The organism is Soonwooa purpurea, from assembly GCF_053891095.1.
Window position 1 is genome coordinate 1 of sequence record NZ_JBSSMA010000001.1, and the last position, 57671, is coordinate 57671.

The 57671-nt window shown below is 35.9% G+C and carries 45 protein-coding genes (1 of these 45 running past the window's edge); 17 read left to right on the top strand and 28 right to left on the bottom strand.

What is annotated here, in order from left to right:
- Positions 1-153 precede the first annotated feature (153 nt).
- The 5 genes from ACVFVN_RS00005 to ACVFVN_RS00025 all read right to left on the bottom strand — a co-directional run bounded on the left by ACVFVN_RS00005 (position 154) and on the right by ACVFVN_RS00025 (position 5880).
- The gene (locus ACVFVN_RS00005; protein ID WP_456233648.1) at positions 154-582 is read right to left on the bottom strand and encodes a transposase; all 429 of its coding nucleotides are present in this window, start codon (positions 580-582) and stop codon (positions 154-156) included.
- A 102-nt stretch (positions 583-684) separates the two neighbouring features.
- Entirely contained in the window at positions 685-2943 is a 2259-nt protein-coding gene (locus tag ACVFVN_RS00010; protein WP_456233649.1) for a reprolysin-like metallopeptidase, read from the bottom strand.
- 19 nt (positions 2944-2962) lie between these two features.
- Entirely contained in the window at positions 2963-3427 is a 465-nt protein-coding gene (locus ACVFVN_RS00015; protein ID WP_165132295.1) for a hypothetical protein, read from the bottom strand.
- Between the two features lie 162 nt (positions 3428-3589).
- The gene (locus tag ACVFVN_RS00020; protein WP_456233650.1) at positions 3590-4657 is read right to left on the bottom strand and encodes a DUF2891 domain-containing protein; all 1068 of its coding nucleotides are present in this window, start codon (positions 4655-4657) and stop codon (positions 3590-3592) included.
- A gap of 80 nt (positions 4658-4737) precedes the next feature.
- A complete protein-coding gene (locus ACVFVN_RS00025) occupies positions 4738-5880 on the bottom strand; it encodes an acyl-CoA dehydrogenase (RefSeq protein WP_165132301.1) in 1143 nt (380 codons plus the stop codon).
- A 165-nt stretch (positions 5881-6045) separates the two neighbouring features.
- Between ACVFVN_RS00025 and ACVFVN_RS00030 the strand changes: the two genes are divergently transcribed.
- Both ACVFVN_RS00030 and ACVFVN_RS00035 read left to right on the top strand, forming a co-directional pair.
- Positions 6046-7818 (top strand): AMP-dependent synthetase/ligase, encoded by a 1773-nt coding sequence (locus ACVFVN_RS00030; protein ID WP_456233651.1) that lies wholly within the window; start codon positions 6046-6048, stop codon positions 7816-7818.
- A gap of 184 nt (positions 7819-8002) precedes the next feature.
- A complete protein-coding gene (locus ACVFVN_RS00035) occupies positions 8003-9763 on the top strand; it encodes an AMP-dependent synthetase/ligase (protein WP_456233652.1) in 1761 nt (586 codons plus the stop codon).
- A gap of 60 nt (positions 9764-9823) precedes the next feature.
- Here the strand turns inward: ACVFVN_RS00035 and ACVFVN_RS00040 are convergent, their stop codons facing one another.
- Both ACVFVN_RS00040 and ACVFVN_RS00045 read right to left on the bottom strand, forming a co-directional pair.
- Positions 9824-10729, bottom strand: a complete 906-nt coding sequence (locus tag ACVFVN_RS00040; protein WP_456233653.1) for a TIGR01777 family oxidoreductase — start codon at positions 10727-10729, stop codon at positions 9824-9826.
- A gap of 12 nt (positions 10730-10741) precedes the next feature.
- Complete coding sequence (locus ACVFVN_RS00045; protein ID WP_456233654.1) at positions 10742-11566, bottom strand: CvfB family protein; 825 nt, start codon at positions 11564-11566, stop codon at positions 10742-10744.
- A 348-nt stretch (positions 11567-11914) separates the two neighbouring features.
- Here ACVFVN_RS00045 and uvrA point away from each other — a divergent pair, with 348 nt between their 5' ends.
- Entirely contained in the window at positions 11915-14704 is a 2790-nt protein-coding gene (uvrA, locus tag ACVFVN_RS00050) for an excinuclease ABC subunit UvrA (protein WP_456233655.1), read from the top strand.
- A gap of 136 nt (positions 14705-14840) precedes the next feature.
- Here uvrA and ACVFVN_RS00055 read toward each other — a convergent pair whose 3' ends face one another.
- Positions 14841-15122, bottom strand: coding sequence for a GNAT family N-acetyltransferase (locus tag ACVFVN_RS00055; protein ID WP_165132322.1), 282 nt, complete (start codon positions 15120-15122; stop codon positions 14841-14843).
- A 7-nt stretch (positions 15123-15129) separates the two neighbouring features.
- Complete coding sequence (locus tag ACVFVN_RS00060; protein WP_456233656.1) at positions 15130-15528, bottom strand: OsmC family protein; 399 nt, start codon at positions 15526-15528, stop codon at positions 15130-15132.
- Between the two features lie 212 nt (positions 15529-15740).
- Here ACVFVN_RS00060 and ahcY point away from each other — a divergent pair, with 212 nt between their 5' ends.
- From ahcY to ACVFVN_RS00080, 4 genes are all read left to right on the top strand, one after another.
- Positions 15741-17054, top strand: coding sequence for an adenosylhomocysteinase (gene ahcY, locus ACVFVN_RS00065; protein WP_456233657.1), 1314 nt, complete (start codon positions 15741-15743; stop codon positions 17052-17054).
- A 141-nt stretch (positions 17055-17195) separates the two neighbouring features.
- Positions 17196-17762, top strand: coding sequence for a TMEM175 family protein (locus ACVFVN_RS00070; protein ID WP_165132331.1), 567 nt, complete (start codon positions 17196-17198; stop codon positions 17760-17762).
- Positions 17763-17940: 178 nt separating this feature from the next.
- On the top strand, positions 17941-18456 hold the full coding sequence (idi, locus tag ACVFVN_RS00075; protein WP_165132334.1) for an isopentenyl-diphosphate Delta-isomerase: 516 nt from the start codon (positions 17941-17943) through the stop codon (positions 18454-18456).
- Positions 18457-18550: 94 nt separating this feature from the next.
- The gene (locus ACVFVN_RS00080; RefSeq protein ID WP_456233658.1) at positions 18551-20194 is read left to right on the top strand and encodes a peptide-N-glycosidase F-related protein; all 1644 of its coding nucleotides are present in this window, start codon (positions 18551-18553) and stop codon (positions 20192-20194) included.
- A gap of 35 nt (positions 20195-20229) precedes the next feature.
- On the opposite strand, the gene galE is transcribed toward ACVFVN_RS00080, so the two are convergent.
- Both galE and ACVFVN_RS00090 read right to left on the bottom strand, forming a co-directional pair.
- Positions 20230-21249 (bottom strand): UDP-glucose 4-epimerase GalE, encoded by a 1020-nt coding sequence (gene galE / locus ACVFVN_RS00085; RefSeq protein ID WP_456233659.1) that lies wholly within the window; start codon positions 21247-21249, stop codon positions 20230-20232.
- Between the two features lie 18 nt (positions 21250-21267).
- The gene (locus ACVFVN_RS00090; protein ID WP_165132343.1) at positions 21268-22398 is read right to left on the bottom strand and encodes a DegT/DnrJ/EryC1/StrS family aminotransferase; all 1131 of its coding nucleotides are present in this window, start codon (positions 22396-22398) and stop codon (positions 21268-21270) included.
- A gap of 70 nt (positions 22399-22468) precedes the next feature.
- Here ACVFVN_RS00090 and ACVFVN_RS00095 point away from each other — a divergent pair, with 70 nt between their 5' ends.
- Positions 22469-24064: a S8 family serine peptidase gene (locus ACVFVN_RS00095; RefSeq protein WP_456233660.1), complete on the top strand. Its 1596-nt coding sequence runs from the start codon at positions 22469-22471 to the stop codon at positions 24062-24064.
- A gap of 49 nt (positions 24065-24113) precedes the next feature.
- Here the strand turns inward: ACVFVN_RS00095 and ACVFVN_RS00100 are convergent, their stop codons facing one another.
- On the bottom strand, positions 24114-26663 hold the full coding sequence (locus ACVFVN_RS00100; protein ID WP_456233661.1) for a phosphoenolpyruvate carboxylase: 2550 nt from the start codon (positions 26661-26663) through the stop codon (positions 24114-24116).
- Between the two features lie 99 nt (positions 26664-26762).
- Between ACVFVN_RS00100 and ACVFVN_RS00105 the strand changes: the two genes are divergently transcribed.
- The gene (locus ACVFVN_RS00105; RefSeq protein WP_456233662.1) at positions 26763-27206 is read left to right on the top strand and encodes a DUF1648 domain-containing protein; all 444 of its coding nucleotides are present in this window, start codon (positions 26763-26765) and stop codon (positions 27204-27206) included.
- Here ACVFVN_RS00105 and ACVFVN_RS00110 read toward each other — a convergent pair.
- Positions 27187-28674 carry an NAD(P)H-hydrate dehydratase gene (locus ACVFVN_RS00110; RefSeq protein WP_456233663.1) on the bottom strand — a complete coding sequence of 496 codons (1488 nt, stop codon included), beginning with the start codon at positions 28672-28674 and terminating at the stop codon, positions 27187-27189. The two genes, ACVFVN_RS00105 and ACVFVN_RS00110, sit on opposite strands and share 20 nt — an antisense overlap.
- Positions 28675-28821: 147 nt before the next feature.
- Here ACVFVN_RS00110 and mscL point away from each other — a divergent pair, with 147 nt between their 5' ends.
- Positions 28822-29208, top strand: a complete 387-nt coding sequence (gene mscL / locus ACVFVN_RS00115; RefSeq protein ID WP_165132355.1) for a large conductance mechanosensitive channel protein MscL — start codon at positions 28822-28824, stop codon at positions 29206-29208.
- Between the two features lie 64 nt (positions 29209-29272).
- Here mscL and ACVFVN_RS00120 read toward each other — a convergent pair whose 3' ends face one another.
- The gene (locus tag ACVFVN_RS00120) at positions 29273-31669 is read right to left on the bottom strand and encodes a prolyl oligopeptidase family serine peptidase (protein ID WP_456233664.1); all 2397 of its coding nucleotides are present in this window, start codon (positions 31667-31669) and stop codon (positions 29273-29275) included.
- A 280-nt stretch (positions 31670-31949) separates the two neighbouring features.
- On the opposite strand from ACVFVN_RS00120, the gene ACVFVN_RS00125 reads away from it, so the two are divergent.
- From ACVFVN_RS00125 to ACVFVN_RS00135, 3 genes are all read left to right on the top strand, one after another.
- Positions 31950-34088 (top strand): S46 family peptidase, encoded by a 2139-nt coding sequence (locus ACVFVN_RS00125; protein WP_456233665.1) that lies wholly within the window; start codon positions 31950-31952, stop codon positions 34086-34088.
- 50 nt (positions 34089-34138) lie between these two features.
- Positions 34139-35155: a polysaccharide deacetylase family protein gene (locus ACVFVN_RS00130; RefSeq protein WP_456233666.1), complete on the top strand. Its 1017-nt coding sequence runs from the start codon at positions 34139-34141 to the stop codon at positions 35153-35155.
- 80 nt (positions 35156-35235) lie between these two features.
- The gene (locus ACVFVN_RS00135) at positions 35236-36306 is read left to right on the top strand and encodes a GNAT family N-acetyltransferase (protein ID WP_456233667.1); all 1071 of its coding nucleotides are present in this window, start codon (positions 35236-35238) and stop codon (positions 36304-36306) included.
- Between the two features lie 2 nt (positions 36307-36308).
- On the opposite strand, the gene ACVFVN_RS00140 is transcribed toward ACVFVN_RS00135, so the two are convergent.
- The 3 genes from ACVFVN_RS00140 to ACVFVN_RS00150 form a co-directional block, all read right to left on the bottom strand.
- Complete coding sequence (locus tag ACVFVN_RS00140; RefSeq protein WP_456233668.1) at positions 36309-37751, bottom strand: hypothetical protein; 1443 nt, start codon at positions 37749-37751, stop codon at positions 36309-36311.
- 119 nt (positions 37752-37870) lie between these two features.
- On the bottom strand, positions 37871-40786 hold the full coding sequence (locus tag ACVFVN_RS00145; protein ID WP_456233669.1) for a M16 family metallopeptidase: 2916 nt from the start codon (positions 40784-40786) through the stop codon (positions 37871-37873).
- A gap of 190 nt (positions 40787-40976) precedes the next feature.
- The gene (locus ACVFVN_RS00150; RefSeq protein ID WP_456233670.1) at positions 40977-41282 is read right to left on the bottom strand and encodes a hypothetical protein; all 306 of its coding nucleotides are present in this window, start codon (positions 41280-41282) and stop codon (positions 40977-40979) included.
- Positions 41283-41414: 132 nt separating this feature from the next.
- On the opposite strand from ACVFVN_RS00150, the gene ACVFVN_RS00155 reads away from it, so the two are divergent.
- The 3 genes from ACVFVN_RS00155 to ACVFVN_RS00165 all read left to right on the top strand — a co-directional run bounded on the left by ACVFVN_RS00155 (position 41415) and on the right by ACVFVN_RS00165 (position 43675).
- A complete protein-coding gene (locus ACVFVN_RS00155) occupies positions 41415-41747 on the top strand; it encodes a PadR family transcriptional regulator (RefSeq protein WP_456233671.1) in 333 nt (110 codons plus the stop codon).
- A 120-nt stretch (positions 41748-41867) separates the two neighbouring features.
- The gene (locus ACVFVN_RS00160) at positions 41868-42356 is read left to right on the top strand and encodes a hypothetical protein (protein WP_456233672.1); all 489 of its coding nucleotides are present in this window, start codon (positions 41868-41870) and stop codon (positions 42354-42356) included.
- Complete coding sequence (locus ACVFVN_RS00165; protein ID WP_456233673.1) at positions 42353-43675, top strand: serine hydrolase domain-containing protein; 1323 nt, start codon at positions 42353-42355, stop codon at positions 43673-43675. Before ACVFVN_RS00160 ends, ACVFVN_RS00165 begins: the two co-directional genes overlap by 4 nt.
- A 116-nt stretch (positions 43676-43791) precedes the next feature.
- Here the strand turns inward: ACVFVN_RS00165 and carB are convergent, their stop codons facing one another.
- The 4 genes from carB to ACVFVN_RS00185 form a co-directional block, all read right to left on the bottom strand.
- Positions 43792-46974 carry a carbamoyl-phosphate synthase large subunit gene (gene carB / locus ACVFVN_RS00170; RefSeq protein ID WP_456233674.1) on the bottom strand — a complete coding sequence of 1061 codons (3183 nt, stop codon included), beginning with the start codon at positions 46972-46974 and terminating at the stop codon, positions 43792-43794.
- Positions 46975-47076: 102 nt separating this feature from the next.
- A complete protein-coding gene (locus tag ACVFVN_RS00175) occupies positions 47077-47439 on the bottom strand; it encodes a four helix bundle protein (protein ID WP_456233675.1) in 363 nt (120 codons plus the stop codon).
- Between the two features lie 11 nt (positions 47440-47450).
- Positions 47451-48533: a carbamoyl phosphate synthase small subunit gene (locus ACVFVN_RS00180; protein ID WP_165132388.1), complete on the bottom strand. Its 1083-nt coding sequence runs from the start codon at positions 48531-48533 to the stop codon at positions 47451-47453.
- Positions 48534-48622: 89 nt separating this feature from the next.
- Positions 48623-49513 carry an aspartate carbamoyltransferase catalytic subunit gene (locus tag ACVFVN_RS00185; protein ID WP_456233676.1) on the bottom strand — a complete coding sequence of 297 codons (891 nt, stop codon included), beginning with the start codon at positions 49511-49513 and terminating at the stop codon, positions 48623-48625.
- Positions 49514-49753: 240 nt separating this feature from the next.
- Between ACVFVN_RS00185 and ACVFVN_RS00190 the strand changes: the two genes are divergently transcribed.
- Positions 49754-50209 (top strand): Lrp/AsnC family transcriptional regulator, encoded by a 456-nt coding sequence (locus tag ACVFVN_RS00190; RefSeq protein ID WP_165132394.1) that lies wholly within the window; start codon positions 49754-49756, stop codon positions 50207-50209.
- Here the strand turns inward: ACVFVN_RS00190 and argH are convergent.
- From argH to ACVFVN_RS00225, 7 genes are all read right to left on the bottom strand, one after another.
- Positions 50206-51510: an argininosuccinate lyase gene (gene argH, locus ACVFVN_RS00195; RefSeq protein ID WP_456233677.1), complete on the bottom strand. Its 1305-nt coding sequence runs from the start codon at positions 51508-51510 to the stop codon at positions 50206-50208. The genes ACVFVN_RS00190 and argH overlap by 4 nt on opposite strands.
- Before the next feature lie 171 nt (positions 51511-51681).
- The gene (locus ACVFVN_RS00200) at positions 51682-52770 is read right to left on the bottom strand and encodes a M20 family metallo-hydrolase (protein WP_456233678.1); all 1089 of its coding nucleotides are present in this window, start codon (positions 52768-52770) and stop codon (positions 51682-51684) included.
- Complete coding sequence (argB, locus tag ACVFVN_RS00205; RefSeq protein ID WP_165132403.1) at positions 52742-53530, bottom strand: acetylglutamate kinase; 789 nt, start codon at positions 53528-53530, stop codon at positions 52742-52744. Before argB ends, ACVFVN_RS00200 begins: the two co-directional genes overlap by 29 nt.
- Before the next feature lie 104 nt (positions 53531-53634).
- Entirely contained in the window at positions 53635-54588 is a 954-nt protein-coding gene (locus ACVFVN_RS00210; RefSeq protein WP_456233679.1) for an acetylornithine carbamoyltransferase, read from the bottom strand.
- 83 nt (positions 54589-54671) lie between these two features.
- Positions 54672-55808 (bottom strand): aspartate aminotransferase family protein, encoded by a 1137-nt coding sequence (locus ACVFVN_RS00215; protein WP_456233680.1) that lies wholly within the window; start codon positions 55806-55808, stop codon positions 54672-54674.
- A gap of 35 nt (positions 55809-55843) precedes the next feature.
- Entirely contained in the window at positions 55844-56806 is a 963-nt protein-coding gene (gene argC, locus ACVFVN_RS00220; protein ID WP_456233681.1) for an N-acetyl-gamma-glutamyl-phosphate reductase, read from the bottom strand.
- Positions 56806-57671: the 3' portion of an argininosuccinate synthase gene (locus ACVFVN_RS00225; RefSeq protein WP_456233682.1), read on the bottom strand. 325 nt of this gene lie beyond the right edge of the window; 866 of the gene's 1191 nt are visible here — the last part of the coding sequence; its start codon lies beyond the right edge, outside the window; its stop codon occupies positions 56806-56808. Before ACVFVN_RS00225 ends, argC begins: the two co-directional genes overlap by 1 nt.

The following is a 57671-nucleotide window of genomic DNA, read 5'->3' on the forward strand; positions in this document are numbered from 1 at the left end:
AATACAGTTTCTTTCCACTCATTTTTGGATGAATCATTCGCAGCTCTGCTACCCAATCCACAACCTGCTGTGCATTTTGTTGCCGCTTTGCTCTTCGTTTCAAATGACGATAATAAACCTGTCGGTCCACCCCGAACAATTCACAGGAGAAACTTATGGTTTCTTTTTGTTCCTTTGGGAAAGAGTCGATAGTTCGGGTGGTGAGTTTTTTCGTATATCAATTTGATATTCCTCTTCGGCAAGGTTAATCATCATGTCGAAAATAATAGCTTTTTTATCCGCTACATAAGCCTGTTTTTCAAGAAAGGTCTTCTGTTTTTGCAAAAGTTTTACTTGAGCTTCAAGCTCCATAATCTTTTGTTCTGGTGACTTTGGCATATTAGAAGGCGTTTGGTTCTCCCAGTCAAAGGTACCAAATTTTCTGAGCCAACTCACAACTGTGCTTCGGGCTTGGATGCCATATTTACGACAAGCGCCCACAGTAGATAACTCCCCAGACTCAATTTCTTTTACAACGTTCAACTTAAAAGACATGCTGTAATCGCGTTGGGTGCGTTTTACATAATTGTTTCTTTCTTCCATAATAACGATTCTTTTTTTGTATCGCTATTTCAGGACGGGACAAATAAATAAAAAAAGCTACTCAAAATTGAGCAGCTTTTTTTATCGAATATCGTTTAAAAATTATTTAGTAATAATTAATTTTTTCGAAGTTGATTTGCCATCATGGTCAACTTTTAAGAAATATACGCCAGAGCTTAAGCTTGACAAATCAATTTTCTCAGTTTGCTTACCTGCAGCTTTCAAATCTTTTTTAGCAGTTACTAGACGCCCTTCCGCTGTGAAAATGCTGTATGAAACATTTTTTGCATTAATATCTAAAGTGAAGATACCATTCTTAGACGGATTTGGATGAACAGCGACTACATCTTTAGCAGTATTAACATCTGTTGTCGCTAAATCTGAATTAATTTTAAACTTCGTTTTATTAACGTTTAAGAATACGTTATCAATTGCTTTAATCATAATTCTTGCATTATCAGTAAGTCCCCAACCTCCTGGCACTGTGAAGATATATGTACCATTGTTTGGTGTACTATCTACTACAATATGCGGGAACGTTAATCCTCCGTCTGTAGATAATAATATCGTAACATTTGCTGTATTAACAGGCGCTACGTTGGTATTAGCTACATCCCATGTTATGGTTTGTGAAGAGCCTAAATTCCACACCACATCATTTGCAATCTGAGATGTTACAACGAACGGACCTGATGTTGCATCTACAGTTAATTTGATATCATCTCTTGCTGATTGTCCTCCAACTGGATTGTTATCTCTTACCAAGAGCGAAAAAGTAAGCGTTCTTGCTACCGTTGATAATTTTTCCCATGCTCTATAATTAGAAGCTGTATTTATGCCGCCATTATAACCTTCAATAATTGTTGATAGTCTTGGGAAATATCTGTCTGGAGAAGTACTTGCAAATAATGATCTAAACATAGGACCAACCGTGTTAGCTGGACGAGGAGGCATTGTTGCCGATCCATAATCAATCTGTTCCCAATTGTATGTTATCGCATCACCATCTGGGTCAGAAGCTTCACCCGTCAATACAAATGGTGTTTCTTTTGGAATAGTTCTGTCTGGTCCTGCATTAGCAACTGGTTCGTTATTACCTGTTGGTGTATTAGCGCCACAATTCCCTGACGTTGTTATGTGATTATACATTTCTCTAATACTTATTGCATGGAAATAGGCATCACTATTATTTTGTACATTTGGAGAGCAGATACCAGCATATCCCATAATTGTGCTAGCACTTCCAGGCTCAATTGATGTTGAGTTATTTCTGTTACAATTGTTATTTTGGGTATGATTTGCTCCAAACTGATGTCCCATCTCGTGCGCAACATAATCAATAACAAATGGATCTCCAACAGGGGATGCAGAACCAGTTACCCCACCAGCTTTATAGGTATTGCTACATACAGATGGACGGTATGCCACACCGTTATCATTCCCTTGTTGTGCTTGGAAATAAACGTGTCCGATGTCATAATTAGCAGAGCCAATTGTATTATCCACTACAGTTTGATTAGCACCAAGCATTGAACTTGCATTTAATGGATTGTAAGAATCCGAATGAATAAAAATTAACAAGTCATTATTAGGAACCAATTCTAATTTAACAGAAATATCGTTGCCATAAACTTCATTAAGTCTATTAACCGTTAAGTTAAGCGCAGCCATAACCGCAGTTTTCTTCTGTTGATCTGTACCATTACCAACCCCTGCAGCATTAGCCGTAAAGGCCGTATATTCAATCGTTGTAGCGAGTGCTAGTCTATACTTTCTCATTAGACCATCTACAACCGTTTTTTGATCACCAGCTGATTCTAAAGTTTGCTGAATTTGTTTTTCATTAACCTCATCGAACAGACATTCAAAATTACGCTTAGAGGATGCACCTTTTCTGTTATACATCATATAGACTTTATTATCTTTTGAATAAGAATCTATATAAGATATGTTCGCATTATTTCTAATAATCGCATTAAATCCAAAATATGGATCGTAAGTGAATGAAATTTTAGTTAACGGATCTCCAACTTTAACGCCTGTGAAAGAGCGCACGTCAGCATATTTGGCCTGTAAGTCAGGATGCATCGTTGAAGATTCTATAACTTCAAAGGTATCTGTTGTACCATGTTCGTTTGGAAATTTCATTAAAGTTTTTCCACTATTCTTTGAAATAGCCGATAATTGGGATACAAATTGCGACTCATTAAGTCCTAACAATTTGTAATCTTGTACACTAATGACTCTTTCTCTCGTGTTATTAATATTTCTATTCGAAATATTTGACCATGAATTTTGCTGAGCAAAAATCCCTCCAGATAAGAGGCTAATCCCTACTCCTAGGAATAATTTTGATTTCATAAATATTTATTTTTTGCGATTAATTTATTTTTTCTAGTTTAATTTGTTTGGGTTGGCTTTGGATTTTAAGAATCAAAACGGGATGCGTTTTCTTATCTTCTTGATATTCCGAATTTTCGATTTCTTTATATTTAACAAATATACTTTTGGCATCAGCTTTTAGGCTAACAACTTCTAAGTCAGCATAAGGCATTTTAGAACTCAGTCTCGGTTTCAAAACCAACAAGCTTTCATCAGTATTTAAAGCTGGTATTGGCGCGGATCTTTTAAAACTGGGATCATTAAGTTTCACATATAAGGCCATAACCTCCTCGATAGAATTTATGATAAAAACATCTTTGGAACTGAAATCTTTATTAAGTCGTCGCTCTTCTTCGAATTGGATATCTCTCATTTCTTTACTATCTTGGATATTTATATTGGATGATATTGCATTACAAGACAATACAAAAACGAATAGAAATATAGGTGCTAATATTTTCATCTTTTCGCCCAAAGATAGAAATAACATTCTAAAAAGAAAATTATATGGTGAAAACTATTAGAATTTAACAATTATAATCCATTAATTACAACAACTTATTAAAATCCTTTTCTAACTTATTTCATTAAAAACCAAAACTATAAAACATCATTTTATAAAAAATTAATCTTGATTCATTATTGCAAAAACCGCAAAACTCGCAAGCCAATGGTCGCCACCATAATTACTTTTAGCCATCATGGGCAATGCTTTTTCTAAGAAATGTTCTGAAGTTTCAGCAAATGCGTTCTTCAGCGGATGACTTTCTGGCAAAGCTTTAGAAATGGATTTCATACACCAAGCTTTACTAAAGGAAAGCCCCACCAAATGCACAGTTTGGTAATCTTCCAAATCGCTGACAATCGGGATTTTAGAAATATTATCGATGCTTTTTTTATCATAAAAATTGTTGATCCAAACTTCAAAATCTTTTTGAGAGAGTACACGGCGCATAAGATCTGCAATTTCTAAACTCGGTGAGAAAAAATCCGAACCATCGGGCTCCAAATAGGCTGGTGTTTTTTCATCTTTTAAATAAAAGTCTTTGGCTTTTTGTACAAGTTGATTTTCAAAATCTTTATCACCCACTTTCCTTGCCCAATCTATGGCAAAACCCATTGCAAAAGCAGAATTAGAATGTACACCTGTTCTGTTAGGATAGGTCTGCTTGGGAAGGTAAGTTTTCCACAATCTAAGAATCTCATCGGTCAACGGCTTCATATTTTGATGCCAAACTTTGGCTTTTGGATGCTGCCAAGTTGCGAGTTCTTCATCCAATTTTAATAACCAAGCCCAGCCGTAGGTGCGTTCAAAATTTTTTGCTAAATCATATTTGGTGAAATAAAGCGCTTCCTTTTTTAAAGCTTCGGCAGTAAAACTTTGATCCAAAATTCTTTCAATCTTTGAGGTTTGAAAAATATTAGGTTTCTCTTTTAAAATTTTTACCAACATCCAATGTCCATGCACCGAACTGTGCCAATCGAAACAGCCATAAAAGGAAGGATGCAAATCGCTGGGACGTAGGCTAACCTCGTGTACCGAATTAATGATATGTGCCGTTTTGTTAGGATATTCTTGCTGAATGCATTTGAGGGGCATCGTTGCTAATTGGTTTGCCAATTGATCTGACAATTCTGTTTTCTGAGCGGCCAGAGTGGAAGGTATTAATAAAAGGAGTCCTAGATATTTCATGTCAAGATTTATAAAAGTTCTAAAATACAAAAATCCCCTTCGTTACCGAAAGGGATTTTAAATATCTCAAAAAAGTTGGATTATTTTTTAGCGATACTTCTTGAAATTACAATTTTCTGAATTTCTGAAGTACCTTCGTAGATCTGAGTGATTTTTGCATCACGCATGAATCGTTCTACGTGGTATTCTTTAACATAACCGTATCCACCGTGTACTTGTACAGCTTCAACCGTTGTATCCATCGCTACTTGTGACGCGTATAACTTCGCCATGGCACCACTTTCAGAAATATCCAGACCAGCATCTTTCTCTGCAGCCGCTTTAAAACAAAGCATTCTCGCCGCTGTAATATTAACATGCATATCTGCTAATTTGAAAGCAATAGCTTGGTGATTGATAATTTCTGTTCCGAAAGCTTTTCTTTCTTTTGCATATTTTAACGCCAATTCGTAAGCACCAGAAGCGATACCTAAAGCTTGAGAAGCGATACCGATTCTACCACCATTCAACACAGCCATCGCAAAGTTGAACCCGAAACCGTCTTCACCAATTCTGTTTTCTTTTGGCACTTTCACATCTGTGAAAAGTAAAGAGTGTGTATCACTACCTCTAATGCCTAATTTATCTTCTTTTGGTCCAATTTCGAAACCTTCCCAACCTCTTTCTACGATAAAGGCGTTGATACCTTTATGCTTCTTCTCTGGATCTGTCTGTGCAATAACGATATAATAAGATGCGTTACCACCGTTAGTAATCCAGTTTTTAGTACCGTTTAATAAATAATAATCACCTTTATCTTCTGCAGTTGTACGTTGAGATGTTGCGTCAGATCCAGCTTCTGGCTCAGACAATGCGAAAGCACCGATAACTTCTCCACTTGCAAGAGGTTTTAGATACTTCATTTTTTGCTCTTCACTAGCAAATTTTTCCAAACCTGCACAAACCAAAGAGTTGTTAACAGACATTACTACTGCTGCAGAAGCATCTACTTTTGCTATTTCTTCCATAGCTACAACATAAGAAACACTGTCAAGACCAGCTCCGCCGTATTTTGGATCAACCATCATACCTAGAAAGCCTAGCTCTCCCATTTTCTTAACTTGTTCTGTTGGGAATTTTTGATGCGTATCTCTTTCAATAACGCCAGGAAGCAATTCAGTCTGAGCGAAATCTCTTGCTGCTTGCTGAATCATCAGTTGTTCTTCTGATAAATTAAAATCCATATCAATTAAAAGTATTGTTTGCTTGTAAAATTACGATTTTTTAGGAAATTTAAAACGATATGTTATGAATAAAAAACAGCTTTGTTATTTTAAGAAAAAAAACTATATTTACGAAAATCAATAATTTATTTAAATTAATTAAAAACTTATCAAACTTTCAACTATATGTCTGTCAAAAGAACATTCGATTTTGCTCATAAGGCTCTAAATCAATATCCTAAAAATGATGCGTTGGTCACCAAAAAGAACGGAGAATGGAGAAAAACATCCACCTTAGAGTTTATTAACCAAGCAAACAAAATTTCGCGAGGACTACTAAAGCTAGGCATTAAGCCTGGTGATAAAATAGGATTGATAACTTCCACCAATCGTACAGAATGGAGCATCCTGGATTTGGGAATTTCCCAAATTGGCGCCATCAGTGTTCCTGTCTATCCAACAATTTCGGAGGAAGATTACGTTTATATTTTTAATAATGCAGAAATTAAATATTGTTTCGTTTCTGATGCTGAACTATATAAAAAAATGAAAATTGTGAAGTCAGAAGTCTCCTCATTGGCTGGCGTTTTTTGTTTTGACGATGTTGATGCCGCTCCCAATTGGAAAGAAATTCTGGATCTTGGTGAAGATGATGCCACACAAGAAGAAGTTAATGATTTGTCAAAAGGCATTCAGGAAGATGACGTGGTAACTTTGATCTATACTTCAGGAACCACTGGCCGACCAAAAGGTGTGATGCTGACCCATAAAAATATTGTTTCAAACGTATTAGGAAGCGATTCCAGAATTCCGCGGGATAAAAGTATTAACTACAAAGACCTTCGCGCACTGAGCTTCCTCCCAATCTGTCATATTTTCGAAAGAATGGTTTATTATATTTTCATTAATAATGGTATTTCTGTTTATTATGCGGAAAGCATCGAAAAAATTGGTGAAAATGTCAAAGAAGTAAAACCTCATTATATGACTGTAGTTCCGCGTTTGGTAGAAAAAGTTTATGACTCTATTTATAATAAAGGAACAGCTGCTGGAGGTTTAAAATCAAAAATATTCCTTTGGTCCATTTCCATTGCTGAAAAATACAACTTACAAGCGCCAAAATCTTTCGCACATATTATCGTGGATAAACTGGTTTTTAAAAAATGGAGAGAAGGTTTGGGCGGTAATTTAATAACATTAGTTTCGGGATCTGCCGCGCTTTCGTCCAGGCTTAACAGAATGTTTCAAGCTGCAGGAATTCCAGTTTTGGAAGGTTATGGCTTAACAGAAACCTCGCCTGTAATTTCGGTAAATAGTTTCGAAAAAATGAGACTAGGCTCTGTGGGAGTTCCATTAGAAAACGTCACTGTCAAAATCGCTGCAGACGGCGAAATTATAGTAAAAGGACCTTCTGTATTTAATGGTTATTATCAAGATGAGGAAAAAACCAAAGAAGCTTTTACCGAAGACGGCTATTTCAAAACTGGAGATATTGGACATATCGACGACGATGGATTCTTGTTTATTACCGATCGTAAAAAAGAAATGTTCAAAACTTCGGGAGGGAAATTTATCGCGCCTCAGGTCATTGAGAACCATGCAAAAGCTTCAAAGTTTATAGAACAAATTATGGTGGTCGGCGAAGGCGAAAAAATGCCAACAGCTTTGATACAGCCAGATTTCAATTTTGCGCAAAATTGGGCCAAACTTAAAAATATCAACATCGGCACAAAACCAGAAGAAATTGCTAATAGCCCAGAATTAAAAGCTCGTATTTTGCAAGAAATGGAAACTTTAAATAAAAAACTAGGCAAATGGGAACAAATCAAAAAAATTGAATTGACACCAAAAGTTTGGAGTATTGATGATGGTCTATTGACGCCAACACTCAAATTAAAAAGAAAAGCTATCAAAGAAGCCTTCAACGATTTGTACCAAAAATTATACGACAGAAAATAAAATTAATTTTCTTCAACCTAAAAGAGGCTGTCTCAAAAGGTAAATCAATGCTCTGAGAATCTTCTAAATGACAAAAGTTGTCAGACAGGAGTCCGAGAGAAGGGGTGCTTTTGAGACAGCCTCTTTATTTTTTTGAAAAAATTGATAATCCTTATATTTGCATCCAACCTTTGTTACAAACAACATGACATTAACTCGAATTTTCGACATACCCTATATAACATTAAAAAAATACGCCAAGTCTGATTACATCAATGACAAAATTGATGGCAGTTGGCGACATTACAGCACCGCAGAATTCATAGCAACAAGCGACCAATTCTCGCGTGGACTAATGAAATTGGGACTAAAAAAGGGCGATAAAATAGGCTTAATAACCTCAACTAATAGAACCGAATGGTGTGTTATCGACCAAGCGGCCTTGCAATTAGGAATTATCACAGTTCCTATCTACCCTTCTATTTCTCAAGCAGATTGTGTGTATAATCTGGGAGATTCGGATTGTTTTTATTGTTTCGTTTCCGATGAAAAACTTTACAACAAAATTGATGAAATACGTAAAGATCTTCCATTATTAAAAGATATCTATACTTTTGACAAAGTTAAAAACGCTAAAAGCTGGAACGAGATTTTAGACTTAGGAAAAGATGATAGCTCACAAGCAGATTTAGAGCAAATTAAAAAAGAAATTTACCCCGAAGATTTGGTGTCAATCATTTACACTTCTGGCACGACAGGAACACCCAAAGGCGTTATGCTGACACACAACAATATCGTACAAGATATGATTGGCTGCGAAGATAGAATTCCGCGTCGAGAAGGTGACGACAGCCGTGCGCTGAGCTTTTTGCCGATGTGTCACGTTTTTGAAAGAATGATTTTCTACCTTTTCACCTACAATGGTTTTGCAATCTATTTTGCCGAAAGCACCGATAAACTTAGTGAAAATCTTCAAGAGGTGAAACCACATTATATGACCGTTGTGCCGCGGGTTATTGAGAAAGTTTATGATTCTATTTACAAAAAAGGAACCGAAGCTGGCGGCATCAAAAAAAGAATTTTCTTATGGGCTTTAAAAATTGCTGAAAATTACAAACTAGGAACGTCGAAAACTTTTTGGCACCATATCGCCGACAAATTGGTGTTCTCAAAATGGCGTGCTGGTATTGGTGGCAATATTCTAACTTTGGTATCTGGCTCTGCTCCACTTTCAAAAAGATTGAACATCATGTTCCAAGCAGCGGGAATTCCCATTCAGGAAGGCTATGGCTTAACCGAAACATCGCCAGTGATTTCTGTTAACAGCTTTGAATTTATGAAAATCGGATCTATTGGAAAACCACTTTTCAATGTCGATATTAAAATTGCAGAAGATGGGGAAATTTGTGTAAAAGGTCCAACGATTACGCAAGGTTATTACAAAAATCCAGAATTAAGCGCACAAGCTTTTGATGCTGAAGCTTATTTTAAAACAGGCGACATTGGTATTATTGACAAAGATGGTTTTTTATTTATCACCGATAGAAAGAAGGAAATGTTCAAAACATCGGGAGGAAAATATGTTGCGCCTCAAGTTATTGAGAATCTTGCCAAAGCCTCTCTGTTTATAGAACAAATTATGGTGGTTGGTGAAGGCGAAAAAATGCCGACTGCTTTGGTGCAACCCGATTTCGAATATGCTAAACAATGGGCCAAAGAAACCAACATCAACATCGGAACAACACCTGCGGAAATTGCAAAAAATCCAGTACTAAAAGCTGCCATCGAAAAAGAAATAATTAACCTCAACAAAAATCTTGGCAACTGGGAACAAATCAAAAAAATAGAACTAACACCCGAGATTTGGACCGAAGACAACGGCATGTTAACGCCAACGTTGAAGCTAAAACGAAAAACGATAAAAGAACATTTTATCAAACTTTATAACAAACTTTACGATAGATAACAAACAAAAAGAGCTTCACTTGGGAAGCTCTTTTTTATTTTAAAAGTTCAAATCAAAAACTTATTTCAAAAGATTTTTCAAAGCAGAATCTAGATTTGGGTACTTGAATTTAAAACCTTGTTTTTCAATTTTATCAACCGAGACGCGACTGCCTTTTAGAATTAAATTTGACATTTCTCCGAACATTAATTTTAACATAAAAGCGGGGACTTTTGGAAAGACAATTTTCTTTTCCAAAATTTTGGCAATCGTCTTTACAAATCCTTTATTGTTTACAAATTCTGGCGTTGCAGCATTGTAAGCTCCTTCCATCGCCGTATCCTCCAAAGCTTTTTGATACATAGCCACCATATCATCGATATGTATCCACGGCATCCATTGTTTTCCAGAACCAAGTGCAGAGCCAACATTTTTTTCTATCGGTTCTTTTAATTCCTGCAACAATCCGCCATTATTTGACAAAACACCCGATGTTCGCAAAACGACCACTCTCTTTGACACCGTTTTAAACTCATCAGCTTTGGCCTCCCAAGCCTGACAAACTTTTCCTAAAAAATCTTGTGCTGGCGAATCGTTTTCAGTGAAAATTTTATCCGAAGTTACTGCACCATAATAGCCAATGGCTGAAGCCGAGACAAAAACCTGAAGTTGTTGCTGACGTTTTTTTAATTCGGTTAAAAGAAAATCGGCGGCATTAACGCGACTTTCCCAAATCAAATTTTTAAATTTCTTCGTCCAGCGGACCGCAATGGGACTTCCTGCGAGATGGACAATGGCTTCCACGCCGTCCAAAGCAGATTCTTCAAGATATTTTTTTTCGTAATCCCAAAGGAAAGCTTGGTAAGGGCTTTTTTCTTTTTCGTTATCATCGCGAACCAAAACAGAAACCTCATGATTCTCCGCAGTTAATCGTTCGCACAAAGCTCTTCCGATAAGTCCTGTAGCGCCAGTTATTAGAATTTTCATTTTTATTAAATCTTAAAGCAAACGGATTTTATCGTCTTCGATTTCAATTTTTTTATCTTTATAAAGACCGCCAATCGCTTTTTTGAAATTCTTTTTGCTCATTTGCAATTCGGATTTTATGTCTTCTGGCGAAGATTTATCCGATAGATAAATTAATCCGTAATTGTCATTCAGTTTGTCCAAAATAATTTGTTTGTACTCATCAATATTTTCATAACCTTCTGGCTGAAGTGACACGTCTATCTTACCATCTTCGCGTATTGCTTTGATATAACCGCCTTCCGTGGAAAGTGGATAAAGCTTTTTGTAAACATCGGAAGCATAGATCAGTCCGATGTATTTTTTGTTGACAATAACATTCCAGCCCAGTTCGGATTCGCCCACCATCAAAAGATCTACTTTATCTCCTTTTTGGAAAGGAAGATCGGTGTATTGTGGATTTCTTTTAAACTTGGTCGTTCCTGTAATTCTTCCAGAAAACTCATCAATATAAACATAAACAATGTAGCGTTTCGCTTCTTGGATTTTCCCTTTTTGTTGTTTGTAAGGCACAAAAAGATCTTTAATAATTCCCCAATCCATAAAAGCGCCGCTAGGAAGACTTTGTACGCAACTCATCACCGCAAATTCGTCCACTTCACACAACGGAATTTCGTTAGTCGCTTTTAGTTTATCATCATCTTGGTACACAAAAACTTCGATGTCGTCGCCAACTTCCAAAGTTTGATTCACTAAAATTTTTGATAAAAAAGCCTGTTCCTGAAATTCGTCTGTTAAGATATATCCAGAATTATTGATTTCGTTGACTTTTAGCCACTGCGTCTTGCCTATTTGCATGTTATATATTTGTTGCAAAATTAGGGAAAATAAAAACATCGGCTTACGATAGTTGTTTTGTTTTAAAATTTATTTCTAAACTTAAAAACTAGCCTAAAGCATGGAGATATATTTTCATTTGTAAAGGTTATAATGATTGTTTTACAATTAAGTTTTGTATAAACTTAGGTCTAAGATTATACAAAACATATTTGGCAAAAGTTTTTCTATCCTAAATTTTAATTTTCTGATAACAAAAGAAAACATTGCAGAAACAAAACGAATAAAAATATAACTTTATCAAACTTTATAATTTTTTAAAGCCACAAGATTCTATTTTTCCGTAATTTTGTGGGTCTTAATTTTGCTATGGCTACAACCTCAGAAATCGATATAAAAAAACAAATTTTTGTTAAAAACGCGCACCTCAATAACCTGAAACACATTGATGTTTTAATTCCAAAAAACAAACTCATTGTGATAACTGGTGTGTCAGGAAGTGGAAAATCTTCTTTGGCTTTTGATACTATCTACGCCGAAGGCCAACGCCGTTATGTGGAAAGTTTGAGCTCGTATGCACGTCAGTTTTTAGGAAAATTAGAAAAACCGAAAGTTGACGACATCAAAGGTCTTGCGCCATCTATCGCCATTCAGCAAAAAGTTATCTCTTCCAATCCCCGATCAACCGTTGGGACATCAACAGAAATTTATGATTATCTTAAACTTTTATATGCGCGGGTTGGTCATACTTTTTCACCTATTTCTGGAGAAGAAGTCAAAAAAGACAGCGTTTCGGATGTTATCGATTTTATAAAATCTGCGAAAAAAGACAGCAGTTTTATTTTATTAGCACCTTTAGATTATAAAGTAGAAGATTTTTCTGAGCAACTTAAAACCCTGAAAGTTTCTGGCTTTACAAGATTGGAAATTGGTGGTAACGTAGCAAGTATAGAGGATTTAGAAAGCTTTGGCTTTGCACCAGAAATAGGTACCCAAATCAATTTGGTCATCGACCGGTTCAGTTATGAAGAGGACGAAAACTTTTTGCAACGTTTGGCAGACTCGATCCAGATGGCTTTCTATGAAGGTCACGGTTATTGTAGCTTAAAAAATAGTGATACCAATGACATCCGCGAATTTTCTAATAAATTTGAGTTAGACGGAATTGTTTTTAACGAGCCGAATGTTCATTATTTCAATTTTAATAATCCTTATGGCGCTTGTCCAACATGCGAAGGCTACGGCAAGATTATCGGTATCGATGAAGATTTGGTAGTTCCTAACAAAAAACTTTCCGTTTTTGAAGATGGCATAGCACCGTGGAAAGGCGAAACGATGAGCGAGTGGAAAAAATCCTTCATTAAAAAAGCTAAAGATTTCCCTATTCATAAACCTTATCACGAATTAACGAAAGAGCAAAAACAATATTTGTGGCGTGGCGATAAGTCCGCAAGTTTTCCGAGCATTGATAATTTTTTCAAAATGCTGGAAGAAAATTTGTACAAAATCCAATACCGCGTGATGTTGTCGCGCTACCGTGGAAAAACCACCTGTCCAACCTGCGAAGGTTTGCGATTGCGCGAGGAAACTTCTTGGGTAAAAATAGATGGCTATAATATTCAGTCATTGATAGAATTGCCTTTGGATGAGCTTTTGCCATTAATCGAAAATTTTAAACTTTCCGATTATGATGCTGAAGTTGCAAAACGCTTGTTATATGAAATCAAATCAAGAATCGGTTTTTTACTGAAAGTTGGCCTTGGCTATTTAACACTTAACAGAACCTCCAACACACTTTCTGGCGGAGAAAGTCAAAGGATAAATTTGGCTACCAGCTTGGGAAGTTCGTTGGTTGGATCAATATATATTTTGGACGAACCAAGTATTGGACTACATTCTCGCGATACCGAAAATCTTATTGAAGTCTTAAAAAGTTTGCGCGATTTGGGCAACACCGTTATTGTTGTAGAACATGATGAGGATGTGATGCGTACCGCAGATTACATTATTGATATTGGCCCAGAAGCAGGATATTTGGGTGGCGAATTGGTGTTTTCTGGAGATTATAAAGATTTGAAAAAAGCCAATACCTTAACCTCAAAATACCTTAATAATGAACTCCGAATTGAAGTTCCCAAAAAACGAAGAATTCCTAAAGAATTTATTAAAATAAAAGGTGCTCGACAAAACAATCTCAAAAATATTGATGTTGATGTTCCGTTAGAAGTTTTGACCGTTGTTACGGGCGTTTCTGGTAGCGGCAAATCTACTTTGATGAAGGAAATATTAACCAATGCCGTACAAATTCAACTCGGGATGGGAGGCAAAAAAGCCGATTATGACAGTGTCGAATTTCCGAAAAAACTTATCAAAAACATCGAACTGATTGACCAAAATCCTATTGGAAAATCCTCCCGATCCAATCCTGTAACCTATCTTAAAGCTTATGACGATATTCGGGATTTGTTTTCGAAACAAAAATCTGCCAAATTATTAGGTTTAAAACCGAAACATTTCTCTTTTAATGTAGATGGCGGTCGTTGTGACGAATGCAAAGGCGAAGGGGTCATCACCGTGTCGATGCAATTTATGGCGGATATCGAGTTAGAATGTGAACATTGCCACGGCACACGTTTTAAAAATGAAATCCTTGAGGTTAAAGTTGACGAAAAAAACATTTCGGATATCCTGAAAATGACGGTTGACGAAGCTTTGGCTTTCTTCACCGATTTGCAAGAAAATAAAATCGTTCAAAAGTTAAAACCTTTACAAGAAGTTGGTTTGGGTTATTTGCAATTGGGGCAATCCTCTTCCACCCTTTCTGGTGGCGAGGCGCAACGTGTAAAGCTGGCATCATTTTTAGTAAAAGGTGTCACCACGGACAAAACTTTATTTGTGTTTGACGAACCTTCTACAGGCTTGCATTTCCATGATATTAACAAATTGATGACTTCCCTACAAGCTTTAATAGAATTGGGCCATTCGGTGATTGTCATTGAACATCAACCCGACATTATCAAATGTGCCGATTATATTATCGACATTGGACCAAATGCTGGAAAATACGGTGGTGATGTTGTTTTTACAGGAACACCAGAAGATTTGGCAAAGAATAAAAATTCAGCAACTGCAAAATATATTGCCGAAAAACTAAAATAAAAATAAAAAGAGGCTGTCTCAAAAGTCCCCCATCTCTCTGACTCCTATCTGACAACTTTTGTCATTTAAAAGATTCTTAGAGCATTGGTTTACCTTTTGAGACAGCTTTTTTTTATTGTTAACTATTAAAAATATTTTAAGCTAAAACATCTTGTAAATTTGGATTTTTATTGAAAGTTGCTTTTGCAAAAGGACAAAGTGGAATCACTTTTATATGATTCGCTCTCGCGTAGTCTACCACTGCCAAAAGTAGATTTTTCCCAACACCCATACCATTGTAGGATTCTTCTACCCCCGTATGATCGATAATAAATTTGTCGGTTCCTGCCCATGTGTAAGTCATTTCACCTGCATGGCGATCGTCGATGAAAGCTTCGAACATTCCGTTTTTTTCGTTGTTTTGTTGTCTAATTTCCATTATATTTTTATTTAAATTCTGTATTAATAATAACTGAGTTTTCCAAAATTTTGTGAACGGGACATGCATTTGCGATATGTTGAAAACGCTTCATTTGTTCTTCGGGAATATCAGTTTTCGAAAACCGAATACTTCTATTGAAAATGCTTTTACTTTTGTCTGCATCGTCAAGCAAAGTAACATCCACAACAATTTCTCCAACATCCCAAGCTTTTCTGTCGGTGTACATTTTAAGCGTGATTGCGGTACAACTTGCTAGAGAAGCTGCCAAAAATTCTGTTGGTTTTGGTGCCAAATCTTTTCCGCCTTTATCAATAGGTTCATCGACTAGAAATTCATGACGTTCGGTTTTTATTTTTGTTAAATAAAGTTCTTTACTAATATGTGCTGATACATTAACATCCATTTTGTTTCTTTTTACAATAATACACCAAATTCTTAAAAGTTAAATTGATGTGAGATAATAATTATCAGCTTTCTGTGGTCGAAAATATTAATAAAAGTTTCGTTGGTAAAGCCGTCGAAATCAAAAAAATCACACAAAAAATCATATTTCTATAACTCAAAGAATAATTGTATTTTTGCAAAACTTTAATAACTAAAAATATACCCAAAAATATGGATACAACAACACAATATGTTCCTTACAAAGTAAAAGACATTTCTTTGGCGGAATGGGGAAGAAAAGAAATTACTCTAGCTGAAGCTGAAATGCCAGGATTAATGGCTATTCGTGAAGAGTACGGGCCATCTCAACCGCTTAAAGGTGCTAGAATTGCTGGATGTCTTCACATGACGATTCAAACAGCTGTTCTTATTGAAACGTTGGTAGCTCTTGGCGCTGAAGTTACTTGGTCTTCTTGTAACATTTTCTCAACTCAAGATCACGCTGCTGCGGCTATTGCTGCTGCTGGAATCCCAGTTTATGCTTGGAAAGGTCTTAATGAAGAGGAATTCGATTGGTGTATTGAGCAAACTTTATTCTTTGGTGAAGACAGAAAACCGTTGAACATGATTTTGGATGATGGTGGAGATTTAACGAACATGGTTTTTGATAGATATCCAGAATTCACAAAAGATATTAAAGGTCTTTCTGAAGAAACAACTACAGGTGTTCACAGATTGTACGAAAGAATGAAAAACGGAACTTTGGTGATGCCTGCAATCAACGTAAATGATTCAGTGACTAAGTCAAAATTCGACAACAAATACGGTTGTAAAGAATCTGCTGTAGATGCGGTAAGAAGAGCAACTGACGTGATGTTGGCTGGTAAAAGAGTGGTTGTTTGTGGTTATGGAGACGTGGGTAAAGGTACTGCAGCCTCTTTCCGAGGAGCTGGTTCTATTGTTACCGTTACAGAAATCGACCCAATTTGTGCATTACAAGCTGCAATGGACGGTTATGAAGTAAAAAGATTAGATACTGTGGTTGATAACGCAGATATCATCATTACTACAACTGGTAACTTCAACATCGTAAGAGGTGAGCATTTCAAGAAAATGAAAGATAAAGCTATCGTTTGTAACATCGGTCACTTCGATAACGAAATCGATATGGCTTGGTTAAATGCAAACTATGGCGCTACAAAAACAGAAGTTAAACCACAAGTTGACATTTATACTGTTGATGGCAAAGAAATCATCATCTTGGCTGAAGGTCGTTTAGTAAACTTAGGTTGTGCGACTGGTCACCCATCTTTCGTGATGTCTAACTCTTTCTCTAACCAAACTTTGGCTCAGATTGAATTGTGGAACAACGCTGCAAACTACAAAAACGAAGTGTATATGTTGCCAAAACATTTAGATGAAAAAGTAGCAGCTCTTCACTTGAAGAAATTAAGCGTTGAATTGGAAACTCTTTCTCCTGCACAAGCTGATTATATCGGTGTTCCAGTAGAAGGACCATTCAAACCAGAATATTACAGATACTAAGATTACATCTTAATCTATATAAAAACGCTTCTCAAAATTGAGGAGCGTTTTTTTGTTTATATTTTAAAATATTGAATTAAAAAAAAATCTTAAATTAAAAATTTTTAAAAACTAAAATTTAGATTTGTAAAAAAATAAAACATGACCACATCAAGATTAGAAGCCTTTAGTGATGGCGTTATTGCAGTGATTATCACGATTATGGTTTTGGAATTAAAAATTCCTGAAACTGCCGATTGGTCAGGGATAAAAGCTTTGGCTCCAAAATTCATAAGTTATGTGCTTAGCTTTCTGTATGTCGGCATATACTGGAATAACCACCATCATCTTTTGCATAAGACCAACAAAATCAATGGTAATATTATGTGGGCCAATTTATTTTTTTTGTTCACATTATCTTTAACACCTGTATCGACAGGCTGGATGGGCGAGCACAATTTCGAGAAAAATACAAGCATTCTTTATGGTATTATATTGATGTTTAATGCGATATCTTATAGCATTCTTTCTTATTTTATTGCAAAAAAAGAAGGAAAAGACTCGGATTTTGTAAAAGCTATTGGTAACGAAACCAAAGAAAAAGTTTCCATCGTGTTATACATTTTGGGGATTGCAGCTTCTTTTTATCAACCTTATGTTGCGCTTGGATTTTATTATATTGTTGCTCTGTTATGGATTGTTCCAGATAAACGTTTGGAAGAAAAGTAAAATCTTATTCTTAAAATTAAAAATATCAAATTTCAACTTTGGAGAATCTCTAGCCCTGATCGAGCGGTCTGTCTGAGCTCGTCCCAAAAGCAAGGGCGAAGTTTGGATAGGGACAGCGAGTAGGGAGAGCAGGTTCCTGGCTCCTAAAAATTCAGAAAATTTTAGTTAGCTTTGCGCTATGGAAGAACGTGTTGTTTTAGTAAATCCACAAGACGAGGTTTTGGGATTGATGGAGAAAATGCAAGCGCATGAAAATGCTTTGTTACATAGGGCTTTTTCAGTGTTTTTATTTAATGATAAAGGTGAAATGTTGTTACAACGTCGCGCTGCGGGAAAATACCATTCGCCATTGCAATGGACCAATGCTTGTTGCAGTCATCCTCGTGAAAATGAATCTTATATAGATGCGGCAAAACGTCGCCTACAAGAGGAATTGGGTATTGAGACAGCGCTTACAGAACGTTTCTTTTTTATCTACAAAGCCGATGTTGGACAAGGTCTTTGGGAGCATGAGTTGGATTATGTTTTCACTGGTGAATATAATGGTGATTTTACATTAAATCCTGATGAAGTTGCGGAGATAAAATACCTTTCTATCGCTGATTTAGAAAAAGAAATCGAAGATTCTCCAGAACATTACACCGAATGGTTTAAAATCATCTGGGCAGAATATCGCAATCATTTGGATATTTAACACAAATTTTATTCTTTTAGCAAAATAATTCGCTTTTTGATATTAAACTACAATAATAAAGTTTATTTATTTACATTTGTGATAAATAAATCTTATGAAGCAAAAATTACTCTCTTGCATTACTGTATTTGGCATTGGACTGAGTCTATCTGCTCAAAACATTAATGTTTTTGAAGATGTCCCTTTCTACAGCATGTATCATTATTTGGGTGAAGGCGAAAGTTTGCCGCCAGAAGCTTATTCGCAAATCCCTTCTGGGGCCATTCGCTTGCATGCTTACGAACGCGACATTATTTCGAGAAAATTAACCAGTGAAGAAATTAGTGGTTTAGGAAGTAATGTTTCTATTGAAGTTGATCTTTTTGCGGCTTGTGATAATTATGACCGAATTGCAGGTATCAATCTGGCTTTAGTTCCCAAAGGAAGTACAGCTTACACTTGGGATCAAACAGATGTCAAACGTATTGAGTTGGGAAGATTCATCACGCCGTTTATGAACAAAAACAAAACGCCAACTTCTGTGCCGTATAGTTTCCCAGCGAATAATCTCGCAAACATCCTACACGATGCCAATCTTATGCAAAATTATGATGCATGGATTGAGTTCCGTGCCGATGGTTATTCTGCGGCTGCCAACCAACAAGTTGCAGGTTGTGCAGATAGAACTGACGTTTTCCGAGGAAGTTTAAAATTTGTTTCTACAGGAACAGCGCCAACGTCGCCCAACTTTTTCCTGCCATTGTCTTATCGACAAAATCTAAATAATTATAATGCAACGGATGTTCCTGGAACCACCACCAGAATTATCAATTTCACTTTGGAGCAACCTGTAGAGAATGCAGTTTTACATTTAATCTCATCCAACCACGGTGCTAATACCAATGGTGAAGAATATGTAAGAAGAGAGCATTATGTTTATCTAAATGATAATTTGATGTATCAATATAAACCTGGAGGAAAAACCTGTGAACCTTATCGACAATTCAACACGCAAGCTAATGGTATCTATGGAGCAACTGAAAAAACTTTGCGTAACTGGATGTCTTGGAACAATTGGTGTCCAGGCGATGCAATCCCGAACCGCGAAATAAGTTTAGGAAATCTCTCAGCGGGGCAGCACAGTATAAAATTAACAGTTCCTAGTGCGGTATTTGCAGGTGGAGAAGGTTATTTCCCGATTTCGATGTATATTCAGAATAATAAAAATGGTGAAGTTATCTGTGAAGGACCAACTAATTTCAGACTCGAAAATCAAATTAATCAAAGTTTTGATTTGAATTGGGACCAAAGCCCAGATACGTCTTGGCAAGTTTTGTATGCCAGAAAAAATGCATTTAATACGAATCTTGACAACTATGTCGACACAAGCAATCCTACGTTGCATCTCGATAATCTGACTATTAATTGGTATTACGAGGCTTATGTAAAATCCAAATGTCTAAATAACGACAAAGAAAGTCTTTGGATTGGCCCAATCTATTCGCAGTCTATAAAACTAGGCACCGAGGAAGTTTCAAAAAATAGAATTAAAATTTCCCCAAATCCAAGTGACAAAGAGATTACAATACAATCGCCTCAAAAAGTAACGCAAGTTATTTTGTACACTATGGACGGAAAAAAACTCGCTGAATACCATTTGAAAAAATTCGATATTTCTAATTTACCAAAAGGCATATACATGCTTTTAATACATTTAGAAAATGGCGAAACAAGCTCTCAAAAATTAATTAAGAAATAAAAAAAAGCGATTCAAATTGAATCGCTTTTTTTGTTTTAATTGGTTCTGGTTTCCAAATATTTTTGCCATTGCCAAGTCGTTCTCAACGCTTCTTCTAGCGAAGTATCAGCTTTCCAATTGAGTTCTTTTTCAGCTTTATCCGCATTAGCATAAGCGATTGTAATATCGCCCGCTCTACGATCACATACTTGATAAGGAACTTCCACATTATTCGCAGATTCAAAAGCTTTAACAATTTCCAAAACCGACGAACCTTTGCCAGTTCCTAGATTATAAACATCAATAAGTGTTTCTTCCGATGAAGCAAGCAATTTTTTGAGGGCCGCCACATGGGCTTTTGCTAAGTCAACGACATAGATATAATCGCGCACTGCGGTACCATCTTCCGTAGGATAATCATTACCCCAAATGCTTAGTTTTTCTCTAATTTTTGCAGCAGTCTGCGTTACATAGGGAACCAAATTATTAGGAACACCAATTGGCAATTCGCCTAATTTTGCAGTTGGATGCGCACCAATAGGATTAAAGTATCTTAAAAGCGTAATTTTTTTATGATTAGCCATTGCAAAATCTTTTAGAATTTCCTCGCCCATTTGTTTGGTTTTCCCATAAACACTTTCGGGCATTTTGAGTGGCGTATTTTCATCAATTGGCATTTCGTCCGCTTGTCCATACACTGTACAAGAAGAACTAAAAATGAAATTCGAGATATTTCTATTTTTAAATTCCTGAAGAATATTAATTAAAGAAAACAAATTATTTTCGTAATATTCCAAAGGTTTTTCCTGACTTTCGCCAACCGCTTTAAAAGCTGCAAAATTAATACAACCTTCAATATTATGTGCTTCAAAAACCTGAGATAGTAATTCTTTTCTTCTTAAATCGAACGGATAAAAAATTGGTTTTTTGCCCGCTACTTCTTCGATATTATTTAAAATAAACTTCTCCGAATTCGACATATCATCTACAATAACCACTTCAAAACCATTGTTCAGTAATTCAACAACGGTGTGCGATCCGATATAGCCTAATCCTCCTGTTACTAGTATTGCCATGTATTATAATTAGTTTTTTTACTCTGCTGACATAAACTCCAAAACCGCTTCTGTAATATATTTCAGTTGTTCTTCATCCAACTCGGTATGCATTGGCAAAGAAATAACCTGATCCAAAAGCTTATCGGTATTAATAAAATCAGCATCATTACTTTCTTGGTAATAAGCTTTTTGTTTTCTAAGCGCCACAGGATAATATATCATCGCTGGAATGTCTTTTTCAGCTAAGAATTTTTGAAGTTCATTGCGTTTTCCATTGGTAATTCTCAACGTATATTGGTGGAAAACATGGGACGAATTTTCAGCTTTTTGAGGCGTCAAAATATGCGGATGATTGGCGAATGCTTCGTTGTAATAATTGGCTGCCCATTGGCGCGCTTCGTTATAATTATTTAGCAACGGAAGTTTCTGTCTCAAAACAACGGCTTGGATACTGTCTAACCTTGAGTTAACACCAACTTCGTCATGATAATATCTCTCGTACATGCCATGATTCACAATACCTCTCAAGCGATGAGCAAGCTCGTCATCGTTGGTGAAAATAGCACCACCGTCACCATAACAGCCTAAATTCTTGGAAGGGAAAAATGATGTTGTACCAATAGTTCCCATGGTTCCGGATTTTTTAACAGATCCGTCAGAGAATGTATAATCTGCGCCAATTGCTTGTGCATTATCTTCAATAACATAAAGATTGTGCTCTTTAGCAATTTTTAAAATTTCTTCCATATTTGCACATTGTCCGAATAAATGCACCGGAATAATGGCTTTAGTTTTGGGCGTGATTGCTTTTTTAATTTGTTCTGGATCAATAGTAAATGTGTTATAATCTACATCCACCAAAACTGATTTCAATTTTAATAAATGAATAACTTCCACTGTTGCAGCAAAAGTAAAATCCGCTGTAATCACCTCGTCACCTTCTTTAAGGTCCAATGCCATCAACGCAATTTGTAGAGCATCTGTACCATTAGCACAAGGAATAACGTGTTTTACATCAAGATAATTTTCTAAATCGGATTGGAAAAATTTGACCTCTGGTCCATTAATAAACGCTGCGGAGTTCATTACATTGATAACAGCGTTGTCCACTTCATTTTTTATTTTATAATATTGACTTTGAAGGTCAACCATTTGAATTTTTTTCATAACGAAAACTTTGATTTTGTAAATTTACGCTTAATTTAGTTCTTATAAAAAAATAAGCAGTCATAAATCTATGAAAAAAATCTTTACAACCTTGATGTTTGGCGGACTTATATTCGCGCAGGCACAGCAGACAGAATTGGTTTTTGTCTTTTTCAAAGATAAACCCAACAAAGCAAGTTTCTACGCCAATCCACTTTCAGAATTGTCACAGAAATCTTTGGATCGTAGGACTCAAAAATCGATTGCACTTAACGATCAAGATGCGCCAATTGAAGCAAGCTATATTCAGAATGTCAAGAATTTAGGTTTTACAGTAACTGATTATTCCAAATGGTTAAATGGTGTCGCCGTTAACGCAACACCTGCACAGATCCAAACTTTACAATCTCAACCTTACGTTTCGCATGTGGAATCTTTTGTAAGAAATCCTTCTGGCAATCAAAAAGCTTTAGCAGATCGACCTAACAAATGGAAAAATATGAGTGCCAACAAAACCAATTTTAATTATGGTGAAGCAACTGCACAAATAAACCAAATCAACCTAAAACCATTACACATTGCAGGTTACACCGGCACAGGAATCGACATTGCAGTTATTGACACCGGCTTCCCTACTGTAAACACGGGAAGTGCTTTCAAAAGATTAAGAGATAATAATCAAATAAAAGGAAGCTATAACTTTGTTTCTAAAAATAATGACATCTACAATACCGCGCTAAATCCTCATGGTAGTATTTGCCTTGGGACAATTGGCGGATACATTCAGAATCAATTTGTAGGTTCTGCGCCAGATGCTAATTTTTACCTATATGTTTCAGAAAATGACGATGTCGAAATTCCAGAAGAACAACTCTATTGGATAGAAGCAGCGGAAGAAGCCGACAGAAAAGGTGTAGATCTTATTACAACCTCTTTGGGATATTATATTTTCGATGACAGTCGCTATGACTACACCTATGCGGATATGAATGGGACGACAACTTTTATAGCTCGTGGCGCCCAAATCGCTTTCGAGAAAGGTATATTCATCAATTTTGCTGCTGGCAACGAGGGGAATAATGACTGGCATTACATCATCACACCAGCAGATAATGCTAAAGTATTTTCGATTGGCGCTGCAGATCAATTTGGTGGTATGGCGACATTTTCTTCTTACGGCCCCAATTCCGCAGGCGTTATAAAACCTGATGCTTGCGCACGTGGGCTCTTTACAGCGACTGTTCTTAACAATGATGTTACAGAAGCTAGTGGCACCTCTCTAGCCAATCCGTTGGCCGCAGGTGGCGTTGCTTCTCTTTTGCAAGCACTTCCAAAAAGTGTCAATTTGGTAGATGTACAAAATAAACTTCGTGGCAATGCTTCGCTGGCTAACGCGCCAACAGATCAAGAAGGTTATGGCATTCTTAATTTCGGAAAAACTTATAACCAATTTTTAGCAACCGAGAATATTAAAACAACTAACTTTAGCATCTATCCCAACCCTGCCAAAGGTTTTATTGAAGTAAAATCAAGTGACAAAATACAATCAATCCAAATTTATGATAATATCGGTCGATTAATTTTAACTTCAAAATCTTCGAAAATTGATGTTTCTACATTAGAAAACTCAGTTTATTATCTAAAAGTAAATGACAATACGAAAGTTGAAAAGTTCATTAAAAACTAAATAGAAAAAGCTGTCAGAATTTGACAGCTTTTATTATTTAATTTTAAAATTAAGCCGAATTGCGACTCGCATTGATATTTCCGAATAAAGAACGCATCACTAATTTTTCGTAAAGTGCTTTGTTATCCGGATTTTTCTGAATTTGCATCAACGCATATTGTTGAATACTTAGCAAAGGCAAAACAATTTTTTCACGAATTAGAACCGATTTTCTATTTAATGGTTCTTCCTGCATCAAAACTTTGAAACCTGTCAATTTCAACATCAAATCTTTGGAAAGATTAAATTCATCAAAGAGAATATTCCAAAATGCACCAAATTTTGGATTTTCTCGCATATAATAAGTCAATGGAAAATACGTCTTATTCATCGACATCATCGAGTTGAGCACCAAAGTTTTGAAAAAGTCTGAGTGCTGATACAAAAGTTTAACATCATCAAATCGACCTTCTTCTTTCAACTGTTTCAAAGCGGTTCCAAATCCAAAAAATCCAGGAACATTTTGTTTTAGTTGCGACCAAGATCCCACAAAAGGAATAGCACGTAAATCTTCAAATTTTAGTTCACCATCGGCGCCACGTTTGCTCGGGCGACTTCCGATATTGGTTTTTCCGTAATATTCCAAAGTACTCATCTCCTGCAAATACGGCACAAACATGGGGTGAGATTTCAGTTGGCTGTATTTCTCAAAGCTAATTGTTGCCAATTCATTTATTAAATCCCGTTCTCTTTTGGAAAGTTCTTTCTTAGAATTTTCGAAAACGTCATTTTCAATCCCAGCGCTTAACAATTGTTCAAAATTATATTTGGCCTGATTTTTATTTCCAAAAACACTCGTTATAGTTTGTCCTTGTATCGTAAGCTCTATTTGATTGTTGGCAATTGTTTTCCCTTGTGATGCGTAAAAGTCATGCGTTTTTCCACCGCCTCTTGCTGGTGGCCCGCCACGTCCATCGAAGAAAACTACTTTTACCCCAAATTCTTTAGCAACTTTTGTTAAATTTTCTTTGGCGCGGTAGATTTCCCAATTTGCTTTGAGATAGCCACCATCTTTAGTCCCGTCTGAAAAACCGAGCATGATGTATTGTTCATTTTTGCGACGCTGGAGATGTTCTGCATAGATTGGATTTTCGTAAAGTTCTCGCATCACAGATTCTGAATTATCGAGACCATCCATCGTTTCGAAAAGTGGTACAATATCCATTTTGATGTCCGTATCTTGATAACCGCAAGCTTTCATCATCGCATACACATTCATAACGTCTTTAACCTCATCAGAATTCGAAATGATATAACGATGCAGACCGCGTTCGCCATTTTGCTCCTGAATTTTGGTAATGTTCAGAATGTTTTGTAAGCTGTCTTTTACAATTTCTTCAGAGAAATTTTCTGGTTTTATAATTTGATTTGAAGAAATAATTTGGTTAAATTTATCGTTATTTGAAACTTTAGAAATATCTTCTGTTTTAAATATATTTTGATAAATAGCATCGACAATTTTTTGATGAACACGACTATCTTGTCGAATATCCAATGTCGCAAAATGCGTCCCAAAAATCTTTACTCTATCGCGATAATCATCTAACAAATCATGGAATAGCGCTTGATGTTGGGTCACCAAAATATGTTCTGCGTCATTGATTTTAGAAATAATGTCGGTTTCAGAAATTTTAAAATCTTTTTGAAAAATCGCTTGATATAATTGATGGCTCAAACTTTCTAAAACATCAGAAACGCCTCTAAAACTAAGTCTTCTTCTTAAGCTTTTGAGATGTCCATAATAACATTTCAAAATAGAACTTCGCAGCTCATTCGCCACTTCCAAAGTGACATCCGAAGTCACAAATGGATTGCCGTCCCGATCTCCGCCTGGCCAAAAACCGAGTTTGATAATATCTGGATGAAGATGAAAATGCTCTGTCTCGAAAGTTTCTTTCAGATTTTTGTACAAGTCACCAATACTTTGATAATAGACATAGCGCAGATAGTAAATAATACTCATCGCCTCATCCAAAGGCGTTGGACGCTCTTTGTTAACAAAAGGCGTTTTCCCCAATTGCTGCAAAAGAACATCAATCTGTGTCACCGAATCGTTTTGGATCGCATCGCGCAAATCGTGGATAATCCGTTGCACGGCATTGGGATAAAACTGCGTAGGATGTGCCGTGAACACTATCTTGACAGAAAAATCTTTTAATTTTTTACGAACTTCTTGCAAACGATGATCCTGCACAGCACGTTCATAAAGATTCGGAATTGTTCCGCTATCTGCCTGAGAATGCAACTTCTGAAAAGCCGCATCTTCGATACTATCAAACAACACCACTTGTCGCTCAATATATTGCACAATTTTGAAAAGCAGTTCAATCTTTTGTTCTTCAGATTGCAGATCGGTATGATTTTTAAAAAATGAATTGATGATCGTTTCTGGCGACAAAGCTTTGTCATAGCCTTCCTTACTTTCTTCATATAAAAAAGGTAACAACATGCCGATATTCGTCATTTTATCATAAGGCAAACTCATGAACAACGAATTGTATATTTGGAATTTGTTCTCAACAAGTTGACGGAAAACTTCGGATTTTTTATCATTCATCATATAACAAATTTAATAATAAAAGAATTCCGTTCTCAATAAAATAATTTTAAATTGCTGGTTTTAATAAACACTTAAACAAGCTATCTAATTTTTATAAAAATGTTGTTACTCCTTATTTTAATAAATAGTTTGCTACTATTTTCACTTTTACTTTTTAGCGCATTAACCTACCAGAATTTACCCAAACGTATTCCTATTCATTTTGGACTAAATGGTGATGCAGACGGATTTAGCAGCAAAATATTTTATTGGTTGTTACCCATTTTAGGACTTTTGTTTTTCTCGCTGTTCAGTACGCAGGCTATTGATTTAAAATCACTAAAAATTTCGGATTCTTTATTAAAACAAAATTGGTTTTCGGACAAAGAAAACATCGTGATACTTTCTATTAACACCTTTGTTTTGATTTTATTTTTAGAAATCCAATCCAGCATTTATAAAGTTGCTAAAGGAAAACAAACAAAAATATCCAAATCGGTTTGGATCTGGACAGTCGTTATTATTATTGTTAGTCTATTATTGGCTATTTTGACAAATAGTTAAAAACTTTTCCGACGCTTTCAATAACATCGGAAGCTAAAAGACTTTCTTTCGCTTGATTTTTGAGCGCTAAATCGGCGGCTTTCCCGTGAATCCACACGCCAAAAATCGCAGCCTCCTTCGGTGAATATTTTTGAGCCAAAAGCGAGGTGATAATACCTGTCAACACGTCACCACTTCCGCCTTTTGCAAGTCCAGAATTACCGCTGATGTTGTAATAAACTTCTCCAGTATGTAAAATAATCTGTGTATGATGATCTTTAAGAACGATGTTCAGTTGGTATTTTTTAGCAATTTCTTTTGCCAGTTCTAAGCGTTCAAAAGAGCTCGCGGATAGCCCAAAAATCCTTTCAAATTCTTTAGGATGTGGCGTAAGAATAGAATCTTTTGGCACCCAAGATAAAAGATTAAGATGCGTTGAAAAAATCGCTAAAGCATCTGCATCTAAAACAACGGGACGACTATGACTTCGTAAAAAATTTTCTAATGCAGAACGGGCAATTTCATTTTTCCCAAATCCTGGGCCAATGCCGTATTCTCCGTCTTCTATGTAATTAATATGTTCAACTTCTTTGATTCCTGAAAATTCGAACATTGCTTCTGGAACTTGCATAAGGCAAGAAGAATACGCACATTCGGGCGCATTAATAAAGGTTAAACCAGCACCAGTCCTTGCAGCAACACGTCCTGCCAAAAGTATCGCACCTGTTTTCCCATACGTTCCTCCCACCAAAACGGCTTTTCCAAAATGTCCTTTATGGCTAAATTCTGGTCGGGATTTATATATTTTTTTGATTTCAAGTTCATCCGCTACATACGCGTCAACGACAACATCTTCAATAAAACCAGGACTAAGGTCTATATTTAAAACATGAATTTTTCCACAAAAAATTCCAGTTTCGGGATGAAAAAATATTTTTTTATAAAATTGAAAACTTAGAGTATCATTAGCTTTAATGAAAACAATACTGTTTTTATCAGCATCTGGGCTTAATCCCGATGGAAGGTCTAAAGATATGATGCGATTAGGAAGTTTATTAATTTCATTAATAAGATTTTCCCAAGGCTGTCCTATATTTTTATTAAGTCCAATACCAAAAATTGCATCGATCAGCACTGTTGAATTACGTAGCTCTGTCGTTGAAAAATCACAAGCATCTATAATTGGTATTGTTTCTGGAATACGCTGTAAATTAGTTACCGCATCTTTTGAAAATTTCTTCCCATAATTGACGACAACTTTAACTTTTCTGTTATTCTGAACTAAGAGTCTTGCTAAAGCCAATCCATCGCCGCCATTGTTGCCATTACCACAAAAAATAACGAAATCATCATTAGGATTAATATTTTTGATAAGCCATTCGCAGCTCGACTTAGCTGCTTTCTCCATGAGATTAATTGAAAAAATAGGCTTATTCCTTATCGTATATTGATCGCATTCACGCAATTGATTAACATTGAGTATTTTCATCCATGAGTTTTTTGTAAATTTAATAAAAACCAAATTGCAAATATGATTTTATTTATAAAATAATACAAGTGTTTTGTAAAAGATATTATTAAGTTAATGAAACATTAATATTTTTTTTATTTTTGTAAATATATTAAACAAAACACTATGGGATTTTTTAAAGAATTCAAAGAATTTGCTGTTAAAGGCAATGTGATTGACTTGGCTGTCGGTGTAGTTATCGGCGGTGCATTTGGTAAAATTGTTACGTCTTTGGTAGAAGACATTATTACACCAGCCATCCTAAATCCAGCTTTGAAAGCGATTAATGCAGAAAATCTTTCTCAATTAGTTGTTCCCGGTACAGCGATTAAGTATGGAAATTTTTTATCGTCTGCAATTTCTTTCATGGTTGTAGCTTTTGCATTATTTTTAATGATTAAAGGTATTAACAAACTGAAAAAGCCAGATCCAGTTGCAGAAGAAGCTCCAGCAGGGCCAACTCAGGAAGAACTTTTAACGCAAATCAGAGATCTTTTAAAAGAAAAAAATTAATCTTTTTTGCTAAAAAACTAAAAAACCATCGAAGTTTCGATGGTTTTTTGTTTATTAAATGTTATTATTTTTTTTGCAAACATTTTTCAAGGAACTGATCTTGTTCCCAAAGTAAATGCATAATATTTTCTTTGGCAACATACCCATGCGATTCTTTTGGTAAAAGAACCATTCTAACAGGTGCTCCTAGATTTTTAAGTGCTTGAAAATAACGCTCCGTTTGTAAGGTGAACGTTCCCGGATTGTTATCCGCTTCACCATGCACCAATAGCATTGGCGTCTTCATTTTATTAGCGTTCATAAAAGGAGACATCTCGTTATAAACATTAGGAACATCCCAATAATTGCGCTGCTCAGTTTGGAACCCGAACGGCGTTAAAGTTCTGTTATAAGCACCACTTCTCGCAATTCCACAAGCAAATAAATCCGAATATGTCAATAGATTAGCCGTCATAAAAGCACCGTAAGAATGTCCTCCCACAGCTACTCTTTTTCTATCGATATAACCTAATTTGTCCACAGCATCGATGGCTGCTTTCCCATCTGCTACCAATTGTGTAACAAAAGTATCGTTCGGTTCTGTTTTACCTTCACCAATAATTGGGAACGACGCATCATCTAGAACTGCATAACCTTTGGTCACCCAATAGATGAACGATCCATAGCTTGGGAATGTAAACTCATTAGGATTTTTGGTGTTTTGACCCGCTGTCGCCTTATCTTTAAACTCTTCAGGGTAAGCCCAAATTAACAATGGCAATTTATCTTTTTTGTTATAACCAAGCGGTAGATAAAGCGTTCCTGTCAAGTCAACACCATCATTTCTCTTATAATGGATCACTTCTTTGTAAACATCTTTGATGCTGGCAAAAGGATTAGCAAATTGCGTAACAGGTGTTAATTTTCCGGATTTAAAATTTTTGATATAATAATTCGGATATTCGTTTTTGGATTGCTCGCGAACCAAAATTTCGTTTTTCTTAATATCCAAAATATCAATTAAATCTTCTTTTTTCCCTTTAACATTCGATGTATAAAGTCTTGTCGTTTTTAAAGTTTTCCAATCAAATGAATCGATAAATGGAAATTGTCCTTCCTTGGTAAAGCCTTCTCCCAAAAGGTAGGATTTGCCAGCTTCAACATCAATCACATCGCGCCCGAATTGATTTCTTTTGGTTTGGAATTCTCCCGGATCTTTGTACATATCCTGAAAATTACGACTCGAAATAAGTTTGGTTTCTCCTGTTGAAGGATTTAAAAATTGTGTTGTTAAATTACGGGTATCGTACCAAGAATCCATAACTGTTGCATGTTGGTCATCGCCCCATTGTATTCCAGCAAAACGTTCTTTTAGTTTTACCAGAGATTTTGGCGCAGAATTAAAGGGTGCATCCCAGGTATAAACTTCATCACGAAAATCCACTTTCTTAGCAGGATCTCCACCATCCAAAGCTTGTACAAAATACAAACTTGCAGGTTTGTCAGCACGCCAAGCCATATTTCGTTTGCCTTCACGGGTCGCGGAAAAACCTTTTGGCATAATCTCCGTTAATGGAATCGTGTTAACTTTTTCAACTTCGTTACCCGATTCATCATACACCACACTTGTCATCGGAAATCTTGACAAAGGCACGATATACGAAAATGGTTTTTGTAATGTTGTGATGTTAATGTATTTACCATCTGGCGAGAAACTTTGCCCGGCATACATGTCCGCTTTTTTGAACAATGTTGCATTTCCATTAAAATCAACTTTATATAATTCTGAAGTTACTAATGTTTCAAAATTCTTTTCGTCTTGTGGGTTTTTAAGAAGATCCTGATAAGTTCTGTTTTGTGACACTTTGCCTTCGGCTGTGGAAACAATCGGTCCGGTTGGCAAGTTTTTTTTGTCATCTAAAAGACTTGGACGATTGTCTAGCAATTGACTGACCAACAATGCTTTTGAATCTCTAAACCAAGAATATGGCGAACCCATATTGGCATTGAGGTTATCAGAAGTTAGCTTCTTCGCGGTGGCTGACGCCAAATCTACAACCCAAAGCTCGACACCTTTTGCCGTCGTATTGGTGAAAGCTAAAGATTTTTCGTCTGGCGACAATTGCAGATAGGCGATTCTCGCATTGACAGGGAGACCTTTAACTTGAGTTTCTGATTTATCTTTAACTTTTTTAATTTTCAAATTGTTGGAATAGGTCATCGTACTAGAGATATTAGTCACAGGGTTTATCCTAAGTCCTCCCAACTTCATTTCGTCCTGATTAAGATCTTCCAAAGTTTTGTAAGTGGATCGGTAACTTAATACCACCAAGGCTCTTTTACTATCCATCATAATAGATGGTGGACGATCATAATCTGCTAATTGCAAAATCTCTGCGGACGGTTTTTGATAAGTGACATTTTCTTGTGCAAAACCAAGACTGGCAGCTACCAACAACAACATGGAAATTCTATTCTTCATAAAACTATTTATTTCCTTCGAAAATACGATTAATTCCTAAGTTGGGAAACTATAGCATATGTTAAATTTGTCCTAGCCCCGATAGAAGCGGCATCCTTTTGTGGGCGCGAGGTGGCGGAGCGTAGCGGCGCCGTCCGAGTAGCCCGCAAAAGATACAGCGGATAGCGGGAATTGCTCCAAAAAAAATCTATTAAAAAAAATAGGGGAAATTCTTACTGAAAATTCAGACAATTCAATTCGGATAAAAATGCGTAAATTGGCTCAATTTTAATGCTAAAAAATGAAAAGAAGATTTCTATTATCAGCAATTCTACTGCCTGCGACTATGGCTTTTGCACAACAGTATGGTGGAATGTGGATCCCTACAGAACTTAATGAAAAGGAAATGAAAGATTTAGGGATGAAAATTTCTGCAAAAGATATTTTTGACCCTAGCAAAGCGAGTATCAAAGATGCTGTGGTACAGTTCGATGGTGGATGTACTGCCGAGATTATCTCTCCACAAGGACTTTTGTTGACCAATCACCATTGTGGTTATGACAATATCCAGTCGCATTCTACAGTTGAAAACGACTTGTTAACCAATGGATTTTGGGCAAAAAATATGGACGGCGAACTTCCTAATCCTGGTGTAACGGTAGATTTTATAGCAGACATCAAAGAAGTAACTTCTCAGATTCTATCTGGTACAGATGGATTAACGGGAGCCGCTTTGGATGCTAAAATCAAACAGAATACGGAAGCTTATATTGCCTCTCAAAAAGTTGAAAACTATCAAAAAGTAAGTGTAAAATCCATGTACTATGGAAATAAATTTTACGCTTATGTTATTGAAACCTATAAAGATGTTCGTCTAGTTGGCGCACCGCCTTCATCTATCGGAAAATTCGGGAGCGATACAGACAACTGGGTTTGGCCAAGACATACAGGCGATTTTTCGATGTTCAGAATCTATGCAGACAAAAATAACAAACCTGCAGAATACTCTAAAGACAACGTGCCTTACAAACCGAAACATTTCTTACCAATTTCTATCAAAGATAAACAAGAGAACGATTTCACTTTTGTATTTGGTTTCCCTGGAAGAACGACAGAATATCTTCCTGCTATAGCTGTTGAAAAAGTAATGAATGAGACCGATCCTGCAATGATTTCTATGCGTGATGTGACCTTGAAAGTTCTTGATGAAAAAATGAGAACCGACAACGCCACAAGAATTAAATACGCTTCTAAATATGCCAGAATCGCAAATGCTTGGAAAAAATGGATTGGTGAAGTAGAAGGTCTTAAAAAGTCAAACGCTGTTGGTAAAAAACAAGAATACGAAAAATCTTTAATCGCCAAAAACCCTGAAATAAAAGCGACTATTGACGGACTCAACAAAGCCTATAACGAACAAGCACCTTATGCCCTGAACCGCGCTTATTATTCCGAATTGCCTAGAAATGCAGAAACTTTGGCGTTAGCAAGTTTATTCTCTAGTTACATGGACGCTGTAGAAAGTGGAAAATCTTCGCCCAAAACTGTAGAAAGTTTCAAAGCAAGATTAGCAGAAATTTATAAAGATTATGAAGGTGATCTTGATGCTAAAGTCACAGCACAAGTATTGGCGTTGTACGCAAACAAATCTCAAGCACAGTTTTTACCTAGCGGTTTAGAAAAGTTTAAAGATCCGAATGCGAATGCCGTAACATTGGAGAATTGGTCGAAAAACTCCATTATCACAGGACGTGGAAGTCTTAACGGTGCAACAACATATAGTGACATCAACAAAGTTTTTGCGGACCAAACCAAACTTATCCAGACCTTAAAAAGTGATCCGCTGATTCAGCTTTGGAATAATATTAAATCATCTTATGTTAGCACAACCCATGCTAAAGTAACCAATCTGCAAACCGATATAGACGCGTTGCAAAAAACTTTCATGGCGCAACAAATGGCAACAGATAAGGACAGAAAATTCTTCCCAGATGCTAATTCGACTTTGCGTGTAACTTACGGAAAAATCAAAGGTTCTACGCCGCGTGATGCCGTTTCTTACGCTTACAAAACCCATCTTGCAGGCATTATGGAAAAATACATTCCTGGAGATTACGAGTTTGATGTTCCTAAAAAATTGATTAGTCTTTACAATTCTAAAGATTATGGCATCTACAAAGATAAATCTGGCGATGTTCCTGTTAACTTCACAGCGACCAACCATACAACGGGCGGTAACTCTGGTTCCCCAGCTTTGGACGCTTACGGAAATCTTATTGGACTTAACTTTGACAGACAATGGGAAGGTACGATGAGTGACATCAACTTCGATCCACGATTCAGCCGAAACATCATGGTAGATACCAAATATATCCTATTTATCGTTGACAAATATGCCGATGCTAAATGGCTTCTCAACGAAATGAAGATTATTAAATAAAATTTTCTTAACATTGTCAAGGCGAAAGCTTTGACAATGTTTTTTTTCTAGTGAGTGCAAAATCTTTATTCTATTCCACGACTTCAACTTTTTTAAAATCTGTTTCGTTAAATTTTTTATCGAAATATCTTCCCTATCGCGATTTGGTGATTGTTTATCACAGCATTAGCGATCAACAATTAAAACACGCAAAACATCTTTTCCCGTACCGAAGTTCGAAAGTTTTTATTAAAGATCTTGACGACTTATCCAAAACTTTTGATTTTATCGATTGGGAAACTTTCCTTCAGAGAAAGCAATCTAAAAACAAAACCGGAAAACCAAAATTACTTTTAACTTTTGATGATGGCTACCGCGATTTTCATGATGTTATCGCACCTATCCTGAAACAAAAAGGCATTTTCGCCATTAACTTTATCAACCCAAAATTCATTGACAATCACGAGATGATGTGGCGCAACAAAGCCAGTCTTATCATTTCGGAGTTGGAAGAAAATAAGGATTTGTTTACAAAAATTCAGGATTTTAAAACTTTAAAATTGAGTTCTGATTTTTTAAATTTAAAAAAAGAAATTCTTTCTATTACATTTCAGAATCAACATCTCCTTGATCACATCGCCGATTTCCTAACTATTGACGTTCAAAATTATTTAAAAGAACATCAAGTCTATTTGACCACACCACAATTAGAATCTTTACAGAAAGATGGATTTGGCATTGCAGCGCACGGTTGGGATCATCCTTTGTACCATCAACTTACGGAAAATCAACAGTTGGAAAACACCCAAAAAGCTCTGGATTTTTTGTCCGAAAAGCAACTCAATAATGATGCATTTGCATTTCCATTTACGGATTTTGGCGTTTCCAATTCTTTTTTTGAAAATCTGTTTAATATCAATCCACAGCTACAATTTACTTTTGGCGCGGCAGGTCTTAAGTTCGACTCTCGATTTAAAAATTTACAACGCATTCCAATGGAAGCAGGAAACTACTCTGCCTCTCAAATTCTAAAAAGTGAGATTTTATACTTTCAGTTTTTAAAATTAGTTAATAAACATCGCATTTAGCGCAAAGATTTTATTTTAAACAAGTTTAAAAACTTCCTTTTGAAAATCAAGTTCGTTATATTTGTTTAAAATTGATAAACGTGGTTAACATTCTTGGATTAAATAAAAGTCAACTGAAAGGATTTACGACATCGGCAGCATTTCAAAATTTTGAATTTGCGCCAATTTCGGAGTTTCGAGAATTGTCCCACATCCACAATCCGCGTGCAAAAGAAGACGATATTTTGTTGTTCTTGGCTTACGAAGAAAACCAGCTAGCAGGCTATCTTGGCTTGTTGCCAGACGATGTTTGCAAAGATGGAGAACAGTTTCATTTTGCATGGCTTTCAACAATTTTGGTAAGCGAAAAATACCGCGGAAAACAAATCGCTCAAAAGTTGTTATATGCTGCCGAAGAAGCTTATAATGGCCGATTGATGATTACAGAATTCACAGAAAGTGCAGCAAGACTTTATCATAAAATTGGACTTTTCGAGAGCTTAACTTCTAAAAGAGCTGTGCGTTATTATTTCAAATCCAATTTGGCGGAGATTTTACCTTCCAAAAAAGCAGTTTTTGAGCGTAATAAAGATTGGTTACTTCGATTTGATAATCTGATAAATCCAGCCATTCCGTATTTTTCAAAATCGTCAAAACTCAATTATACTACCGCTTATCAATGGGATGAAGAATTAACAGCATTCGTTTCCGAACAACAGAAAAATCCGATTTCACGTGCTTCTGCTGAGTTTTCTTGGATGTTAAAATACCCTTGGTTATCGACAGAAAAGTCGCAAGCCAATTATCTTTTTTCGTCTTACGCCAAAAGCTACAAAATGTTTTGGGTAAAACTTTATGATGCTGAAAAATTAGTCGCTTGTTTTCTATGTTCTATTCGAAATGGACATTTGAAAATCTTGTATTATTTCACCGAAAACGCCAAAATCATTGCTGATTTTCTACCAGAAATTTTGAAAAGTTTTAAAGTCAAAATGATGACAATTTATGATGACAAACTCAATCTAGAATTATCAAACAAGAAAAGCCTGAGTGCACTTTACCGTCGCGAATTTGAACGAAACTATTTGATATCCAAAAAATTCCTTTCAGAATTAGGGGAAAATTTCAATTTTCAATTTACCGATGGCGACGGCGATTTCAGTTTTACTTAAGCTTAACAATTGCATTTTTGTCGGCGGTGTCTTTTAAACACATTGTCCCAAAATGGATACAATTTTAATCCAATAAAAAAGTTGGCGGAATGCAATTGTTTGTGTTTAAAAAACATAGGGAACAAATTGTCGCTTCCCAAAATAAGAGGACCTAGGCGCAAGTAAGCACCAAATTGTAAATTTCTATACTCGTACAAAGAAGTAGAAAATCCGTAACCGATGGCATTTTTTTGTACAGAATATGAAGCTGTAATCGCATTAATTCTTTGCAGAGTATTTTCAAAAATTGGGGTTCGTTGTATCCAATTCAGACTTACATATTTATTTTTACTAATATTTTTGCTCATTGAGAAATGTAGCGATGTCGGAAGTCCTATTCTAAAACCTGTGGATACTTTCGAAGTGTTGGGATTGCCATAAACTTCTTGGCTTAAAGTTCGTAGGAATTCTTCGGGATCGTCAAATTTTTTATTTTCGAAGGCGGGATTTTGTTCTAAATCAATAATTTCATTTCCAATAAATCTGTGATTTGCGCCATCAAAATTGACATATCCGACATCTAAAAGATTAAGACTCATAATAAAATCATAAGCTTCCTCATCATCATTTTGATTAATAAACGACAGCCCAAAGTCGATCCCGAAACCTTTTCCTTGTTGTTTGAAATTGTATTTTTTCTGTTGGAAATTATAGTTGGTTGCGTAACTTGCCTGAATGTTGTATTCTTCTGCAGAAACTTTTGATTTGCCATCAACATCGACCTCATTAATCAATTTAAGATCATCCAAATTTTGCAGATTATAAGCATCAAAACCTGCTTCATATTTCAAATTGAAACCAATATGCCATTTGTAGTCTGACTGTTCAAAAATTTGAGTAGAAACATTGAGTCCCACTTCGCCCCAATTCATAAAACTGGTATTAATAGGTTTTAAAAAATATTCGGCTGGACGATCTATATTTTGATTTTGAAATCTTAGATAATTATCAAAATCGATCACTGAAACCTGAGTTCTTAATCTTGTAAAAAGTCCAATATTAAAAGCTTTTTCGTTAATTCTTGTTTTGATAGAAAATGAAGGTCCCATAACTTCTGAACTTACAAAAGCAGCCGAAAAATTTTTATTGTAAAAATCCAAAACATTGGCTTGTGAAGTTCCCAAAATTCCTATTTTGGGATTTGCAGTTTCTATGGTTGCATTGGGTAAACCGAGTAATCTTTGTTGAGAAATATAAGCATGATCATTAAAAACACTGATATCTTCTGAAAAGAGCTGAATATCCCAAGGATTAGGATTGAGAAAAGTATGCGATGGCGAAGATGCTACTGAACTTATCCCACTGAAAAGATCATTAGACAATACGATATTCTGCTGTCCTTTGTAGCCAGCAAAACAAAGGATATTCGCAATAACGATTATCTTGATGAGATTCTTCGCATTCACCAATACACATTTACACTTTTTTACTAAACGAATTTAATAACACTTTAAGTATAAAATTATAAAAAAAATAAAAAAGTGAAGCCTAAACCTCACTTTTTATAATAATATTAACAGTTAAATTAATAACCAAAAATCTCTTCTAAACTAACTTCTTTGAAATCGCCCATTTTATTAATCGCGTCCATATTCAGGTTTTCTTTTTTCCCAATAATGGCAGTATTGTATTTCAATGTTTTTATTTCTTGATTATAGAAATTGGTCAAACTTGGTAAAGTTAAAGACTCAATTTCCGCATAAGTATCTTTTCTGATATCGTAGTTGATGCCCAACTTCGCCAATGCTAACTGATTGAAATAAATATTGGTTCTGTTAATTCTGTTAGATGCAATTTGTTTAAGCGCAGAACCTTTAGCGTTTTCGAATTGTGCTGGAATTTGTGGAAAATCCGCCATCAACTCGTTCATCGCGCTAACTGCTTGTGGCAATTTGTTGGCTTGTGTACCGATGTAAGTTGTCACATAATTCGGGTGGTTTAGCAAATTACTTGCAGAATAAGATACATAAGCAGAATAAGCCAAAGACTTGCTCTCACGAATTTCTTGGAAAACAATCGATGACAATCCACGTCCGAAATATTCGTTAAACACATTAATTTTTCCGAAATCTTTTGTGTTAACTTCAGAGGCTTTCCCAATTCTTGACATTTCTGTTTGTACCATGTCATAATTGGTAAAGAAAACTTTTCCGTCCGTTGCTGGCTCTGGATAAACTTTTGCTTTTGGCGCCACTAAACTGGCATTTTGAATAAAAGGCTTAAGATTATTTTGCAAAGCTTTTTCATCTTTTCCATATAAGAAAACCTCGTAAGGGTATTTGTTAAGATCTTTAATTTTTGTCATAAGATCGTCAACTTTGATGCTTTCCAATCTTTGTTTAGAAATAACATCTGAGAAGCGGCTTTCTTTTCCGTATTTCGCATAGTTACTCAAAGCGCCCATAATTCTGGTTTTGTCTTTTTTAGCAACTTCACGCGATTCCAAAATTGTTTTTACCGTTTGGTTATAAATAGTTTGGTCCGCTTTAACATCAGACATCCAATGGTTAAGAAGTTCTACACCTTTTTTCATGTTGCTTTCCAGACCTGTTAAAGTCACAATAATCTGGTCATTACCCGTTCTGAAACTGTTGGCAATTCCCAATTTATAAAACTCACCTTTTAGTTGTTCCGGCGTGTATTTTGATGTTCCTAAATACTGTAAAACTTGTACCGCTAAAGACATTTCTTTGTCATTATCTGATCCCATTGGGAACACATAACTCACTTGTGCCACTTCGTTGTATTTATTATTAACGAAGCTGATTTTTTTATCTTTGATTTTACTTGTTTTAATCGCCGTTTGATAATCGATAAACTGAGGTTTGATATCGCCAACTTTGGTATTCAAAATATCTTTTAAGAATGGCGACTGTACATCACGGTTCAATTTAATCGGTGTAATGCCTGGATTTTCGACACGAACCAATTTGTCATTCACGCCTTTTTCTTTATAAACAACCACATAATTATCTTTGAAGAAATCGTTCGCGAATTTTACAATATCGGCTTTTGTAATGTTTTCGTATTCATTAATATCATTCAGTTCGTCTTCCCAATTCACATTTTTGATATAGACATTATAAAGTGTTGTTGCTAGACCGTCAGCAGTTTCCCAACCTTTAAGACGCTGGACTTTCATATCATTGATGATTGCTGGCAACATCCAATCTGGGAACTCTCCTTTTTTAATTAAATCGATTTGGCTTAATAAAAGTGTTTTAGCATCTTCCATCGACTGTCCATCTTTGGGAACAATTGCCATGGTCATATTCCCGTAATATTTGAAGGGCGACGCATAAGCGTACGCACCCAAGGCTTTTTGTTGCTGATTGATATTAAGATCGATAAGTCCCGCATCTCCATTATTTGATAAAATATTAGCAACTAAATCTGCCAATCGTGCTTCTTTAGTTCCATAAGAATCTGTTCTCCAAGCCATTGTCAGTCGAGGTGCAGATGGACTTTTCACGGTTCTTGAAACTACCGAAGTCATTGGTTCTTCTGTTGGCAGTTGTTTCTTAGGAAGTTCTTTGTATTTAAAGCTTCCAAAATATTGGTCAACCAACTTGATGGTTTTGTCAAAATCGATATCACCAACCAAAACGACTGCCATATTATTGGGCACATAATACGTATCAAAATACTTGTGAATTGCCAACATTGACGGGTTTTTCAAATGTTCTGAAGTCCCAATAGTGGTCTGTTGTCCATTAGGATGTTTTGGAAATAATGCGTCCATCAGCTCATAATTCACCAATCTTCCATCGTTATCCTGCGCACGATTGAATTCCTCATAAACGGCCTCCAATTCGGTATGGAATAATCTTAAAACCAATTCAGAAAAACGTTCTTTTTCTACACGCAACCATTTTTCCAACTCGTTGGACGGAATATTATTTTTGTAAACCGTCTCATCTAGCCAAGTGTGAGCATTGGTCCCTGTTGCTCCCAAAGAAGAAATCGCTTTGTCATATTCGTTAGCGATGGTATATTTTGAAGCTTCCAAAGACACTTCATCGATTTTTTTATAAAGTGCTTTCTTTTTTTCTGGATCTTTCTCGGCTTTATGCTGTTCATAAAGGTCAGAAATCTGTTGTAACAAAGTTTTCTCCTTTGCCCAATCTTGTGTACCCAGCTTTGAAGTCCCTTTGAAAACCATGTGCTCCAAATAGTGCGCTAGTCCAGTATTATCGGCAGGATCTTGGTTGGATCCCGTTCTTACAGGAATGTAGGTTTGGATACGCGGCGCATCATCGTTTTTGGCAAGATAGACTTTTAGGCCATTTTTAAGAGTATAGATTCTAACACCATTGGCGTCATTTTTAACGCTGTCATATTGATATCCACTAGGATCGGTCAGGTGTTGAAGTTCGTATTTTTGTGCATTAGCTGCTGTCATCATTAGTAAAATTGAAACTGAGGTAATTAATTTCTTCATATTTTTATTTAGTCTTGTAAAGTTAAGGATTTTTTAGGCCGTATAGTCTTTGCTTTGCTAAATAAAAGCAAAGTCGATAAGTTTTGATATTTCTTCTAAAATTAAATTTTAATTACTAAAGAACACAGAAATACTCATAATTTTAAATATAATGTTATCTATCCTGAAAATAATCCGCCTAACTGAGTTATTATTTTAAGGTGTTAATCTTAATCATTCCTTTGTTTTCGTGGTACATCATACAAGTTATAAGACCGTCTTTTTCAGGACAATCGTTTGTTATTTCATAAGTGAAACTAACTTTATCTCCCTCGTTTTTTGATTTTAAAAGATGGTCATTACAAACTAAAAAATCACCTTTCTCGGCAATTCTCACATAGGTTCCTGTACAATCTCTAACAATAGTTCCTATTTCAGAAGATTTGTTATTCATACTGGTACAAGATAACAATGCACTTGTAAAAACGCCTATTATAAATAAATTCTTGATTGTCATAATAAATTATTTTTGATAAAATTACAAAACAATTTTAGATATAATGAGTATTAAAAGCTTTGTAATAGAAAAAATTAAAACTTAACACACAATACATAGCATAACAATGTAATTTGTTTTATATTTGTTGATATGAATGAAGAATTTATTAACAAATGGATTTCGCAGCTTAAAAAAGGAACCTTGTCATTTCTAGTACTTTCGATTTTGAGAGATGATACACAGCACTATGGCTACGACCTGATTCACGAAATTAAAAAACAAACTGAAATCGATATTGCCGAAGGAACGCTCTATCCTTTACTAAATAGATTAAAAACAGAAAATCTAGTCACAGCAAGCTGGATAGAACAAGAATCCGGAATACCTAGAAAATACTATACGATTACAGAACTTGGGAAAAATACTATCCTAGAAATGAAGTCTTACTGGGCTCAACTTAACAATACTATTGAAAAAATTTAACATGAAATTTAATGAAATTAAATTCGCTGATAACAATGCTGCGAGAATTTACAAAGACTATATTTCAAGAATTCAGAATGCTACAAAATACTGAACGCAAAAAATCAGCAAGAAATTTTAATGGAAATCAACAGTCCTATTTTTGAAAGTTTACAGAATAATGAAACATCACATAATGAGGTAGAAAAACTCTTAACGATTTTAGAAAAAATAGGTCAGCCAGAGTTTTTTTTGAAAGATCTAGTTGCCGAAAAAAAACTTGAAGAATCCACAAAATCATTTAATCCAATAGGTATTTTCAAAGCCTTGATTCTTAATCTAGGCAATGGTTTTTCGTATGTTTTATTCTTCATACTATACTTATTATTATTTGGTTTTATATTCCTGATTTTCGCAAAAATCATCGATCCCCAAAATGTTGGATGCTTTTATCGACCAAATGACATTTTTGTATTAGGAAAGATAAATTCTTCAACAATAGATTATACCCAATACGAACAAGTTGGCAATTGGTTTATCCCATTAATGATTGGGTTGACAATTATTTCGTTCGTTATCATCACTCTTTTATTAAGATTAAAAAAAACAATAAACATCCGACTAAAATGATAAATAAAACACTCATCACCTTTGTATCAATTGTAGTTTCTACAACTGCATTTTCACAAAGTTTTAATTCAGAAAAACTGAATCAATATTTTAATAATTTAGAAGCCAACGAAAAATTTATGGGAAGCGTGGCCGTCTCCAAAAATGGTAAACTATTGTACACCAAAAGTATAGGTTTTGCAGATGTTTCTAGTAAACTTAAAGCCAACGAAAATACCAAATACAGAATCGGTTCTATTTCTAAAACTTTTACAGCCGTTTTAGTTCTAAAAGCGGTAGAACAAAATAAATTAAAACTAACAGATAAGCTAGATAAGTATTTTCCAAACATCAAAAATGCTGGTAAAATTACAATTGAAAACCTACTGAATCACCGAAGCGGAATCCACAACTTTACAGATGATAGCAACTACACAAACTGGAACACCCAAAAAAAATCAGAAAAAGACATGTTGGAAATTATCACAGAAGGAGGCAGCGATTTTGAGCCTGATTCTAAAACTTCGTACAGCAATTCTAATTACGTTCTATTGACCTATATTCTCGAAAAAGCTTTTAACAAAAGTTACGCCGTACTTTTGAAGAAATACATCACAACACCATTACAACTTAAAAACACCTATTTAGGCAGCAAAATAAATACAAAAAATAACGAAGCAAATTCTTATAAATCCGAAAACAACCAATGGTTTTTAGAACCCGAAACAGATATTTCAATTCCATTGGGCGCGGGTGGAATTGTTTCTACACCAACAGATTTAGTGCAATTTAGCAACGCTTTGTTTGGTGGAAAATTGGTTTCCAAGACGGATTTGGAATTTATGAAAACTATTAAAGACGGTTTAGGATCTGGACTTTTTCAATTCCCTTTTTATGAGATCAAAGCTTATGGACACAATGGCGGAATAGATGGTTTTAGTAGCAGTTTTACACATTTTGATAAAGACAATGTCTCTTTTGCTTTAACTTCTAATGCCACAAATTATAACAATAATAATGTTGCCCTTGCGGTTTTAAGTGCCGTTTTTGAAAAGGATTATGAGATTCCGAATTTTAAAACTTACGTTGTAAAGCCTGAAGAACTTGCACAATACGTCGGAAATTATTCTTCATCGGAACTACCTATAAAGCTGAGCATTACATCACAAGGAAATATATTAACTGCTCAAGCAACAGGACAAAGTGCGTTCCCATTAGAAGCTTCTGACAAAGATATTTTTAAATTTGAAAAAGCAGGAATTGTTATAGAATTCGCGCCTTCAGAAAAGAAAATGATGTTGAAACAAGGCGGGAAAGAATTTATTTTTACTAAAGATTAAATTTTCTTTAGCAACTATAACATAAAAAACTCGTAAAATTTACGAGTTTTTTAATATTTCCCCTCCTTTGGAGGGGTGGCAAAAATTTTTCCAAATTTTTGACAGGGTGGTTTGTATTACATTTTCTCCATTTGGAAAGTCATGCTTTCAATTACTTTTAAAATCGCTTCTACAGTATCCATAGATGTTAAACAAGGAACACCATTTTCTACAGACATTCTACGGATTTGGAAACCGTCTCTTTCGGCTTGTTTCCCTTTAGTCATGGTATTTACAACATATTGAACTTTACCTTTTTGAATCAAATCAATTAGGTTAACGTTTTCTTCACCAATTTTGTAACCAATTTTTGCCGGAACGCCGTGTTCTGCGAAGAATTTTGCCGTTCCTTCCGTTGCCCAAATCCTGAAACCAACTTGGTTGAAACGTCTTGCCAATTCCACCGCTTCTTGCTTATCATTATCCGCAACCGTGAATAGGATAGATCCGAAGGTTGGAACTTTTCTTCCTGCTCCCACCAAACCTTTGTACAAAGCTTTTTCCAGCGTTGTATCTTTCCCCATTACTTCACCTGTGGACTTCATTTCAGGGCCTAAAGAAATATCCACTTTAGACAATTTACTGAAAGAGAAAACAGGAACTTTCACATAAACACCTTCTTTATTCGGGACTAAACCATTTTTGTAACCTAAATCCGTCAATTTTGCTCCTAAAACCGCTTTGGTAGCCAGTTTTGCCATTGGAACATCAGTGATTTTAGACAAGAAAGGAACCGTTCTCGATGAACGTGGATTCACTTCGATAACATACACATTTCCTTCAGAAATTACATACTGAATGTTCATTAAACCAATAATGTTCAATCCTTTTGCTAATCTTTGCGTATAATCAACTAAGGTATCAATTTGCGTTTGCGTTAAATTCTGTGGAGGATACACCGCGATAGAGTCTCCAGAGTGAACTCCCGCTCTTTCGATATGCTCCATAATTCCTGGAATAATCACCGTTTCACCATCACAAATGGCATCAACTTCCACTTCTTTTCCTGTTAAATAACGGTCGATCAAAACAGGTTGATCTGGACTTGCTTCCACCGCATTTTCCATATAATGCGCCAATTCTATTTCGTTGTAAACGATTTCCATGGCACGACCTCCCAAAACGTAACTCGGACGAACCAAAACTGGATAACCAATTTCATTAGCAATAACAATCGCTTCTTCTTTTGATGTGGATGTTTTTCCAAGCGGTTGAGGAATTCCTAAATCTTGAAGTGCTTTTTCAAATTTATCTCTGTTTTCAGCTCTATCAAGGTCTTCAAGGGAAGTTCCTAATATTTTTACACCATGAGCAGCCAATTTATCAGCTAAATTAATCGCTGTTTGTCCACCAAACTGCACCACAACACCTTTTGGCTTTTCGAGTTCGATGATGTTCATGACATCTTCCTCTGTTAAAGGCTCGAAGTATAATTTATCCGAAATCGAGAAATCCGTAGAAACCGTTTCTGGATTGGAGTTGATGATGATCGCCTCGTAACCCATTTCTTGAATCGCCCAAACCGAGTGAACCGTCGCATAATCGAATTCCACACCTTGTCCAATTCTAATTGGTCCAGAACCTAAAACGATTATTTTTTCTTTATCAGTAACGATGCTTTCGTTCTCTTCTTCGTAAGTTCCGTAGAAATAAGGCGTTTCCGACTCAAATTCTGCAGCGCAAGTGTCCACCATTTTATAAACTGGCATCACACCATTTTCTTTTCTGAAAGCGAAAACTTCTTTATTCGTAATTCCCCAAAGATATCCGATGTTGACATCTGAGAAACCAAGTTTTTTAGCTTCAATTAAGATGTCTTTGTTAAATTTATTTTCTTTAATTGTGGTTTCAAAATCAATCAGTTTTTTGATTTTCCAAATGAAGAATTTATCAATTTTACTCCATTCTACAATTTGCTCCCAATCGTAACCTCTTCTTAAAGCATCACCAATGATGAACAATCTTTCGTCATCGCAAACCTTTATTCTTCTTTCAATTTCTTCGTCTGTAAGCGCATCTGCTTGTTTTTTCTTCAACCCTAAATGACGAATTCCAGTTTCTAAAGAACGGATGGCTTTTTGTAAAGATTCCTCAAAATTTCTACCGATCGCCATTACTTCTCCCGTTGCTTTCATCTGTGTTGAAAGTCTTCTGTCCGCCGTTTCAAACTTATCGAATGGGAATCTTGGGAATTTTGTTACCACATAATCCAAAGCTGGCTCAAAACAAGCGTAAGTTTTACCCGTAACAGGGTTCATAATTTCATCTAAAGTTAATCCTACAGCGATTTTTGCAGCAATCTTAGCAATTGGATAACCTGTTGCTTTTGATGCTAAAGCCGATGAACGAGAAACTCTCGGATTCACCTCGATGATATAATAATTGAATGAATGCGGATCTAAAGCCAACTGAACGTTGCAACCACCTTCAATTCCTAAAGCTCTGATGATTTTTAGGGAAGCATTTCTCAACAACTGATATTCTCTATCCGAAAGTGTTTGCGAAGGCGCCACAACAATGGAATCTCCCGTGTGAACTCCCACTGGATCGATGTTTTCCATATTACAAACCACAATCGCATTGTCGTTGGAATCACGCATTACTTCGTACTCGATTTCTTTGTAACCTGCGATGGATTTTTCAATCAAACACTGTGTTACTGGAGAATATTTAAGTCCCAATTCAGAAATTTCACGAAGTTCGGTTTCATTGGAAGCAATTCCACCTCCTGTTCCACCCATCGTAAACGCTGGACGAACAATCACCGGATAACCAATTTTATTGGCGAAAGCAATTGATTCTTCCACGGTGTGAACGATATCGGAATCTGGAACGGGTTCGTTTAATTCGCGCATCAATTCACGGAACAAATCTCTGTCTTCCGCTTGGTTGATAGCAGAAAGCTTCGTTCCCAAAACTTCAACTTTGCATTCCTCCAAAATTCCAGAATTTTCTAAAGCTACTGCCATGTTAAGACCTGTTTGTCCACCCAAAGTTGGTAACAAAGCGTCTGGACGCTCTTTTCTGATAATTCTTGATACAAATTCCAAAGAAATCGGCTCGATATATACTTTATCGGCAATTTCCACATCCGTCATAATCGTTGCCGGATTGGAATTGATCAAAATTACTTTATAGCCTTCTTCCTTCAATGAAAGACAAGCTTGTGTTCCCGAATAATCGAATTCTGCCGCCTGACCAATGATGATAGGTCCCGAACCGATTACTAAAATTGTTTTTATATCTGTACGTTTTGCCATGTTCTTTTATTAATGTAACAATTTATCAATCTAACAGTGTAACAATCTAAATACCAGTGTAACAATGTACTAATCTAACACTGTAACTGTGTAACAATGTTATTATTCACCGTTTTCTTTTGATAAACTTGTGCTTAAAATTTTATAAATAATTTTTCCTATTTCTATAATCTGTGTTTCCAATTCCTCATTAAAAGGATAGGTTTTAGAATGCTTACACAGATATAACCAATATTTGGTTTCTTCAAGCTCTTTTGCTGCAATTTTCATTTTATTGATAAAATCCTTTTTGCTATAGGGGTTTTGTGCCTCAAAAGAATTTGCACCAATGGTTGTTCCAGAACGTAATAATTGTTTTGCAATGACAAATTTTTTGGACGATTCAAGAAGTTCGCAATATTCAATAATATCTAAAGAAAATTGAACTGTTTTTTGAATTAATGGATTGTTCTCAAAATTAATCATTACGCAAATTGTTACATTGTTACATTCTTAAATTGGTACATTAGATCAATAAACTCATCAAACAAATAGTTGGCGTCTTCTGGACCTGGACTTGCTTCTGGGTGATATTGTACCGAGAATACGGGGTGAATTTTGTGTTTTACGCCTTCATTGGTTCTGTCGTTCAAAGCGATGTGCGTTTCCACTAAATCTGTATTTTTCAAACTCTCTTGATCTACAGCGTAGCCGTGATTTTGAGAAGTTATCGCTACTTTATTTTTGGTTAAATCCAAAACGGGGTGATTTCCACCTCGGTGTCCGAATTTTAATTTGAATGTTTTTGCACCACAAGCCAAAGCGATTAACTGATGACCTAAACAAATCCCGAAAATGGGAACTTTCCCGATTAACTGACGAATCGTTTCATGGATATGTGGAACATCTTGTGGATCTCCAGGGCCGTTGGAAAGCATAATTCCATCGGGATTCATCATTAGAATTTCCTCTGCTGGCGTATCTTGAGAAACCACGATGATGTCGCAATCTCTTTGAGAAAGCTCACGAATAATTCCCAATTTGGAACCAAAATCCATTAAAACTACTTTAAAACCTCTTCCTGGAGCTGCATAAGGCGTTTTTGTGGAAACAGTCTTTACATGATCAACCGGAAAATCTTTTCCTTTTAAATCATTAATAACAGTTGTTTCATCAGCGTCGGCATTAACAATTTTACCTTTAACAACACCTTGATTACGAAGAATTCTTGTTAGTTTTCTGGTATCAATTCCAGAAATACCGCTTAGCTTTTTATGTTTAAAGAACTCGTCCAAATCCATTTGTGTCCTGAAATTAGAAGGCAAATCACACACTTCTTTTACGATAAGACCTTTAATGGCTGGTTCAATACTTTCGTAGTCATCACGATTAATTCCGTAATTCCCAATCAAAGGATAAGTCATACACACGATTTGTCCGCAATAGGAAGGATCGGAGATCAGTTCCTGATAGCCCGTCATTCCTGTGTTGAAAACCACTTCCCCTTCCGTGTCCAGATTGGCTCCGAAACCTTTTCCGTGAAAAACTTCTCCTGTTTCTAATATTAATTTCTTTTTCATTTTCTTTATTATTAGAGTCAAGAATCGAGATTCAAGAAGCAATATTTTCTATTGAAATCTTGCTTCTTGAATTTTGTTTCTTGTATCTTTTATTCAAATTCAAATCCTTTTTGTTCCAATGCATTTTTTAGGATGGCCATTCTAGCGTAAACACTGTTTTCCATTTGTTTAAAAATACGAGAACGCTCACATTCCACCAAATCGGTATCTATCTCCACCCCTCTGTTGATAGGAGCAGGATGCATAATGATGGCAGTGGGTTTCATATTTTTTTCGCGCTCTTTGGTTAAGCCGTATTTTTTATGGTATTCTTCTGCAGAAAAACTCATTTTTGCATCATGTCTTTCATGCTGAATTCTTAGCAACATTAAAACATCAACTTCCTTTATCAATTCATCCAGTTGAAGATAAGTTCCATTAATCAAAGCACCTTCATCAAACCAATTTTCAGGACCAGAGAAATAAACTTTTGCGCCCAATTTTCTCAATGCTTCAGCATTAGAATTAGCTACGCGGCTGTGTTTAACATCGCCAACGATGCCTATTTTCAAATCATCAAATTTTCCAAACTCTTGGTAAATTGTTACCAAATCTAGCATACATTGCGAAGGATGATTTCCTCTACCATCGCCTGCATTAATAATCGGAATGTTAATCGTTTGCAATACATCATAGAAACGATCTTTGTTGTGACGAATGACGACCAAATCAACACCGAGGCTTTCAAGTGTTTTCACAGTATCATAAAGACTTTCGCCTTTGTTGACAGAACTGTGTGACGCATCAAACGGAACAACCTTCAGTCCCAATTTTCGTTCAGCAATATCGAAACTGGTTTTTGTTCTTGTACTATCTTCAAAAAACAAATTGGACACAAAAATATCTTCTTTGGCTTTGAAGCTTTTTCCATTGGCGATTATCAAGGCTTCATGGACAATCTTGCTAATCTTTTCTTGAGTAAGTTGGGTAATATTAAACATCTGCATTTTAAGTTTTTAGCACAAAAAAAGCGAGGACAACAATCCTCGCTTCGTTAAAAAATATCGTTAAGAGCGCTTACGCCCGGTAAATCTAATGATATCAATAATGCTTTTTTCATTAACTGCAAAGATATAATATTTCAGCAATTCTCAAAAATGTTTTTCATGAAATTTAACTTATTTTATAAGTTTTTTGTTTTCCTTTAGCTTTTTTAATAGTTTTGTTCAAAATCAATAATTATGGACGCCAAAGACAGAATGATTCTCAGTATACTTCAAGAAGATTCTACATTATCTGTAAAAGAAATTTCTGAGAAGATAGGTCTTACTTTTACACCAACTTACGAACGCATCAAACAGCTTGAAAAACAAAAAGTTATTGAAAAATACGTTGCACTTCTAAATCGTGAAAAGCTCGATCTCAACATTATTGTCTATTGTAATATCCGTCTGAAAGAACAATCCAAAAAATCTTTGGAAGCTTTTGAAAAACATATGGGAAAATTCGATGAAGTACAAGAAATCACGAGTCTTTCTGGAGAATATGACTATATGTTAAAAATTATCGCAAAGGACATTAACTCATACAACGACTTCGCTGTTAATGTCATCTCTAACTCACCACATATAGGACAATATCATAGTTCTATCGTTTTACATGAGGTAAAAAAGAGCACCAAATTCAAGCTCGACTAAGCTTGCAGTTTGGTAGATATTTTGTGAAACTGATGTGCAATTTCGTCTAAACAAAGATTTCCGATGCTGCCTTGGTGGCTGTGCTGAAGATCTTTAATATTATAATCGAAAGTCCCGTTTTCTATGTCGTTGCCTATTTTGATATAAGCATCACGGAAGGATGCACCCGTTTTCACCTCTTCATTAATCTTCTCAACACTGAAAAGATATTTGTATTTTTCGTTCTCCAAAATACCATCGCGCACTTGGATATTTGGAAGTGTATAATTGAGAATCTCTAGACATTCTTTAAGCGAGTCGATGGCTGGAAAGAGAATTTCTTTCGTCAATTGCATATCGCGGTGATAACCTGATGGCAGATTATTGGTCAACAAAATCAACTCATTGGGAAGCGATTGTATGCGGTTGCAACGCGCTCTTACCAACTCGAAAATATCTGGATTTTTTTTGTGTGGCATAATGCTACTACCAGTTGTAAACTCTTTTGGGAAACTTATAAAATCAAAATTTTGACTTAAATAAAGACAAACATCATAACTAAATTTACCTAAAGTCCCAGCAATGACAGATAAAGCAGAAGCCAACAATTTTTCGGATTTTCCGCGTGTCATTTGTGCATAGGCTGCATTGTGATTCATCGATGTGAAACCTAATTTTAATGTGGTACTCGCTCTATCAATCGGGAACGACGATCCATAACCTGCGGCAGAACCTAGTGGATTTTTGTTGATGATATTCTTCACAGACAACAACAATTCTACATCATCCAAAAGCGATTCTGCATAAGCGCCAAACCACAATCCAAAGGATGAAGGCATCGCGATTTGAAAGTGGGTATAACCCGGCAACAATACATTTTTGTGTTGGTCTGCCAGACGGATAAGTTCTTTAAACAATACATCTACCAAAGCAGCAATCTCGCGAACTTCCTGTTGAAGATAAAGTTTGATATCCAACAAAACCTGATCGTTTCTGGATCTTGCGGTATGAATTTTCTTTCCTGTATCGCCTAATTTCTCAATCAAAATAGATTCGATTTGAGAATGAATATCTTCTGCGGTAACATCAATTTGGAAAATTCCGGATTCGATATCTTTAAGAATATTTTCCAGAACCGATAACATCGACAAAGATTCTTCTTGGGAAATAAGTCCTACTTCTGCTAACATTTTGCAATGCGCCATAGAGCCTATCACATCATATTTTGCCAAACGGTCATCAAAATCCAAATCCTTACCAACAGTAAATTTGTTAACTAAATCGTCTGTTTTGGATTGATCTTTCTGCCAAATTTTTTTCATTGTTTTAATTCTATTTTTGATGTCTTAATAATGACATCGGTATCAAAGTGTATTCTAAAAACAGTTAGTAGTTGCAGCCCGGCCTGAGTGGAGCTCATTTTTTTTGAAATGGATAAAAGCATGGCAAAAAAAATAGCGGGAACGGAGGACGGAAAAGCTGCCCAAATTAAATTATAAAACTTGTTCTAAAATATTGATATAGATGTCTATACCTTCTTTGATTTCGTTAATGTAAATATATTCGTCCGCTGTGTGTGATCTAAGGCTATCGCCGGGACCAATCTTCACCGAAGTGCATGGAATAATCGCTTGATCCGACGATGTCGGTGATCCGTAAGTTGTCCTCCCAATCGCCAATCCTGCCTGTACAAAAGGATGGTTAACATCGATTTTTGAAGAATTAAGTCTAAATGATCGCGGTGTCAAAGTTGACTTCATTTCTTTTTGGATGATATCAAAAACCTCCTTGTTGCTGTAAGAATCTGTTACGCGAACATCCAGTGTGAAATTGCATTTCTCGGGAACAACATTGTGCTGTGTGCCGGCATTAATCACAGAAAGTGTGACTTTGACGTCGCCAAGATACTCTGACGTTTTCTCGAATTTATAATTAAGAATATGTTGCAAATCTGCCATACACTTAACAATTGCATTGTCATTATTAGGATGCGCCGCGTGAGAAGCTGTGCCCGTCATTTCGCCATCGATAACCAAAAGTCCTTTTTCAGCGATTGCCAAATTCATCTGCGTTGGTTCGCCAACAATAGCCAACTCTACATTTGGGAGTTGCGGAAACAAAGCTTCGATACCGTCCAAACCAGAGATTTCTTCTTCGGCAGTCAAGGCAATAATCAAATTATGCGACAAATTTTCGGCTTCATAAAAATGTAGAAAAACTTGAGCCATCGCTACCAAAGACGCGCCAGCATCGTTGCTCCCCAAACCAAAAATTTTTCCATCTTTTTCTACTGGGATAAAAGGATCCATCGTATAAGCTTTGTTAGGCTTCACCGTGTCGTGGTGCGTGTTAAGCAAAATAGAGGGTTTCGAAGCATCAAAATATTTGTTGGTTGCCCAAATATTATTTTTGAAACGCTTGGTTACAATGCCTTTTTCTTTGAAGAAAGCTTCTATGATCAATGACACGTCATATTCTTCTCGGCTAAGAGAAGGCGTAGCAATCATTCTTTTGAGAAGCTTGGTGGCATTATCCAGCAATTCATTTATATTATTAACAGATTTCAGTTCCGTAGTTTCCATGTGTTATTTGTTCTTGTAGTTTAGTTTCATTAATTAAGAAAACTTTATTAACGCCTTTATTTTTGGCGCGTAACGCATTTTCAATTTTGGGGAGAATGCCTTTATGGATTTTCTTCTCTTTTTTAAGTTTTAAAACATCAGCCTCCGAAAGTGATTTTATCAACGTAGAACTGTCTTTAACATTTTCTAAAACGCCGTCTTTATCAAAACAATACAACAATTCGACATCGAATTTTTTGGATAATGCCTGCGCCAAAACCGAGGCTATTGCATCGGCATTTGTGTTGAGCAAATCGCCGTGATGATCGTGTGTAATCGCTGAAAAAACAGGAATTAACTCGAGTTTTAGAAACTTACGTAGCAGTTTTGCATTGACACTTTTGCGGTTAACATCGCCAACAAATCCAAAATCCACATCATCTACGGGGCGTTTCTCTGCATGAATCAAGTTGGCATCTGCACCAGAAAATCCCATCGCATCGCAATCCAAATTTTGGAGTTTTGCAACGATACTCTTGTTAATTTTCCCGGCATAGACCATTGTTGCAATATCCAAAGTCTGCGCATTTGTCACTCTCCTACCATCGACCATCTGTTGGGGAATATGTAGTTTTTCCGCCAACGTGCTGGTTAATTTTCCACCACCATGTACCAAAATTCGTTTTTCGGGAATTTCAGAAAAAGTATTTAGAAATTGTTCCAAAGCGACTTCGTCATCGATCAAAGCGCCGCCAATTTTTATGATATACAGTTTTTCCATGTTGTGTTTTGTTTAGCAGAGACTAAAAATTTTAGAATTGCTAAATCAGAGTTTCTTTGTTTGTGTTTTAAAATTAAGGACTTAGGGTTTAAGTCGTTTAATGATTATTTTAAGTCATTTAATATTTTGCTAAATACGGTTTGTGCTGAGAAAATTCTATTTTTTGTTTGTTGATAAATAATAGAATGTTCGCTGTCCATCACTTCATCACTCAATTCCACATTGCGACGTACGGGTAAACAATGCATCACTTTGGCATCGTTCGTCAACTTTAGTTTTTCTAAAGACAACATCCAATCGCCTTCTACTTCTGGCATTGTCGCATAATCCTCGAAAGACGACCAGTTTTTAACATAGATAAAATCAGCATCTTTCAAAGCTTCATCTTGGTTATGAATAACTGGCGTGTCTTTAACAAATTTTGGATCTAAGTCATAGCCTTCTGGATTGGCAATCACCAAATCGACATCCATATTCTGCATCCATTCTGCAAAAGAGTTCCCTACGGCATGCGCAATTGGTTTTACATGAGGCGCCCAAGTTAAAACGACTTTTGGTTTTTTATCTTGTTTCCAATTTTCAGTAATCGTGATACAATCTGCAAAACTTTGCAATGGGTGACGCGTCGCCGACTCTAGGGAAACAACTGGTACTTTTGCATGTTTTTCGAACTGGCTCAGGATGCTTTCGTTGGTGTCATCTTCTTTGGATTTCATCCCTGCAAAACAACGTACTGCAATGATGTCGCAATATTGGTTAAGAACTTCGATAGCGTCTTTGATGTGTTCTACCGTTCCGCCATCCATCACCGCACCGTCTGCAAATTCGAGGTTCCAAGCTTCTTGTGCAGCGTTTAAAATCAAAACATTTAATCCTAAGTTTTGCGCTGCAATTTGACTGCTCAGTCTCGTTCTAAGACTTGAATTAAGAAATACCAAACCTATGGTTTTTCCTAATCCTTTTGTTGGTTCCGCAAGAGGATTGGCTTTAATCTCTAATGCTTTTTTTATCATAGATTGAAGATTATCTACATCTTCTACAGTTGTGAATTTTTTCATTTTAGTTGTGGCTAATTTTTAAACAAACAAGCTTCTCAAACTTCATTTAACATTTTACACTCATCATGAAGCTTGTTATTTTTTTAATTTAAATTTTGAAGAGTATCTTCTAAAGCCTCAATAAAAATGTCGGCTTCTTTTTCTGTGATGTTAAGTGCTGGCAGGATCCTCAAAACATTTTTGTCGTTGGCATTACCTGTAAAGACAAAATGTTTTTTCAACAAATCTGAACGAACTCCCGCGCAAGCTTGATCTAACTCAATCCCCATCATCAGTCCACGTCGTCTAATGGATTTTATATGTTTGAAATTTTTGATTTTCTCCTCGATATATTGCCCAATTTTTTCAGCGTTATCAATAAGATTTTCATTTTTAATAACATCCAACACCGCGATTCCTGCCGCGCAAGCCAAATGATTACCGCCAAAAGTTGTTCCTAAAAGCCCATGGATCGCTTTGAATTTTGGACTAATTAAAACCCCAGCAATTGGGAAACCATTTCCCATCCCTTTTGCTGTGGTGATAATATCAGGCTTCACATCGAACTCCTGATGGGCAAAGAAATGTCCCGCACGTCCATAACCAGATTGCACTTCATCCAGAATCATCACGGCATCATGGCTATCGCACAAACTTCTAATTTTCTGAATGAAGTGTTCCTCTGGCAAATTAATACCGCCCACACCTTGAATTCCTTCTACAATAACGGCACTAATTTCTTTGGTCTTGAATATAGTTTCTAAAGCGTCAACATTGTTCCAATCACATTTTATAAAACGGTCAGAAAAGTTGACTGGCGCAACAATTTTGGGATTATCCGTTACAGAAACTGCTGCAGACGTACGTCCATGAAAAGAGCCCGAAAAATAAATTACATTCTTCTTCCCATTATGAAAAGAGGCAAGTTTAAGAGCGTTTTCGTTAGCTTCCGCACCCGAATTACAAAGGAACAAACTGTAATCTTCGTAACCCGAAAGCTCACCCAATTTTTGTGCTAATTCTACTTGTAAATCGTTCTGCACCGAATTTGAATAAAATGAAATTTTCTCTAATTGATCTTTCAGTTTATCTTGATAATACGGATGATTGTGACCTATGGACATCACTGCATGACCTCCATAAAAGTCTAAATATTGTTGTCCCTTATCATCCCACAAAAACGAGCCTTTGGCTTTTACAGGATTAATATCGAATAAAGGATATACGTCAAATAAATTCATTTTTTAAAAAAATTTTTATTTTAGTTTCAATAAAACTAAAATGCAATTGGTTTTAATTTTAAACCTAAAGTTTCTTCCCAGTTCATAGCGATGTTCATATTCTGTACTGCTTGTCCAGAAGCTCCTTTCAGAAGATTATCAATCACAGAATGCACCACGATAAAATCGCCTTGTTTTTCGATCTCGATAAGGCACTTGTTGGTGTTAACCACTTGTTTCATATCGATTGGCTTTTCAGAAATATGTACAAAAGGAGAATCTTTATAAAAGTTTTTAAACAACAGCTTCAGTTCTTCTAAAGTCTTATCACATTTAATTGTAGAACTTGTGAAAATTCCTCTTGCAAAATCGCCACGCCAAGGCACGAAATTGAGTTGTACCTTTCCTGAATTAACCGCGTTAACATTCATTAAAATCTCTTCAACATGTTGATGCGTCAAAGTTTTGTAAGCTGAAATATTATCGTTGCGCCAAGTAAAATGCGTCGTGGATTGCAGTTTTTGACCTGCACCTGTAGAACCCGTAATCCCCGTTGTGTAAACATCTTGCAACAAATTAGCCGAAGCTAACGGCAATAATGCCAACTGAATTGCTGTCGCAAAACAACCTGGATTAGCAATGCTTTTCGCAGATTTTATGTTTTCTTTATTAAGCTCTGGAAGTCCATAGATGAAATTTCGTTTTCCAAATTGACTTTCTAAACGGAAATCGTTACCCAAATCGATGATTAAGCTTTCTTTGTTAACTTCGTTTTGCAATAACCAATTTTGACTTTCTTTATGCGGAAGACACAAAAACAAAATGTCAACATTTTGGAAAACATTGGTCAATTCCATGTCACAAATACCCGATAAATCAGGATAAATCTCAGAAATTTTAGTTCCAGAATTTGAGCGACTGAAAAGGCATTTCAGTTCCACTTCTGGATGAAAAACCAACAGACGCACCAACTCGCTTCCTGTATAACCGTTTGCTCCGATAATTCCGACAGATTTCATTAGCTTTTATTAATTTGATGATAAATCGTTAACGAATTGCTCAATACTTTAGTAAAGCCTTTAACATCATCTCCTGTCCATGTGCGATTAGCTTCGCCATAACTACCGAATTTATCGGACATCAAATCATTTTCGGACTCGATTCCGTTTAAAACAAATCGATAAGGATAAAGCGTTATAAATACTTTTCCATTAACTGTCTTTTGGGAATCATTAAAGAAAGTTTCTATATTTCTCATAACCGGATCCAGGAAAAGCGCCTCGTGAAGCCAGTTTCCATACCAGTCTGCCAATTGAGATTTGATGGTTTGCTGGTATTTTGACAAAGTATGTTTTTCTAATAAATGGTGTGCTTTTATCGAAATTAAAGCCGCAGCCGCTTCGAAACCGACACGACCTTTTATCCCAACAATCGTATCCCCAACATGGATATCGCGGCCAATCCCATAAGGACTTGCCAAAGCTTCGATCTTTTGAATTGCAAAAACTGGATGTGCAAAATTGTCACCGTTGACAGCTACAATTTCACCATTTTTAAATTCGATTTCCAATTCCGAAGTTTCCGTTTTCACAACTTGCGATGGATAAGCTGACTCTGGAAGATTATGACGTGATGTCAAAGTTTCTTTCCCACCAACGGAAGTTCCCCAAAGTCCTTTGTTTATGGAATATTGTGCTTTTTCAAAATCGATATTAAAACCATGGAGTTTTAAAAATTCGATTTCTTCTTCTCTTGACAAGGACATATCACGAATTGGAGTAATAATCTCCATTTCTGGACACATCACTTGGAAAATCAAGTCAAAACGAACTTGATCATTTCCTGCTCCCGTACTTCCGTGTGCTATTGCCGAAGCACCAATTT

What these genes read in the sequence shown, in the direction of transcription:
- uvrA (WP_456233655.1), top strand. Translation starts at nt 11,915, where the DNA reads ATGGCTACAACCTCAGAAATCGATATAAAAAAACAAATTTTTGTTAAA.
- ACVFVN_RS00100 (WP_456233661.1), bottom strand. Translation starts at nt 26,663, where the DNA reads ATGATGAATGATAAAAAATCCGAAGTTTTCCGTCAACTTGTTGAGAAC.
- ACVFVN_RS00155 (WP_456233671.1), top strand. Translation starts at nt 41,415, where the DNA reads ATGAATGAAGAATTTATTAACAAATGGATTTCGCAGCTTAAAAAAGGA.
- ACVFVN_RS00005 (WP_456233648.1), bottom strand. Translation starts at nt 582, where the DNA reads ATGGAAGAAAGAAACAATTATGTAAAACGCACCCAACGCGATTACAGC.
- ACVFVN_RS00175 (WP_456233675.1), bottom strand. Translation starts at nt 47,439, where the DNA reads ATGATTAATTTTGAGAACAATCCATTAATTCAAAAAACAGTTCAATTT.
- mscL (WP_165132355.1), top strand. Translation starts at nt 28,822, where the DNA reads ATGGGATTTTTTAAAGAATTCAAAGAATTTGCTGTTAAAGGCAATGTG.
- argH (WP_456233677.1), bottom strand. Translation starts at nt 51,510, where the DNA reads ATGAAAAAAATTTGGCAGAAAGATCAATCCAAAACAGACGATTTAGTT.
- ACVFVN_RS00045 (WP_456233654.1), bottom strand. Translation starts at nt 11,566, where the DNA reads ATGCAAATAGGCAAGACGCAGTGGCTAAAAGTCAACGAAATCAATAAT.
- ACVFVN_RS00010 (WP_456233649.1), bottom strand. Translation starts at nt 2,943, where the DNA reads ATGAAATCAAAATTATTCCTAGGAGTAGGGATTAGCCTCTTATCTGGA.
- ACVFVN_RS00095 (WP_456233660.1), top strand. Translation starts at nt 22,469, where the DNA reads ATGAAAAAAATCTTTACAACCTTGATGTTTGGCGGACTTATATTCGCG.
- argC (WP_456233681.1), bottom strand. Translation starts at nt 56,806, where the DNA reads ATGAAATCTGTCGGAATTATCGGAGCAAACGGTTATACAGGAAGCGAG.
- carB (WP_456233674.1), bottom strand. Translation starts at nt 46,974, where the DNA reads ATGGCAAAACGTACAGATATAAAAACAATTTTAGTAATCGGTTCGGGA.
- ACVFVN_RS00035 (WP_456233652.1), top strand. Translation starts at nt 8,003, where the DNA reads ATGACATTAACTCGAATTTTCGACATACCCTATATAACATTAAAAAAA.
- ACVFVN_RS00105 (WP_456233662.1), top strand. Translation starts at nt 26,763, where the DNA reads ATGTTGTTACTCCTTATTTTAATAAATAGTTTGCTACTATTTTCACTT.
- argB (WP_165132403.1), bottom strand. Translation starts at nt 53,530, where the DNA reads ATGGAAAAACTGTATATCATAAAAATTGGCGGCGCTTTGATCGATGAC.
- ACVFVN_RS00150 (WP_456233670.1), bottom strand. Translation starts at nt 41,282, where the DNA reads ATGACAATCAAGAATTTATTTATAATAGGCGTTTTTACAAGTGCATTG.
- idi (WP_165132334.1), top strand. Translation starts at nt 17,941, where the DNA reads ATGGAAGAACGTGTTGTTTTAGTAAATCCACAAGACGAGGTTTTGGGA.
- ACVFVN_RS00125 (WP_456233665.1), top strand. Translation starts at nt 31,950, where the DNA reads ATGAAAAGAAGATTTCTATTATCAGCAATTCTACTGCCTGCGACTATG.
- ACVFVN_RS00185 (WP_456233676.1), bottom strand. Translation starts at nt 49,513, where the DNA reads ATGTTTAATATTACCCAACTTACTCAAGAAAAGATTAGCAAGATTGTC.
- ACVFVN_RS00040 (WP_456233653.1), bottom strand. Translation starts at nt 10,729, where the DNA reads ATGAAAATTCTAATAACTGGCGCTACAGGACTTATCGGAAGAGCTTTG.
- ACVFVN_RS00110 (WP_456233663.1), bottom strand. Translation starts at nt 28,674, where the DNA reads ATGAAAATACTCAATGTTAATCAATTGCGTGAATGCGATCAATATACG.
- ACVFVN_RS00025 (WP_165132301.1), bottom strand. Translation starts at nt 5,880, where the DNA reads ATGGATTTTAATTTATCAGAAGAACAACTGATGATTCAGCAAGCAGCA.
- ACVFVN_RS00030 (WP_456233651.1), top strand. Translation starts at nt 6,046, where the DNA reads ATGTCTGTCAAAAGAACATTCGATTTTGCTCATAAGGCTCTAAATCAA.
- ACVFVN_RS00215 (WP_456233680.1), bottom strand. Translation starts at nt 55,808, where the DNA reads ATGAATTTATTTGACGTATATCCTTTATTCGATATTAATCCTGTAAAA.
- ACVFVN_RS00020 (WP_456233650.1), bottom strand. Translation starts at nt 4,657, where the DNA reads ATGAAATATCTAGGACTCCTTTTATTAATACCTTCCACTCTGGCCGCT.
- ACVFVN_RS00055 (WP_165132322.1), bottom strand. Translation starts at nt 15,122, where the DNA reads ATGGAAATTAGACAACAAAACAACGAAAAAAACGGAATGTTCGAAGCT.
- ACVFVN_RS00090 (WP_165132343.1), bottom strand. Translation starts at nt 22,398, where the DNA reads ATGAAAAAAATTCAAATGGTTGACCTTCAAAGTCAATATTATAAAATA.
- ACVFVN_RS00200 (WP_456233678.1), bottom strand. Translation starts at nt 52,770, where the DNA reads ATGGAAACTACGGAACTGAAATCTGTTAATAATATAAATGAATTGCTG.
- ACVFVN_RS00120 (WP_456233664.1), bottom strand. Translation starts at nt 31,669, where the DNA reads ATGAAGAATAGAATTTCCATGTTGTTGTTGGTAGCTGCCAGTCTTGGT.
- ACVFVN_RS00070 (WP_165132331.1), top strand. Translation starts at nt 17,196, where the DNA reads ATGACCACATCAAGATTAGAAGCCTTTAGTGATGGCGTTATTGCAGTG.
- ACVFVN_RS00165 (WP_456233673.1), top strand. Translation starts at nt 42,353, where the DNA reads ATGATAAATAAAACACTCATCACCTTTGTATCAATTGTAGTTTCTACA.
- ACVFVN_RS00080 (WP_456233658.1), top strand. Translation starts at nt 18,551, where the DNA reads ATGAAGCAAAAATTACTCTCTTGCATTACTGTATTTGGCATTGGACTG.
- ACVFVN_RS00060 (WP_456233656.1), bottom strand. Translation starts at nt 15,528, where the DNA reads ATGGATGTTAATGTATCAGCACATATTAGTAAAGAACTTTATTTAACA.
- ahcY (WP_456233657.1), top strand. Translation starts at nt 15,741, where the DNA reads ATGGATACAACAACACAATATGTTCCTTACAAAGTAAAAGACATTTCT.
- galE (WP_456233659.1), bottom strand. Translation starts at nt 21,249, where the DNA reads ATGGCAATACTAGTAACAGGAGGATTAGGCTATATCGGATCGCACACC.
- ACVFVN_RS00210 (WP_456233679.1), bottom strand. Translation starts at nt 54,588, where the DNA reads ATGAAAAAATTCACAACTGTAGAAGATGTAGATAATCTTCAATCTATG.
- ACVFVN_RS00180 (WP_165132388.1), bottom strand. Translation starts at nt 48,533, where the DNA reads ATGAAAAAGAAATTAATATTAGAAACAGGAGAAGTTTTTCACGGAAAA.
- ACVFVN_RS00190 (WP_165132394.1), top strand. Translation starts at nt 49,754, where the DNA reads ATGGACGCCAAAGACAGAATGATTCTCAGTATACTTCAAGAAGATTCT.
- ACVFVN_RS00015 (WP_165132295.1), bottom strand. Translation starts at nt 3,427, where the DNA reads ATGAAAATATTAGCACCTATATTTCTATTCGTTTTTGTATTGTCTTGT.
- ACVFVN_RS00160 (WP_456233672.1), top strand. Translation starts at nt 41,868, where the DNA reads ATGGAAATCAACAGTCCTATTTTTGAAAGTTTACAGAATAATGAAACA.
- ACVFVN_RS00145 (WP_456233669.1), bottom strand. Translation starts at nt 40,786, where the DNA reads ATGAAGAAATTAATTACCTCAGTTTCAATTTTACTAATGATGACAGCA.